This is a genomic window from Streptomyces sp. STR69 (assembly GCF_024519455.1).
Taxonomy (GTDB): Bacteria; Actinomycetota; Actinomycetes; order Streptomycetales; family Streptomycetaceae; genus Streptomyces.
Genome location: NZ_JALJRY010000039.1, coordinates 55,881 through 98,234, shown reverse-complemented (window position 1 = coordinate 98,234; position 42,354 = coordinate 55,881). Strand labels below are relative to the sequence as shown.

Here is a 42,354-nt window from a genome sequence, read left to right as displayed (position 1 = left end):
GACTCGAACCAGTAACCTGCCGGTTAACAGCCGGCTGCTCTGCCAATTGAGCTACGGAAGATCGAAGCTCCCCCGACTGGACTCGAACCAGTAACCTGCCGGTTAACAGCCGGCTGCTCTGCCAATTGAGCTACAGGGGAATGCCTCGTTGCATCGATCGTACCTACCCGGGTATTCGCCAGGGGGCGTGCGCTCGCTGCGACACATACATTAGCGCAAGCAGGGGGGTGCTCCGCCAATCGGTTCCCCCGGCACCGATGCCGCGCCGGAGACCCGCGAGGGACCTACGCAAGGGAAGGGTGGCCGTCATGCGCTACAAGCTCACGTTCGTCGTCGGACTGGCTCTGGGTTACGTGCTGGGCACGCGGGCCGGACGCGAGCGCTACGAGCAGCTGAAGAAGTCGGCACGCCAGGTCGCGCAGAACCCGGCCGTCCGCAACACCGCCGAGTCGGCGGCGCAGCAGGGCCGCCAGTTCGCGGGCAAGGCGTACCACGCGGTCGGCGAGAAGGTGGGCGATCGGGTCCCCGACTCGGTCGCCCAGCGCGTACGGTCCCTGCGTGAGCGCAACGCGAACGGCACGGGCGAGGACGACTGGGGCACCAGCAACACCTAGGGAGCCCCGTCCCGGCGCCGTCACCTCCCGCCGTACGGCAGAATTTCCGCCATGGGGATAGTCGCCGGGTTGGACAGTTCGCCCGATTTCACTCGCATCGTTGTCTGTGACACGGACACGGGGTCCGTGCTCAGGCAGGGATACGCGCCGCATCCGGTCGAAACCGAGACCGAGGGCGGCGGGCGGCCCTCCGATGTCGATCCACAGGCCTGGCTGTTGTCGCTGGGCGAGGCGGCCGGCGGGGGGCTGCTCGAAGGTGTGCAGGCCATCGGCGTGTCCGCGCAGCAGAACGCGCTGGTGCCGCTGGACGCGCAGGGCAACACCGTGCGGCCCGCGATGGTCGGCGGTGACAAGCGGGCGCAGGTCGCCGCCGCCGATCTGATCGACGCGCTCGGCGGGCGCGAGGCGTGGGCGCAGGCGGTGGGCTGTGTCCCGCAGGCCGCCCAGCCGGTGACCAAGCTGCGCTGGCTGAACCGGACCGAGCCCGACAACGCCCGCCGTACGGCCGCCCTGTTGCAGGCCCACGACTGGCTGGTGTGGCAGCTGCTCGGGCGGCCGGTCAGACGGACCACCGATCGGGGCGGGGCCTCCGGGACCGGGTACTGGTCCGCGGCCGGCGGCGGCTACCGGCCCGACCTCGTCGAGCTGGCCCTCGGTCACCAGGCCATGCTGCCCGAGGTGATCGGCCCGTCCGACGCGGCCGGTACGACTCCGGAGGGGCTGCTGATCTCCGCGGGAACCGGCGAGACCATGGCCGCGGCCTTCGGGCTCGGGATCGGGTTCGGGGACGCTGTGGTCTCGCTCGGTGCTTCCGGGTCCGTGATGGCCGTACATCATGAGGCGCTCGTCGATCAGAGCGGGATGATCACCTCGCTGGCCGACGCGACCGGGATGCATCTGCCGGTCGTCACCACACTCAATGCCGTACGGACCCTGCGCGGGGCCGCCGAGCTGCTCGGGCTGCCCGATCTGGAGAGTCTGTCCGAGCTGGCGATGAAGTCGACCCCGGGTGCGCACGGGTTGGTGTTCCTGCCGTATCTGGAGGGTGAGCGGACGCCGAATCTGCCGCACACCGCCGGGACGCTGGCCGGGCTCCGGCGGGAGTCGATGAAGGCGGAGCATCTGGCGCGGGCCGCGTTCGAGGGCATGCTGTGCGGGCTCGCCGACGCGCTGGACGTGCTGCGCGGGCGGGGCGTGTCGGTGCGGCGGCTCTTCCTGCTCGGGCCGGCCGCCGAACTGCCCGCCGTGCAGGCCGCGGCGCCCGCGCTCTTCGGGACGCAGGTCGTCGTACCGCAGCCCGCCGACTACGCGGCGATCGGTGCCGCCCGGCAGGCCGCGTGGGCGCTCGGGGTCTCGCAGGGGACGCTGGACCCGCGGACCCCGCCGCCGTGGCAGGGTCCGGTCGCGCAGGTGCTGGAGCCGGGTGACGAACTGGCCGTAGGTCAGGCCGTGCGCCAGCAGTACGTGTCCGTACGGGAACAGACCCATCCGGGGGCGTTCCGGTCGTAGGAGCTCACGTGTTCCGCTCTTAAGGGTTCATAAGGGCGCATGTGGCACTGCTCTTGGCTTAATCAGTTGAGGTAACGCGGGTGGAGTGTCGGACGATGGGGGCGAGGGGTACACCGCCCACCCCCCACCCGCCGACTCCGAGAGACCCAGCGTGCTCATACGACTTCTGCGGACCTATCTCAGGCCCTACAGGAAACCCATCGCCCTGTTGGTGCTGCTGCAGTTCCTGCAGACCTGCGCCACCCTCTACCTGCCCACCCTGAACGCGCACATCATCGACAACGGTGTCGTGAAGGGTGACACCGGATACATCCTGTCGTTCGGCGCTCTGATGATCGGGATCTCTCTGGTCCAGGTCGTCTGCAACACCGGTGCCGTCTACTTCGGCGCGCGCACCGCCGCTGCGGTCGGCCGGGACATCCGGGGCGCGATCTTCGACCGGGTGCAGTCGTTCTCGGCCCGCGAGGTCGGTCAGTTCGGCGCGCCCTCGCTGATCACCCGTACGACCAATGACGTCCAGCAGGTCCAGATGCTGGCCCTGATGACGTTCACCCTGCTCGTGTCGGCGCCGATCATGTGCGTCGGCGGGATCATCCTGGCGCTCGGTCTGGACGTGCCGCTGTCCGGGGTGCTGATCGCGGTGGTGCCGACGCTGACCATCTGCGTGACGATCATCGTGCGCCGGCTGCGCCCGCTGTTCCGGGCCATGCAGGTCCGCCTGGACGCGGTGAACCGGGTGCTGCGCGAGCAGATCACGGGTAACCGGGTCATCCGCGCGTTCGTCCGGGACGAGTACGAGAAGGACCGGTTCCGGAAGGCCAACTCCGATCTGACCGAGATGCAGCTGAAGACGGGCAACCTGCTCGCGCTGATGTTCCCGGTGGTCATGACGACGGTGAACCTGTCGTCGATCGCGGTGGTCTGGTTCGGCGCCCATCGCATCGACAGCGGCGGGATGCAGATCGGCGATCTGACCGCGTTCCTCGCCTACCTCATGCAGATCGTGATGTCCGTGATGATGGCCACCTTCATGTTCATGATGGTGCCGCGCGCGGAGGTCTGTGCCGAGCGCATCGAGGAGGTCCTCGACACGGAGAGCAGTGTCGTGCCGCCGGTGGCTCCCGTCTTCGAGCTGCGTCGGCACGGGCATCTGGAGGTCCGCGGGGTCGGCTTCTGTTACCCCGGTGCCGAGGAACCCGTGCTGAAATCCATCGACCTGGTGGCCCGCCCGGGCGAGACGACGGCCGTGATCGGCTCGACCGGCAGCGGAAAGTCCACCCTTCTGAGTCTGGTCCCACGCCTGGTTGACACGACCGACGGTGAGGTCCTCGTCGACGGTGTCGACGTGTCGACCATCGACCCGGTACTGCTGGCCAAGACGGTCGGCCTGGTCCCGCAGAAGCCGTACCTCTTCGCGGGCACGGTCGCCACCAACCTTCGCTACGGCAACCCGGACGCGACGGACGAGGAGCTGTGGCACGCGCTGGAGGTGGCGCAGGCCAAGGGGTTCGTCGAGGGGTTGGAGAACGGCCTCGACTCCCCCATCGCACAGGGCGGCACGAACGTCTCCGGCGGTCAGCGGCAGCGGCTGGCGATCGCCCGGACACTCGTGCAGCGGCCGGAGATCTACCTCTTCGACGACTCCTTCTCCGCCCTCGACTACGCGACCGACGCGGCGCTGCGGGCGGCCCTCGCGCACGAGACCGCCGAGGCGACCGTGGTGATCGTGGCGCAGCGGGTGGCGACCATCAGGGACGCCGACCGGATCGTCGTACTCGACGAGGGGCGGGTCGTGGGGACGGGCCGGCATCACGAACTGATGGCGGACAACGAGACGTACCGAGAGATCGTGCTCTCCCAGCTCACGGAAGCGGAGGCTGCCTGATGGCCGGGCCCATGGGGCGGATGATGGCCGGGACGGGCCCCGACGCCCGTTCGATGGACTTCAAGGTGTCCGGCAAGCGGCTGATCGGCCAGTTCAGGCCGGAGCGGCTGACCCTCGGCATCCTGCTGGTGTGTGTGGTGATCAGCGTCGGGCTGAACGTGGTGGGGCCGAAGATTCTCGGCAACGCCACCGACCTGGTCTTCGCGGGCATCATCGGGCGGCAGATGCCGGCCGGGACGACCAAGGCGCAGGCCCTCCAGGCGATGCGCGACCGCGGCCAGGGCTCGGTCGCGGACATGCTCAAGAGCACGGACTTCACCCCGGGCAAGGGCATCGACTTCACCTCGGTGGGTCATGTGCTGCTGCTCGCGCTGGGCACGTTCATGGTGGCCGGGCTGCTGATGGCGGTGGCGACCCGGATGGTCAACCGGGCGGTCAACCGGACCATGTTCCGGCTGCGCGAGAGCGTGCAGACGAAGATGTCGCGGCTCCCGCTGTCGTACTTCGACAAGCGGCAGCGCGGTGAGGTGCTCTCGCGCGCGACCAACGACATCGACAACATCGGGCAGACCCTCCAGCAGTCGATGGGCCAGCTGATCAACTCGCTGCTCACGATCATCGGCGTGCTCGCGATGATGTTCTGGGTGTCCTGGCTGCTGGCGCTCGTCGCGCTGGTGACCGTGCCGCTGTCGTTCCTCGTCGCCACCCGCATCGGCAAGCGCTCGCAGCCGCACTTCGTGCAGCAGTGGCGCTCGACGGGCAAGCTCAACGCGCACGTCGAGGAGATGTACACCGGCCACAACCTGGTCAAGGTGTTCGGGCGGCAGGACGAGTCGGCGAAGCTGTTCGCCGAGCAGAACGACGCGCTCTACGAGGCGGGCTTCAAGGCGCAGTTCAACAGCGGGGTCATGCAGCCGCTGATGATGTTCGTGTCGAACCTCAACTACGTGCTGGTCGCGGTCGTCGGCGGCCTGCGGGTCGCGTCCGGCTCGCTCTCCATCGGTGACGTGCAGGCCTTCGTCCAGTATTCGCGCCAGTTCTCGATGCCGCTGACGCAGGTCGCGTCGATGGCGAACCTCGTCCAGTCCGGCGTCGCCTCGGCCGAGCGGATCTTCGAACTCCTCGACGCCGAGGAGCAGTCGGCCGACCCGATGCCGGGCGAGCGCCCCGAGGAACTGCGCGGCCTGGTCGCCCTGGAGCACGTCTCCTTCCGCTACGACCCCGACAAGCCGCTCATCGAGGACCTCTCGCTGACGGTGGAACCGGGCCACACGGTCGCGATCGTGGGCCCCACAGGCGCCGGCAAGACCACACTCGTGAACCTCCTCATGCGGTTCTACGAGGTCTCCGGCGGCCGGATCACCCTCGACGGCGTCGACATCGCGCGCATGTCCCGCGACGAACTCCGCGCCACCATCGGCATGGTGCTCCAGGACACCTGGCTGTTCGGCGGCTCGATCGCCGACAACATCGCGTACGGCGCATCGCGGGAGGTCACCCGGGGCGAGATCGAGGAGGCTGCGCGGGCGGCGCACGCCGACCGGTTCGTCCGTACGCTGCCCGACGGCTACGACACGGTCATCGACGACGAGGGCTCGGGCGTCAGCGCCGGTGAGAAGCAACTCATCACCATCGCGCGGGCGTTCCTGTCCGACCCGACGATCCTGGTCCTCGACGAGGCGACGTCGTCGGTCGACACGCGCACGGAGGTCCTGATCCAGAAGGCCATGGCCAAACTCGCCCATGGGCGTACGTCGTTCGTCATCGCCCACCGTCTCTCCACGATCCGGGACGCGGACACGATCCTGGTCATGGAGAACGGCTCGATCGTCGAACAGGGCGCGCACGCCGAGCTGTTGGCGGCGGACGGGGCGTATGCACGGCTGTACAAGGCGCAGTTCGCGCAGGCGGTGGCGGAGGTGGACTGACGGTCGTCGTTCGGCCGACGGTCCGTCGTGGCTGGTCGCGCAGTTCCCCGCGCCCCTGAAAACGCCGGGCCCGCCCCGTTCTTTTAGGGGCGCGAGGAACTGCGCGACCAGCCCCCACCGGCCCGCAGCCGGGATCAATCCAGATAACCCCTCAGCTGATCCGCAAATGCATGGTCCCGCAGCTTGTTGAGAGTCTTGGACTCGATCTGCCGTATCCGTTCCCGGGTCACGCCAAAGATCCGCCCGATCTCCTCCAACGTGCGCGGACGCCCGTCAGCCAGCCCATACCTGAGCTGTACGACCTTGCGCTCACGCTCCCCCAACGTCGACAGCACCGCTTCCAGATGCTGCCGCAACAACAGAAACGCGGCGGATTCGACAGGGCTCGTGGCGTCGCCGTCCTCGATCAGGTCGCCGAGGGCAACGTCGTCCTCCTCCCCCACCGGCGCATGCAACGACACCGGCTCCTGGGCCAGGCGGAGCACCTCGCTGACGCGCTCGGGCGCGAGGTCCAGGTGGTCGGCGACTTCCTCCGGGGTCGGCTCGTAGCCGCGCTCCTGGAGCATCCGGCGCTGGACGCGGACGACCCGGTTGATGAGTTCGACGACGTGCACCGGGACGCGAATCGTGCGGGCCTGGTCGGCGAGGGCACGGGACATGGCCTGGCGGATCCACCAGGTGGCGTAGGTGGAGAACTTGTAGCCGCGGGCGTAGTCGAATTTCTCAACTGCCCTGATCAGGCCCAGGTTTCCCTCCTGGACGAGGTCGAGCATGGTGAGTCCGCGACCGACGTACCGCTTCGCCACGGAGACCACGAGCCGCAGGTTCGCCTCGATCAGGCGGCGCTTGGCCATCCGGCCCATGACGACCAACCTGTCCAGGTCCAGGGCGAGTTGGCTGTCCAGGTCGGAGGCGCCGGCGAGCTTCTCCTCGGCGAACAGGCCGGCCTCGACGCGGCGGGCGAGGTCGACCTCCTCGGCCGCGGTGAGCAGCGGGATGCGGCCGATCTCGCGCAGGTACTGGCGGAACAGGTCCGAGGAGGGGGCGCCGGTGTCGGCGACCCGGCTCCGGGGCCGGGGCCGTTCGTCGGGCTCCGGGGCCTCGGCGGTCTCCACCGCCTCGGCCGTCGGTTCTTCGAGCTCGGGCGGGCTCTCCGGCTCCGCGGTTTCGGGGTGGTGCGCGGCACGGCTCTGCGGGGGGACGGTCGCGAGGACATCGGTCTCCGCGTCCGGTTCCGCGCCGTCCGTCGTGCTGGTCTCGGTCTGGTCGAGGGTCTGGGTCTGCACGGGGGCGACCTCCAGGATGATCGCTGCCAGGGGGTACGGCAGCGGTACTTCAGGGGCGGAGTGGGCGGCCTCGCCGCAATCCGTCCCGTACTCGATGAGCGGAACCGCGGGGGTGAAGGACCCGCTGGGGACGGATCGGCCGCGCTCCGAGGACTCAGGCACCGGAACCCAGTGTGGAGTACGACACATCGCCGCCACGAGGGGCGTGCGGTGACTTTTTGAGTCCGTTCCGTAACTACGCGCTCAGAGCGCTGTGGCGCCGTGCACCTGGAGTGCCTGGTCGTACTGCTGAAGAACCCACAACTCGTTCTGTACGGCGGCCAGTTCCGCCGAGTCTCCGTGGCTGCCGAGGCGGGTGAGCGCACCCTGGATGTCGTGGATACGGCGCACTACGGCTCTTCGGCGGACGGTGACGAGCTGCTCGCCCGCGTAGTTCTCGTCGACCGTGCGGCGCAGGATCGCCTCCACGGCGAGCTCGGTGACCATCGCGCGGACGGCGTCGTCCGGTGCCGCCTCGCGGACCCGGACGAGATAGTCCTGGGCGTCCTGGAGGCCGTACTCGGCGCCGCCCGCCTCGATGATCGCCTCGCGTACGGCCGCGTAGGGCGCGGCGGTGAACTCGTCGACGCCGTACGCGTCGAAGGCCGGGGAGACCAACTCGGGGCGCTGGAGGGCGAGTTTGAGGAGTTCGCGTTCGGTGGCGAAGACCGGGTTGCGCAGGGTGAGGGCGGGGCCGCCGGTGGGGGTGCGGGGGGCGGTGTCGTACGGCTGCTGGCCGCCGCCCCCCGTCGGTGCCGGGCCCTTGCCGCCTCGGTCGCGGGCCCAACGGGCAAGCTGGGCAACCCTCTTGACCACGAACTGGGTGTCGAGGATGCCGAGCATGCCGGCGAGCTGGACGGCGACCTCGTGCTGGGCTCCGCTGTTCTTGATGCGGGCGACGATCGGGGCGGCCTCGTCCAGGGCGGAGGCGCGGCCGGCGGGGGTGTCGAGGTCGTAGCGGACGACGATCTGGCGCAGCGCGAACTCGAAGAGCGGGGTGCGGGGTTGGACCAGGTCGGCGACCGCCTCGTCACCCTTGGCGAGGCGGAGTTCGCAGGGGTCCATGTTGTCGGGCGCGATGGCGATGTAGGTCTCGGCGGCGAACTTCTGGTCGTCCTCGAAGGCGCGCAGGGCCGCCTTCTGGCCGGCCGCGTCGCCGTCGAAGGTGAAGATCACGCGCGCCGAGCCGTTGTCCATCAGGAGCCTGCGGAGGATCTTGATGTGGTCGGTGCCGAAGGCCGTGCCGCAGGTCGCGATGGCCGTCGTCACTCCGGCGAGGTGGCAGGCCATGACGTCCGTGTAGCCCTCGACGACCACCGCGCGGGAGGACTTGGCGATGTCCTTCTTCGCGAGGTCGATGCCGTAGAGGACCTGGGACTTCTTGTAGATCGCGGTGTCGGGCGTGTTGAGGTACTTCGGGCCGTTGTCCGACTCGTAGAGCTTGCGGGCGCCGAAGCCGACGACCTCGCCGCCGATGTCGCGGATCGGCCACATCAGCCGGCCCCGGAAGCGGTCGATGGGGCCGCGGCGGCCCTCCTGGGCGAGGCCGGAGAGGAGGATCTCCTTGTCGCTGAAGCCCTTGCCGCGGAGGTATTTGGTGAGGTGGTCCCAGCCCTGGGGGCTGTAGCCGACGGAGAAGTGCTCGGCGGCGGATTGGTCGAAGCCGCGCTCGGCGAGGAACTTGCGGCCGATGTCCGCCTCGGGGCTGACGGCGAGCTGCTCCACGTAGAAGTCGGCGGCCACCTTGTGGGCCTCGACCAGGCGGATGCGCTCGCCGCGCTGGTGGGCGGGGTTGTACCCGCCCTCCTCGTACCGCAGCGTGATGCCGGCCTGGGCGGCCAGCCGCTCGACCGACTCCGAGAAGGTGAGGTGGTCGACCTTCATCACGAACGTGATGGTGTCGCCGCCCTCCTGGCAGCCGAAGCAGTGGAAGAGCCCCTTGCTCGGGCTGACCTGGAAGGACGGCGACTTCTCGTCGTGGAACGGGCAGAGACCCTTGAGGTTGCCGCCGCCCGCGTTCCGCAGCTGGAGGTACTCGGACACCACGGCGTCGATCGGGACCGCGTCCCGAACCGCCTTCACGTCCTCGTCGTTGATCCGTCCAGCCACGCGTGAATTCTACGGGGCCGGACTGACACCAGTGACGAGTCGGACCTCTAGACGCCCAGGCTGTCCAGTGGAACGTGTGGGTCCGCCAGGGCCTCGGTGTCCACGCGAGTACGGGAGCGGATGAGCTGCTGGATGGGCTCTGTGACGTCCCACACATTCACATTCATCCCGGCCAGCACGCGTCCCTCCTTCAGCCAGAAGGCGACGAACTCGCGCTTGCCCGCGTCTCCCCGGATCACCACTTCGTCGTAGGAGCCCGGGGGCGCCCAGCCGGAGTACTCCATACCCAAGTCGTACTGGTCGGAGAAGAAATAGGGCACGCGGTCGTAGGTGACGTCCTTGCCGAGCATCGCGCGAGCCGCCGCCGGGCCGCCGTTGAGGGCGTTGGCCCAGTGCTCCACCCGCAGCCGGGTGTCGAACAGGGCGTGGTGGAAGGCGGCCACGTCACCGGCCGCGTAGATGTCGGGGTCGGAGGTGCGCAGCCGTTCGTCGACCGCGATGCCGCCGCCGTGCGCGCGGTCGGCCAGTTCCAGGCCCGCCGCCTCGGCGAGCGCGGTGCGGGGGGCCGCGCCGATGGCCGCGAGTACGTCGTGCGCGGGGTGCTCCTCGCCGTCGTCCGTGCGGGCCGCGAGGACCATGCCGTCCTGGCCGACGATCTCGGTGAGCTTGGCGCCGAAGTGGAAACGGACGCCGTGCTCGGCGTGCAGATCGGCGAAGAGCTGGCCCAGTTCGGGGCCGAGGACTCCGTGCAGCGGGGTCTGCGAGGGTTCCACGACGGTCACCTCGGCGCCGTACTCGCGGGCCGCCGCCGCGACCTCCAGGCCGATCCAGCCGCCGCCGGCGATCACCAGATGGCCGTTGTCCCGGCCCAGGGTGGCGAGGACGCCCTTGAGGCGCTCGGCGTGCGAGAGGCGGCGCAGATGGTGGACGCCCGCGAGGTCCGTGCCCGGGATGTCGAGGCGGCGGGGCTCGGAGCCGGTGGCGATGAGCAACTTGTCGTAGTGGACAAGGGTTCCGTCGTCTCCGAAGCGGACCGTCTTCGCCGTACGGTCGATGGCGTCGACGGTCTGGCCGAGATGCAGCTCGATGTCGTTGCGCGCGTACCAGGCGGGTTCGTGGACGAAGACGCTGTCGCGCTCCTCCTTACCGAGGAGGTAGCCCTTGGACAGTGGCGGACGCTCGTACGGGTGGTCGCGTTCGTCGCAGATCAGTATCACGCGGCCGGTGAAGCCCTCCGCTCGGAGCGCCTCGGCCGCCTTGGCGCCGGCCAGGCCTCCTCCGACGATGACGAATGTCTGATCCGCGTCGACCACTTGATGCCTCCTCGTAAGGGTGCCGCCATATGCGAGCGTCCCGCACGCAGGGTGATGCGGGAAGGGGGTGTGGCCCGATCAGGCCACGGAGGGTCACATTCGGGCTTGTTTCGCGTCACTGTGCCCCAGGGATGTGAGATGCGCGTGAAGAGACCGCGCCGACGCGTCCGTCAATGACGCGATCTGATCGACGATCACCCGCTTGCGGGCCCGGTCGTCGGGCGCCTCGTCGAACTGGGCGCGGAACTGCGGCTCCAGACCGTCGGGAGCGCGCGTCGTGAGCACCTCGGCGAGTTCGGCGACCACGATGCGCTCGTCGGCGCGGATGCGCTCCTGCTCGGCGCGCTGCATGACGTACCGGTCGGCGACCGCCTTGAGGACCGCGCATTCCAGCCGTGCTTCGTGCGGTACGACGAGTTCGGCGTCGTAGCGGGTGAGGCGGCCGGTGCCGTATCTCGCGCGTGTGGCGGCCTCGGCGGCCAGGCAGAAGCGGCCGATGAGCTGGCTGGTGGCGTCCTTGAGGCGGGCCTGCGCGACCGCCGAGCCGTCGTAGCCGTGCGGCCACCACGGCTCGTTCTGCAGTCGGTCCAGCGCCTCGGCGAGTTCGTCAGGGGCCGTGTCCGCGGGGGCGTAGCGGCCGATGGCCACCTTGAAGATCTCCTGGCGTTCCGGTTCGGCGTGCAGGCAGTTGGGGTCGATGTGTCCCGCGTGCAGGCCGTCCTCGACGTCGTGCACGGAGTACGCCACGTCGTCCGACCAGTCCATGACCTGGGCCTCGAAGCACGTGCGCGTGCCGGGGGCGCCCTTGCGGGCCCAGTCGAAGACGGGTCTGTCGTCCTCGTAGACGCCGAACTTGGGGGACTTGGGGGTGGTGGGGTGCCCTCCGCGCGGCCAGGGGTACTTGGTGGCGGCGTCGAGGGTGGCTCGGGTGAGGTTGAGGCCGACGGAGCCTTCGGCGGTGAAGCGCTTGGGCTCGATGCGGGTGAGGAGTCTCAGGGACTGGGCGTTGCCCTCGAAACCGCCGCAGTCGTCCGCGAATTCGTTCAGTGCCTGTTCGCCGTTGTGGCCGAAGGGAGGGTGGCCCAGGTCGTGCGAGAGGCAGGCGGCTTCCACGAGGTCCGGGTCGCACCCCAGGGCTGCGCCCAGCTCTCGGCCCACCTGGGCGCACTCCAGGGAGTGGGTCAGGCGGGTGCGGGGGCTGGCGTCCCAGGCCTGGCTGCGGGTTCCCGGGGTGACCACCTGGGTTTTGCCGGCGAGCCTTCTGAGAGCAGCGGAGTGAAGTACGCGCGCGCGGTCACGCTGAAAGGCGGTGCGGCCGGGGCGTTTGTCGGGTTCGGGGGCCCAGCGTTCGGTTGCGTGCGCGTCGTAGGACATGTCTCGACAGTAAGCGCAGGCAGTGACAATTCAGGAGTTGCGGGGCGCCTATGCGTCTGCCGGGTGCGGTTTCGTTTGTGGGTGCGGGTCGCATGTGGCTGGTCGCGCCCACGCGGCGGAGCCGCAAATCGATACAACCCCGCGCCCCTTGCCCGGCTGCCCCTGCCTGCGTATCAAGCCGAAGCCAGTTCCGGTTCCGTGCTCGCCGTCGTCATCAGCGCCTGGTCGTAGCGGTGGAGGACCAGCCTCGCCATCGCGGGGTGGGCTCCCAGCGGGGCCGACGCGATCCACGGGGCCTGCTCCGCGCACTGTGTCGCGAAGCGGCCGGGGGCTGTGAAGCACGAAGCCACTGCCACCCTGTGGCGGCCTCGGGCGGCCAACGCCCGGACTGCTGCCTGGACCGTGGGGGCCGCCGCCGAGGCGTACGCGGGGATCACGGGGACTCCCAGGCGGTCGGCGAGGAGTTGGGCCGTGTGGTTGGTGTCCAGCTTGGATTCGGGGTCCCTGGAGCCTGCCGCTGCCAGGACCACGGCGCTGGAGCGGCGGGTCCGGTCGTCCGTCCTCGTGCGCCAACCCGCTTCCACCAGGCGGTCGTAGAGCGTCTCCACGAGGAGGGGGTGCGGGCCCAAAGGGGGTGCCACGCGCGTGCGTGCCTGTGTCTCGGCGGCCAGTTCGGGGATGTCCCGCTTGACGTGGTAGCCGCGGGCCAGGAGGAGCGGGACGAGGACGGCATCCGTGGGGCCGAGTGCGGTGAGGGTGTCCGGGAGGCGGGGCTCGTTGAGTTCGATGTGGCCCAGGTGGACGGGGAGGCCGGGGCGCAGTTCGCCGACGCGTTCCACGAGGGCTCGTACGGTGCTCAGGGCGCGCGGGTCGCGGCTGCCGTGCGCCACCAGGACGAGCGCGGGCGGGTCGGGGCGCCGGCTGCCGTTCAGGGAGACGAGGCTGAGCTGGCTGGCGAGCTGACTGCTGATCCGGTTCATGAGATGCGCCGTACTGTCGAGGGTCGTGGACTCGTCGTGGGGATGATGCGACGCCGTCATGGACAGATGGTGGCGGTAGGACGTTGCCGTGCCGTTGCACCGGAATGACGGGGGTTTTCCGGGGGTTCACGGTGGGGTGCGGGGGGTGTGTGAGGCGAGGTGACCTGCGGATTCAGGGTTCACAGTGAAGCCGGTCACACTGCCGGCGGCGAACCGGAGCGCGTTACAGCGCGTCTGTGACTGTCGAAACCGAACGCGGAGGGGCCCCCGTTGATACGTCTGATGCGTCGCCCGAGACTTCGCCGGCCGCGACTGCCACGCACGCGTGCCGGGTGGCGGCAGCTCGTGCAGGGGGTGGCCCTCGGGTGTGTCCTCGCGCTGCTTCCGGCGACCTGGCTGTGGGTGGCGACGGCGGACCGGTTGCGGACCCTTCAGGACGCGCCGCGCACCGATGTGGCCGTGGTCTTCGGGGCCGGGCTGTGGGACGGCGAGCCGTCGCCGTATCTCGCGCACCGGCTGGACGCGGCGGCCACGCTGTACCGGGAGGGCCGGGTGAAGGTCGTCCTGGTGACCGGTGACAACAGCCGCAAGGACTACGACGAGCCGGACGCGATGCGCGTCTACCTGGCCGAGCACGGGGTGCCACGCGCGCGCGTGGTGACCGATTACGCCGGCTTCGACACCTGGGACTCCTGCGTCCGCGCAAAGAAGATCTTCGGCGTCGACAAGGCCGTGCTCATCAGTCAGAACTTCCACATCCGGCGGGCGGTCGCGCTGTGCGAGGCGGCGGGGGTCGACTCGTACGGTGTCGGGGTCGACGAGGCGCACAACGCGACCTGGTACTACGGCGGTACCCGCGAGGTGTTCGCGGCGGGCAAGGCGGCGCTGGACGTGGTGGTCCATCCCGATCCGCAGTTCCTCGGCCCGAAGGAGAAGGGGGTTGCGCGGGCGCTGGCCTCCGGCAGCAACTGAGCGCTGTTCAGCGGCAGTTGTACCAGTCGCCGCCCTCGATCGGCGTGCCGTGGGTGCGCAGGGCGGCGGTGACGGCGGGGGCCGCGAGGTACACCCAGGCGGGTACGGCGATGCCGTCGGCGTCTCGGGTCACCGGGCGTTCGACGCGCTCGTAGAGGTTGCGCGGGTCTCCGGGGGCGTAGTCCTCAAGTCGGTCGAGGGCGAGGAGGAGTCGGGGGTAGGACGCGGGGCGCGCGGTGACGAGTTCGCCGACGACCACCGAGCCTGGGTCCTCGACGGCGTACGGGTAGCCGGGGCCTTCGTAGAGGACGGCGCCGTGCAGGTGTCCGGGCTCCTCCGACTCCGTGTGGCCGCGCAGGAAGAGGTCGTGGTTGGGCTCGCCGGGGCGGAGGGTGCCGTAGACGAAGAAGGGGAGGGGCGTCGTCATCACTCTCCGGCTCTTTGCACGCGCTATGGACATGACATGTCATGACCTCTTAAATCTCATTCAACATCAACGCGGCCCCCACGCCCCCCACTTGCGTTCTTGAGGAGACCGATGAGTCGGACACGGCACATTCATGGTTCCCGTCTCGCCACGGCCGGTATCGCGGCCGGCGCCGCGACCCTGCTGGCCGCCACCCTCTCCCCCACCGCCCACGCCGTCGACCGGCCGACCCGGAGCACCGCGATCGCGAACGCCGCGTCCGCGCTGCTCGCCCATGCCACGAGTCTGGGGCTGACGGCCTCGGAGGGCACGTCGGTCCGGGACGTGATCGTCGACCCGGACGGCACACAGCACGTCCGCTACGACCGGACGTACCGTCAACTCCCGGTGCTCGGCGGTGACTTCGTGGTGCATCTGGCTCCGAACGGGAGTTATCGGAGCGCCGACCGTGCGACCCGTGCCTCCATATCCCTGTCGTCCGTGACGCCCAAGGTGGCCGCTCCGAAGGCGGCGGACCTGGCGGTGAACGCGCTGCGGGCCGCGCATCTCGGCGAGGCGCTCAAAGGCGTAACCGCCAAGCCACAGTTGATGGTCGACGCCCTGCACGGCACCCCGAAGCTCGCCTGGCGGACGAACGTCGTCGCCAAGGACTCGCTCGGCAACCCGGTCGCCCGCACGGTGTTGACCGACGCCCGCACCGGCGCCCGGATCGACGCCTGGGACAGTGTGGAGACGGCGACCGGCGACGGGCAGTCGCTGTACAGCGGGACGGTGCCGCTGGAGACGACGCTGTCGGGATCGACGTACCAGCTCAAGGACGCGACGCGCGGCGGGACCTACACCGGCGACGCGGCGAACAAGACGGACCTGTGCATCCTCGGCATCTGCATCAGCCGGGCCCCGTCCACGGTCTTCACGGACACCGACAACCACTGGGGCACCGGGGCGAGTTCGGACCGTTCGTCGGCCGCGGTGGACGCGCAGTACGGCACGAACGAGACCTGGGACTACTACAAGAACATCCACGGCCGCAACGGCATCGCGGGCGACGGGAAGGGCTCGTACAACCGGGTCCACTACGGCAACAGCTACAACAACGCCTTCTGGGACGACAGTTGCTTCTGCATGACGTACGGCGACGGTGACGGGACGCAGCTCGGTCCGCTGGTGGCGCTGGACGTCGCCGGGCACGAGATGACACACGGTGTGACGTCCAAGACGGCCGCGCTGACGTACTCGGGCGAGTCCGGCGGGCTGAACGAGGCCACCTCCGACATCATGGGCACGCTGGTGGAGTGGTACGCCAACAACGCCTCCGACAAGGGGGATTACCTCATCGGCGAGAAGATCGTCCGCTCCGGATTCGGCCGGTCGGCACTGCGGTACATGGACAAGCCGTCCAAGGACGGCAACTCCGCGGACTGCTGGAGTTCGACCGTCGGGAATCTGGACGTCCACTACTCGTCGGGCGTCGCGAACCACTTCGCGTACCTCCTCGCGGAGGGCAGCGGCGCGAAGACCGTCAACGGGGTCGACTACAACTCGCCCACCTGCAACGGCTCATCGGTCGGCGGGATCGGCCGGGACAAGCTCGGGGCCATCTGGTACCGGGCGCTGACGGTCTACATGACGTCCTCGACGAACTACGCCGGGGCCCGCACGGCGACGCTCAGTGCGGCCAAGGACCTCTACGGCGTGGGGAGTTCGGAGTACAGCGCGGTGGCCGCGGCCTGGAGCGCGGTCAACGTGGGCTGAGACCCGGGTCACATGCGTCCATGTCACAGGGGAACGGGCCGTCTCGTCTCGTGAGTGCAGTCACCGACGACGACGGCCCACGGAGGGCACCATGGACGCACGACTGAACTTCTTCGCCAGCCCGACCGCCGGCAAGGCCGCCAAGCAGTTCATGGCGGTCGGCAGGTCGCTCAAGCACTCCGAACTGCCTGTCCTGACACAGGAGTTGGTGGCGTTGCGGGTCAGCCAGATCAACGGCTGCGCCGTCTGCATCGACATGCACACCAAGGAGGCCGCAGCCGCCGACGAGACCTCGGTCCGGCTGAACCTGGTCGCGGCCTGGCGCGAGGCCACGGTCTTCACGGAGGCCGAACGGGCCGCGCTGGCACTGGCGGAGGAGGGGACCCGGGTCGCGGACGCGGCCGGCGGGGTGAGCGACGAGGTGTGGGCGCACGCGGCCAAGCACTACGACGACGAGCAGCTCACCTCACTGGTCATCCTGATCTCCTTCATGAACTCGGTGAACCGGCTGAACATCATCACCCGACAGCCCTGCGCGGGCGACTACAAGCCCGGCATCTTCGGCTGAACCCCACCCGCACCCCACCCGCACCGGCCAGGACAAGGAGATCCCCGCGTGAGCGAAACCGACCGGAAGGCCCAGGAGTTCGAGGAGCTGCGACCGCTGCTGTTCTCGATCGCCTATCGGATCCTGGGCAGTGTGGGCGAGGCCGAGGACGCGGTCCAGGAGACCTGGCTGCGCTACGACGGCTCGACGACCCGGCCCACCTCGACCAAGTCGTTCCTGTCGGCCACGGTCACGCGGATCTCCATCGACGTACTGCGTTCGGCGCGGGTACGGCGGGAGGAGTACGTCGGGCCCTGGTTCCCGGAGCCGCTGCTGAGCGACCCGTACCAGGATCCGGCACGGTCGGTGGAGCTCGCCGACTCGGTGTCGATGGCGGCGCTCCTGCTGCTGGAGCAACTCAGCCCGCTGGAGCGGGCGGTGTTCGTGCTGCGGGAGGTGTTCGCCTTCGGCTTCGACGAGATCGCCACGACCGTGGGGCGTTCGGAGTCGGCGTGCCGGCAACTGCTGGTGCGGGCCCGGCGGCACATGGCGGACAAGCGGCCGCGGTTCGCCGCGGACCGGCAGGAGCGGCAGGAGCTGGCGACCCGGTTCTTCGACGCGCTGAAGGACGGTGACGTGGGCGGGCTGCGTGAACTGCTCGCCGCCGACGTGCAGTTCGTCGGGGACGGCGGCGGAAAGGCCCCGCAGCTGGCCAAGGCCGTCATGGGCGCGGAGAACGTGGCCCGGGTGCTCGGTACGGTCTTCCCCTGGCTGATCCGGATCGATGTGTCGTTCGAGCCGCACGAGGTCAACGGCCAGCCCGGCGCGCTCTTCCGGGACCGCGACGGCAAGGTGCTCCACGCCCTGGCCCTCGACGTGCTCGACGGCCAGATCCAGACCATCCGCGCGGTGATCAACCCCGACAAGCTCACCCACCTCGGCCCGGTGGCCGACGCCTGGGCCGTCGACCGCGAGCTGAGGCACGCCAGGCGGCGGACCGACTGACAGACAGGACGGACAGGACGGACAGACAGGCGTGACGACAAGGCCGTTGCCCGCATCGGGCAACGGCCCTGTTCTGTAGGTGAGTTGCGGTTCAGGCGGCCAACTCCCTTTCGCCCAGGTCCTGTTCCGCGGTGGCCGCATCCCGCTTCCCGTCCCGCATCACCACGGCCGCCAGCACCGCCGCCGCGACCACGCCAACCGCGCTGACGGTGAAGGTCGTCGACATGGAGTGGGTGAACGCGTCCTGGGCCGTGCGGACCAGTCCCGCGTCCCCGTGCGCCGCCGCCAGCGCCCCGCCGATCGAGTGCCTGGCCTCCTCGGACGTACCGGAGGGCATCCGGTCGGCGAAGCCGCTCGACAGGAGGGACCCTAGGATCGCGATGCCCAGGGCCGTACCGGCTTGCTGGATGGTGTCGTTGAGGGCCGAGCCGACGCCCGCCTTGTCCTCGGGGATCGTGCCCATCAGCGCGCCCACCGCCGCCGGCATCGCGAGGCCCGCGCCCAGTCCGAGCAGTCCGAGCGCCACCGCCGGGACGGTGAAGCCGGTGTCGGCGGTGACCGTGGCGAGCAGGACGAAGGACGAGGCCATCACCAGCATGCCCGCCAGGATCAGGTACCGGTGGCCGTACCTGGCGGTGAACTTGGCGCCGGCCGCGTTGCCGACGAGCGCTGTGACGGCCAGCGGGACGAAGGCCAGGCCCGCCTTGACCGGCGAGTAGCCGAGCACGAACTGCAGATACTGCGTGAGGACCAGCAGCAGACCGCCGTTGCCTATCTGGACCAGGGTCAGGGAGAGCGAACCACCGCTGAAATTGCGGTGCTTGAAGAGGACCAGGGGGACCATCGGGGTCGGAGTGACGTTCTCCCAGACGATGAATCCGGCGAGGGCGACGACCGCCACGACCAGGGTGACGAGCCCTCGGCCCGCGAACGCGCCGTGCTGCGGGATCTCGATGATCCACCAGATCAGCGCCGTCATACCGACCGCCGACAGCACCGCGCCCAGCGGATCCGGCTTCTGCCACGGGCCCTTCGACTCCGGCATCAGCGTCACCCCGGCCACGAGGGCGAGCGCCACGACCGGCACGTTGAGGAAGAAGATGGAGTGCCACGAGAAGTGGTCGATCAGTACGCCGCCGAGCACCGGGCTGCCGACCAGCGCCAGCATCGACACCGAACCCCAGGCCGCCATCGCCTTCCCGCGCTCCTCCGCATCGAAGACCGTGATGAGGATCGAGAGCGTCGACGGCATGATCAGCGCCCCGCCCACCCCCATCGCCACCCGTACGGCGATCACCTCGCCGGGGTTCGTGCAGAACGTGGCCGCCAGTGAGGCCGCCCCGAAGAGGAGCAGGCCGATGAGCATCACCTTCCGGCGGCCGAAGCGGTCGCCGAGGCTTCCGGAGGTCAGCAGCAGGCCGGCGAAGACCAGGATGTAGGAGTCGAGGATCCACTGCGTGTCCTGGGCGCTCGCCCCGATGCTCTCGGTCATCGACGGCACCGCAACAGTCAGCGCCATGCTGTCGACCACCAGGACCAGCGAACTGAGGCACAGCACGACGAGGATCCACCAGCGCCGGGGGTTTCGGGTTTCCATGGGGCTTCCCTTCATGCGTACACCGTTCCTTCAATGCGCACACTGTACGCACAGAGGAACGGTGTGCGCAATCCCTGAACTCTGTACGCTGGATGCGAACGACGTACGCACGGCCCGCACGAAGGAGCCCTCCAGATGGCCGCCAGGACGAAGCCGACGACGAAGAGCACGCCGGAGCCGAACCCCATCCCCTCCGTGTGGGCCCGTGCGCGGCGCGCGCCCGATCAGCCCGCGCTCAGCCGGGACGCGATCGTCCGCGAGGCGATCACGATGCTGGACGCCGACGGCATCGAGGCGCTGAGCATGCGCAAGCTCGGCGCCCGCCTGGGCGCCGGCGCGACCTCGCTCTACCGGCATGTCGCGACCAAGGACGAGCTGATGGAGCTCGCGGTGGACGAGGTCGCCGCCGAGATCCATGTCCCGGCCGCGGACACCGCCGACTGGCGCGCCGCGGTCACCGAGGCCGCCGGCTCCTTCCGTGCGACCGCGCTACGGCACCCCTGGCTGTCCTCGGTCCTCGGGCAGGCCGGGCTCGCCTATCTCGGCCCCAACCTGATGTCCTTCTCGGAGCGGCTGGCCGCGTTGTTCACGGCCGTCGGGTTCCCCGAGCCGAGCGGCGCGATCGACGCCGTCCTGTCGTACACGATCGGCATGAGCACCACGGAGGCCGCCTGGCTCACCACGGTCGCCCGGTCCGGGGAGAGCGAGGCCGAGTTCATCGCCCGGCTGATGCCGGCCGCGCAGCAGGCCGCGGCCGGGCACACCCATCTCGCCGGTTCCTACGCCGAGTCGGCCGCCACGGCCACCGACCCGGTGGTCCTGCGCGACGGCAAGTTCACCTACGGCCTTGAGGTCGTCCTCGACGGACTGTCGCTGCGGCTGGCGCGTTAGACCCCGCCCGCCGGGTCGGCCGGCCGGCCCGGGACCGTCACCGTGCGCGCGGGCGTCTCCTCACCGCTCCCCAACGCCCACCACTCCCCCGCGAGTTGGGCGAAGTCCGGGGGGCGGGTCGGGAGGCTTCTCGAAGAAGGCGCTACGCGGAGTACGGCCGCGCCTCCCGCGCCTCCTTCAATGCCCGTCCCCACCACACCAGTTGGCCGAGCATCGCCTTCGCCGCCGCGTCCGGGGCGGCGGGGTCCCTGAGGAGGCCTCGGTCGTCGAAGGACGCGCCCGCGTTGTGGAAGGAGACGGTGTCGCGGACCGTGACGGCGTGGAGTTCGGCGAAGACCTGGCGGAGGTGTTCCACCGCGCGCAGACCACCCGCGAGGCCGCCGTAGGAGACGAGGGCGACGGGCTTGGCGCGCCACTCCGTGTAGTGCCAGTCGATCAGGTTCTTGAGGCCGGCCGGGAAGGAGTGGTTGTACTCGGGGGTGAGGACGACGAAGGCGTCGGCCGAGGACAGTTTCGGGGTGACGGCGGCGAGGGCGGTGGTCGCCTCCGGGGTCGGGGCGAGGGTCGTGGGCAGGTGGCCCGTGTCGGCGACGTCGACGACCTGGAGGGTGAGGTCGGCATGGTCGTTCACGTGGGCGAGCAGCCAGTCGGCGACGACTGGGCCGAAGCGGCCGTGGCGGTTGCTGCCGATGACGACGGTGACGGAGAGCGGAGCGGTGTCGGTGTCCATGCGGGCAGCCTGGTACCTCAACCATTCTTGAGGTCAAGTCTGATCGGGCGTCACCCGTTCACACGCTCGGCGTGCGCTCTTCGGGTACTCCTTCGGGACGGGGTCGCCGTACCCCTATGACCTGCTGAAACAGCGGTGGGACGGGCTGTCGCGACCGCTCTCTGACACCCATTCACCACACTTCTGACGTGCGCTCAGGAAGCGGGCTCGGCCCGGTGCCACTTACCTCGGAAGGGCAGCCAACCACAGCTCGGAGGAGCACCGATGCGTCGTACGGCCCGTCTGTTGACCGGTACCGCGCTCGCCGTCGCCGCCGCGGGTCTCGCGACCGCACCGGCGTACGGCGGCGAGACCGGCAGCCTGGAGGTGTTCCCGTCGAGCGCCGTGCCGGGTGGCGACGTCACGGTGAACACGGCCGCGTGCGGCGACGGCGGTACGGCGGCCGGTGACGCCAGCGCGGTGGGCGCCGGCACGTTCACGCTGGCGCCGAGCACGCACGAGGGCGATGCGATCGGGCAGTTCAAGGTGCCGCCGAGCGCGCAACCCGGGACGTACGAGATCGTCGCGAAGTGCACGGACGGCCGGCAGGTCTCCGGCGATCTGATGGTGACGCTGGCCTCGATGCGGCAGCAGGTGCAGCCGCGCGGCAGTGTGAAGACGGGGGTCGGTGGCGCCTTGGGCCCCGACCCCGTGCAGACCGCGGCCGGTGTGGCGGCTCTCGCCGTCGCCGCCGCGGGCGGTACCTGGCTCCTGCATCGCCGGGCGAGAGGCGACGGGATCTGACGGACACCCTCCGCTGTCCGTCCGCCGGTACCGCAAGCCCCTCCCCCTCCGGGTCCGACGCCCCTCGTGACCCGGAGGGGGCGCGGGGCAGGCCCTGGTCACTGGAGAGGGGTGCGTGATGCGTCGTCGTAGATTCGGCAGGACCGCAATAGGGGCCAATACCGCGATAGGGGTCGTCACCGTGGGCGCCCTGTGCACGGGCGCCTGGCTGCTCACCAGTGGCGGCGAGACGAACGCGCCGCCGCAGCCGTCCGCCGCCGAGGCCCGCCCCGACCCTGCCGCCGGGCGCGTCGCGGCCCGTGCGCTGCCGCCGTCGCCGCCGGACCGCATCCGTATCCCGGCCATCCATGTGGACGCCCCGCTGATGGGTCTCAAGCTGACGCGCAACGGGAGCCTGGACGTGCCCCCGGCCGCGAAGAAGAACCTCGCCGGCTGGTACGAGTCCGGCACCACCCCCGGCGAGACCGGCACGTCGGTCGTCGCGGGCCATGTCGACAACGCCGACGGGCCCGCCGTCTTCTACGACCTCGGCGCCCTGAAGAAGGGCAGCAGCATCGAACTGGACCGGCTGGACGGCACCGTGGCGCTGTTCACGGTGGACGCGGTCGAGGTGTATCAGGCCAGCCGCTTCCCCGATCAGAAGGTGTACGGGGCGGCGCGGCGGCCGGAGTTGCGGGTGATCACGTGCGGGGGCGGTTACTCGCGGTCGACGGGTTATCAGGGGAATGTCGTCGTGTTCGCACATCTGACGGGCAGTCGCTAGCTCCCAAGTCCGGTTAGGGGACGCCGAGTTCGAAGAGGGCGTAGCCCGCGTACGAGCCCGAGGCCAGGGCCGCGATCCCGAGCAGGGTGAACTGGTGGGCGAGGCTGAGGCGGCGCAGTGCGGCGGCGAGCGGGAGGAAGAGGGGGAAGAGCGGGAGCAGATAGCGGGAGACGTTGCTGAATATCTGCTGGCTGCCCAGGACGAGCGCGACGGTGAGGACCGTGTAGACGACGAGTACGGCAGGCGGGCGCAGCCGGATCAGCAGCGGGAGCAGGGCGAAGCCGAGCAGGACCACACAGGTGCCGATCAGGTCCGCGAAGGGCCAGGCGAAGAGGTAGGTGGTCTTGCCGACCGGGATGGACGTGAGGACGTCGAGGGTCTGGCGGCCGTAGTCCCACTCGTGGGCCCAGGCACCGGACTGGAGCTTGAAGTAGCCGCCGTAGTCGCCCATTCGGTGGCCCACCCAGCCGAGATAGGCGATCAGGCCGAGTGGTGCCATGGCCATCGCGGCCAGTGGGCGGAGGGTGCCGTCGCGGCGGTCGCGGAGTGCGAGCAGGGCCGCTACGGCGACCGCGGCGACCAGTGCCGCCGCCGTGGGGCGGTTGAGTCCGGCGGCGCAGGTGAGGAGGCCGGCGGTGAGCCAGCGGCGGGTGAGGACGGCGTGGCAGGCCCAGGCGGCCAGGGCGACGAACAGGGAGTCGGAGTAGACCGCCCACTCCACACCGGAACCCGGCCACACGGCCCAGAGTCCGGCAGCGGCCAGCCCGGCGCGGCGGTCCAGGAGGTGCGCGGCGACGGCGTAGATCCCCAGGGCGGCGGCGAAGGAGGCGAGCACGGAGACCAGCAGGCCGGCGCCGTAGGAACCGAGACCGGTGAGTTCGGAGGTCAGCCGGATCAGCGCCGGGTACAGCGGGAAGAAGGCCGCCGAGTTGCCTTCGAGGGTGATCATGCCGGTGGCGCCGGGGATCCGGACCAGCTCGGGGTGGTAGCCGTGGACGGCGATCTGCTGGTACCACCAGCCGTCCCAGGTGGCCAGTACGTCCCACGCGTGGGCGCCGCCGCCGAAGCGCGGGTTCTTGGTGCGGTAGTTCCCGGCGGAGTCCAGCAGCCACATGAAGGAGGCGAAGCCGATGAGTTTCAGGGCGCCGTAGAAGGCCAGTGCGGGGGTGTACTCCCTGACGGCCCCGCGCAGCCGTCGCCACTCGCCGTGGGTGGGAGCGGGCCGCTCCGAGAGTCTCGCGTTCCAGTCGCTCGCCGGGGTGATGGTCTCGTTCATGCGCGGAACACCCACGCCCGCAGGAGGAGGAACCGCAGCACGGTCGCGGTCAGGTTGGCGGCCAGGAGTACGGCGAGATCGGTGGCGTGGCCGGCCGAGGGTGCCGCGTGGTGCAGGGCCGCGAGGGATCCGCTGGTGAGCGCCAGGCCGATCAGGAAGACCACGAGTCCCTTGCCGTGGTGGCGCAGCGCGCCGCCGCGTCCGCGGTGTCCGAAGGTGAGGCGTCTGTTCGCGGCCGTGTTGGCGAGGGCGCAGAGCAGGAGCGCGAGAGCGTTGGCGGCCTGGGCGCCGAGTGCCGGGCTCAGCGCCGCGTACAGCAGGAGGTGTCCTACGGTGCTCATCGCGCCGATGGCGGCGAAGCGCGCGAGTTGGGCGGCGGGTCCGGCCGGGGGCCGTGCGATGTGGGCGAGTCGGGCGGCCGGTCCGGCGTGTGCGCGCGTGAGCTGGTCAGCTTGTCCGGGCTGAGCGGGAGTGAGTCGGGGAGCCTGTCCGGGCTGATCCTGCGTGAGCTGCACGCCCGGTCCGGGCTGCGCGCGCGTGAGCCGGGCGGCCGGTTCGGTCGGCGCGTCGGCGTCGGCGTCGTCCGCGTCGAATCGCAGCGCGGCCGGTGACAGGGTGCCGCGGGCCAGTGCTCCGCCGATGCGGGCGATTCCGCGCAGATCGGCCAGCGCGGTGGCGAGGACGTCGACCCGGCTGTCCGGATCGTCGACCCAGTCGACCGGCACCTCGTGGATGCGCAGTCCGGCCCGCTCGGCGATCACCAGCAGTTCGGTGTCGAAGAACCATCCGGTGTCCTCGACGAGGGGCAGCAGCACTTCGGCGACATCACGTCGTACCGCCTTGAATCCGCACTGTGCGTCGGAGAAGCCGACGGCGAGGGTGGAGCGGAGCAGGGCGTTGTAGCAGCGGGAGGTGACCTCGCGTTTGGGGCCGCGCACGACCCGGGAGGCGGGGGCGAGGCGGGTGCCGATGGCTATGTCGGAGTGGCCGGAGATCAGCGGGGCGACCAGGGGCAGCAGCGCGGCCAGTTCGGTGGAGAGGTCGACGTCCACGTAGGCGAGCACCGGCGCGGGCGACTGCGACCAGGCGGCGCGCAGTGCCCGGCCCCGGCCCTTCTCGGGCAGCCGTAGCCACTCCGTTCCGGGCAGTTCGGCGGCCAGGCGGGCGGCGATCCGCGGGGTGCGGTCCGTGCTGGCGTTGTCGGCGACGGTGATCCGGAACGGGTACGGGAACGCCTCGGACAGGTGGGCGTGGAGGCGCCGTACGTTCGGCTCCAGATCCGACTCCTCGTTGAACACCGGGACGACGACGTCCAGGACGGGGCCGGGGTGATGGGTCGGCACCGGTGTGCGTCGCGGTAGCCGGTTGATCACGTCCGCCGGCCTGAGCGACTCGTCATTCATCATGGTTTGCCCTTTCTGTGCACTGGTTCGGGGCATGCCGAAGGCACCAGTGGCGGGGGTGAGTTCAGGAACCGGAGCCGGGCGAGACGGTGAGTTCCGTGGTGATGGACGACGGTTCGTCCTGGCTCCGGCCGTGCGCGGTGGCCGTGTCCGAGGGAGTCGAGGAGGTGGCGGGCTGTGTCGTAACTCCCGCGTTCTCCCCGGTAGTTGCCGTGGCCGTGGCCGAACTCCCGGTCGTGGCGGGCGCCGTGGGAGTGTTCGAAGGCGTGCCGCCGGGGTTGGCCAGGGATGTCGTGGCGGACGAGGTGGGCGGAGCGGTCGGGGTCTCCCCCGGTGTGGGGGCCGAGCCGGTGGACGTCGGGCTCGTCGCGGGCCCCGGGTGGGGCTCGGCGGGCTGGACCCGGGTCGGACCGGCGGGCATCAGGAGCAGCCCGATGCCGACGCCGACGACGGCCAGGGCGCAGCCGACGGTCCTGCGCACCACCCTGGTCCGGCGACGGGCACGTACTCCTTCATGGAGACGTTCGCGGTGTCGCGGCGCGAAGGAGGCGGGCTCGTGTGCGTCGTGCATCATCCGCGCCAACTGCCGTTCGAATGGCTCCATTTGATCCATGGGGTCCTCCTTCACCGTGTCGGCTCGATGGCGTCGGTCAGGATCTGTCGCAGCCGCGCCACGCCACGGGAGGCGTGGGAGCGCGCGGTGCCCACCGGGCATCCGAGCGCCTCCGCCACCTGGCCCTCGGGCAGGTCCTGGTAGTAGCGCAGCACCACGGCGGCGCGCTGGCTCGGCGACAACTGGGCCAGCGCGGCCTCCAGCCGGGACCGCTCCGCCACGTCGGCGGACACGTCCCCGGCCATCACCCCCTCGGGCAGCCGCTCGACGGGGCGTTCACCCCACCAGCGCCGCCGGCCCGAGCGCGCCGCCGCACGGACCATCACCTTGCGGACGTATGCCTCCGGCGCGTCCTGGGAGACCTTCGGCCAGACGAACCAGAGCTTGACCAAGGACTCCTGCGCCAGATCCTCGGCCCGATGCCGGTCACCGCCGACGAGCAGACGCGCGAGATGGAGGAGTACCGACCAGCGGGCCGCCACGAACTCCTCGAACTCACCCGCCTGACCCTGCTCGATGCGCACTGTCTCTGCTCCCACTGGTTGCCTACACCGTGTAAAAGGCGGTGGGCGCCCCTCCGCGATGCACCCGCACCGCGTGATCTGGATCACTGGGTGTGCCCGGAGCCGGGGCCGCGGCGCCGCCACGCACCCCGCGTGCTCGACCACGACATCGCGCCGAGTGGGCTTGTTCTTGGCCGGGCCGAGCCTCAGCGGCCGTTCTCCAGATACCGGAGCACCGCCAGCACCCGTCGGTTCCCCGTGTCCGACGGTGGGAGGTCGAGCTTGGTGAAGATGTTGGCGACGTGTTTCTCGACCGCGCGCTCGGAGACGGTGAACGCGGTGGCGATCGCGTGGTTGGTGCGGCCCTCCGCCATCAGGGCGAGGACCTCGCGTTCGCGCGGGGTGAGGGTGTCGAGGGCGGTGGACCGGCGTGCGGCGCCGAAGAGTTGGGCGACGACCTCGGGGTCGAGCGCGGTGCCGCCGGCCGCGACGCGTTCCAGCGCGCCGACGAACTCGCCGATGTCCACGACCCGTTCCTTGAGGAGGTACCCGAACCCGGCCGGGTTGCCGAGGAGTTGGGACGCGTGGGTCGTCTCGACGTACTGCGAGAACAGCAGCACGCCCGTCGCGGGGTGCCGCTCCCGCAGCCGTACGGCCGCCCGTACGCCCTCGTCGGTCTGGGTGGGCGGGAGGCGGATGTCCACGACCGCGACGTCCGGGGCGTGGGTCGCCACCGCGGTCAGCAGGGACTCCGCGTCGCCGACCGCCGCGGCCACCTCCACGTCCCGCAGCTGGAGCAGCTGGACCAGGCCGTCGCGCAGGAGGGCCGAGTCCTCGGCGATGACGACGCGCATACGGCACAGCTCCGTTCACGTGTGGGGCAGTTCGACCGTGACCACCGTAGGGCCTCCGCGCGGGCTGTCGCAGGTCAGTGCGCCGTCGACGGTACGGACCCGGGCCAGCAGGCCGGTGAGTCCTGACCCGGCGCCGACCACCGCGCCGCCCCGTCCGTCGTCGGTGACGCGCAGCCGCAGGACTCCGTCGCGGGCGGTGACGTCGACGGCGGCGGCCGTGGCCCGGGCGTGTTTCGTCGCGTTGGCGAGGAGTTCGGCGGCGCAGAAGTAGGCGATGGTCTCGACGGCCGGGGTGGGGCGGGTGCCGATGTCGGTGGTGAGGGTGACGGGGAGCGCGCTGTCGGCGGCGAGGGTGGTGAGCGCGGCGTGCAGGCCTTCGTCGAGTACGGGCGGATGGATGCCCTTGACCAGGTGGCGCAGGTCGGTGATGGCCTGGGTCGCGCTGCCCCGGGCGGTGTCGACGACGGCGAGGACGCGGTCGGGCGCGGCCTCGGCGGTGACCAGTTCGCGGATCATGGTGAGCTGCATGGCGAGGGAGACCAGCCGGGCCTGGGTGCCGTCGTGCAGATCGCGTTCGATACGGCGGAGGGTGGCGGCGGCGTCGTCGACGGCCCGGGCGCGGGTCTCCTCCAGGGTGCGGATACGGCGGGTCGCGGCGTCGGGGCCGAGCAGCACGGTCAGCAGGGCGCGCTGCGGGCCGAGGGCGTAGTGGAGGAGTACGGGGGCGAGGGCCAGCAACAGCAGTCCGGCCACGAACGGGATCAACCACCGTGGCCAGGAGTCGAGTTGGAAGCCGAACAACTCCAGTGACACATGGTGCACGGAGCCGTCGGTGCCGCTGTGCACCGTGTTGTAGTTCCAGCGCTTGAGCAGCGGGTGCAGGGTGAGCAGGACGCCGTAGACATATCCGACGACGACAGCGGCGTACGCGAAGACGGCCGTGAACGGTGTCAGCAGCGCGCAGCCGACGGCCCGCCAGCCCGCCCGGTCCAGCAGGACGCCCCGCCAGCCCGCCCGGTCCAGCAGGACGCCCCGCCGCCGGCCGAGGAGCCCGGTCCCGCCGGGTGCGCCCGGCGGTTCGATCTCCAGTCCGAGCAGCCGCCGCGCGAGCCCCCGCTGCAGTGCGCCGAGGGCCAGCGCGCCCCGCACGCTGGCGGCCAGCAGCCACAGCCCCAGTGTGGTCACCGACAGCGCCCCGCCCAACGCCAGCCCGACGAGGGTGAGGAGGAAGCCGGCCAGGGCGAGCGGGAGGGCGATCACGCCGTAGAGGACGGCGGCCAGGGCGCGACGGCCGAAGGTGGCGACGGCGAGCGTGCGGAGGCGGGAGCGGAGGCTCGGCATGGGATCAACCTAGGAGAGGAGCGACCTGGCGACACGTACCTGTACGGCGGTGAGGCCCCGCACCAGCCACGGCGTCAGCAGCAGGAAGCCGATGCCGCCCAGGATCGCGTGGAAGGCCCAGGCCCCGGCGAAGGTCGGGCCGCCCCACGCGCCGGAGTAGTCGGAGCCGGCGCGCAGCGGCCAGCCGAGGTTCATGGGGACGATCACCCAGCCGTAGACCGTGATGAACGTGGTGAGGAGGTTGAGAGGGGTGGCGAGGAGGGCGTGGCGCAGGCCGCCGCCCCGTGCGGTGCCCGGGATCTCCGTACCCAGGAAGCGGCGGACCAGCCCCCGCTGCCAGCGGGCCGTGGGGGCGCCGAGCAGGGAGAGCGGGACGCACGCCAGGCCCACGGGGAGCGCGAGTACGGCGTAGGCGGTGCGGCGCCAGGTCGCGGCGGTGAAGGGCTCGCGGGCGATCCGCCACATCCACATCGCCCCGTTGTCGTGGACCCGTGCCTGCGCCTCTGTCTGTACCTGCCGGACACCGTTCATGGGACTTCCTCCTGGCCGTGGCCTGCGGTGAACTGCCGAAAACTGATATCTCCAGCGTTCCGCCGCCGCCCGCCGTACACGATGGTGCCTGCACGGAAGTGCGGGGTTCGGTTAACCGAACCGGCCCGGACCAGCCCGTCCTCACACTCCGCCCCCGGCGCGCACCCGGAACCCTCACACCCCCCGCGCGCTCCCGCTGAGGGCAGCGTTCCTCACGGGAAACAGATGTGATGCGGTCGGGTAACACCGAAGTCGCAGGCTCCTGGACATGACCTCGAATCCGCGTGTGGTGCCCACCATCGTGCTCGTCGGCCACGGCATGGTCGGTCAGCGCTTCCTCGAAGCGCTCGCCGAGCGCGGCCTGACCGCCACGCACCGTGTGGTCGTGCTGTGCGAGGAGCCGCGCCCGGCCTACGACCGTGTCCAGCTCACCTCGTACTTCTCGGGCCGCACACCCGAGGAACTGTCGCTCACGGACGCGGAGTTCATCAAGGACCACGGCATCGAGCTGTACGTCGGCGACCCGGCGGAGACGATCGACCGGGCGGCGAAGACGGTAACGGCCCGCTCCGGGCTGACCGTTGACTACGACAGCCTCGTCCTCGCCACCGGCTCGTACCCGTTCGTGCCGCCGGTGCCGGGCAAGGACTCCGACGGCTGTTTCGTCTACCGCACGATCGAGGACCTGCTCGCGATCGAGGCGTACGCGAAGTCGCGGGCCACGACGGGTGCGGTGGTCGGCGGCGGGCTGCTCGGTCTGGAGGCCGCCGGTGCGCTCAAGGGGCTCGGACTGGCCACGCACATCGTGGAGTTCGCGCCCCGGCTGATGCCGGTGCAGGTCGACGAGGGCGGCGGCGCGGCCCTGCTGCGCACCATCGAGGACATGGGTCTCACGGTCCACACGGGCACCGGCACGCAGGAGATCCTGGCCGGCGCGGACGGCGCCGTCACCGGCATGAAGCTGTCGGACGGTTCCGAACTCGCCACGGACATGGTGGTGTTCAGCGCCGGTGTCCGCCCCCGCGACCAACTCGCCCGGGAATCGGGGCTGTCGGTCGGCGAGCGCGGCGGTATCACGGTCGACGAGCAGTGCCGTACGGTCACCGACCCGCACGTGTTCGCGATCGGCGAGTGCGCGCTGGCGGCGGACGGTCGGGTGTACGGCCTGGTGGCGCCCGGATACGAGCAGGCGGAGACGGTCGCGGCGACCATCGCGCAGGACGAATCGGCGTTCACCGGCGCCGACCTGTCCACCAAGCTGAAGCTGCTCGGCGTGGACGTGGCGTCCTTCGGCGACGCGCACGGCGCCACCGCGGGCTGCCTCGACGTCGTCTACTCCGACGCACGGGCGGGGACGTACAAGAAGCTGGTGATCGGCCGGGGCGGCGAGCTGCTGGGCGGCATCCTGGTCGGCGACGCGGAGGCCTACGGCACGCTGCGCGCGTTCACCGGGTCCGTACCGCCCGTCTCCCCCGAGCAGTTGGTGCTGCCGGCCGGTTCCGGAGGCGCCGTCCAGCTCGGCCCCTCGGCGCTGCCCGACGAGGCGGTCGTCTGCTCCTGTCACAACGTCACCAAGGGCGCGATCCGCGGCGCGGTCACCGAGCACTCCTGCACGAGCGTGCCGGAGGTGAAGAAGTGCACCAAGGCCGGTACCGGCTGCGGGAGTTGCGTCAAGGTGCTCGGCCAGCTGGTCACCGCCGAGCTGGAGGCGAGCGGCGTCGAGGTCGACAAGGGGCTGTGCGGCTGCTTCGCGCAGACCCGCGAGGAGCTGTACGAGATCACCCTCGCGCTGCGCATCAACTCCTACCAGGACCTGCTGGACCGCTACGGCCGTGAGGGTGCCCGGGGCGGCGACGGCTGCGAGATCTGCAAGCCGACGGTCGCCTCGATCATCGCGTCCCTCGCCCCGACGATCGGCGCGAGCGGCTACGTCCTGGACGGCGAGCAGGCGGCGTTGCAGGACAGCAACGACCACTTCCTCGCCAACCTCCAGAAGAACGGCTCCTATTCGATCGTGCCGCGTATCCCCGGCGGTGAGATCACCCCCGAGAAGCTCATCGTGATCGGCGAGGTGGCCCGGGACTTCGGCCTCTACACGAAGATCACCGGCGGCCAGCGCATCGACCTCTTCGGCGCGCGGGTGGAGCAACTCCCGCTGATCTGGGCGCGGTTGGTGGACGCCGGCTTCGAGTCGGGCCACGCGTACGGAAAGGCACTCCGAACCGTCAAGTCCTGTGTGGGACAGACCTGGTGCCGCTACGGCGTCCAGGACTCGGTCCGGATGGCGATCGACCTGGAGCTGCGCTACCGGGGACTGCGCTCCCCGCACAAGCTCAAGTCGGCGGTCTCCGGCTGCGCCCGCGAGTGCGCCGAGGCCCAGTCGAAGGACTTCGGGATCATCGCCACCGCCAACGGCTGGAACCTGTACGTCGGCGGCAACGGCGGCGCCACCCCACGCCACGCGGACCTGCTGGCCCAGGACCTGTCCGACGCCGAACTGGTGCGCCTGATCGACCGGTTCCTGATGTTCTACATCCGTACGGCCGACCGGCTCGAGCGCACGAGCGTGTGGCTGGAGCGGATCCCGGGCGGCCTGGACCATGTCCGGGACGTGGTGGTGGAGGACTCGCTCGGCATCTGCGAGGAGCTGGAGTCGCTGATGGCCGCGCATGTCGCCGGGTACCGCGACGAGTGGGCCGAGACCATCAACGACCCCGAGAAGCTGAACCGGTTCGTGTCCTTCGTGAACGCGCCGGACACCCCGGACCCGGTCGTCGGCTTCGTCCCCGAGCGCGACCAGATCAAGCCCGACCTGCCGCTGCTGACCATCGGCATGCGGCCCCAGCAGACCGCAGACGTCCTGGAAGGAAGCGCCCAGCGATGACCCTGGCTCCCGAGACGACCGACCTGAAGGTCCAACTCCAGCTCGCCGAGGGCTGGTTCACGGTCTGCGACCTCAACCGGCTCACCCCCGGCCGCGGAGTGGCTGCCCTGCTGCCCGACGGCCGCCAGGTAGCCCTGTTCCGCGACCGCACCGGCACCCTCTACGGCATCGACAACCGCGACCCCTTCAGCGGCGCGGCCGTCCTCTCCCGCGGCCTGACCGGCACCCACCAGGGCCGCCCGTTCGTCGCCTCGCCGCTGCTCAAGCAGCGCTTCGACCTGGTCTCCGGGGAGTGCCTGGACGACGCGTCGGTACGGGTGGAGACGTACGAGGTGCGCAGCGCGTAACAGCGGTCACTTGACTGACCGTTCCAGAAAAACCTAGGCTGCCGAGCATGGCCAGGACCAAGGAGTTCGACCCCGAGGCCGCGCTGCGGGCAGCCCTGGAGCTGTTCTGGCGGCACGGCTACGAGGCGACGTCGATGTCCGATCTCGTCGAGCACCTCGGCATCGGGCGGGCCAGCATCTACGCGACCTTCGGCAGCAAGCACGAGCTGTACATGCGGGCACTGGAGAGCTACGACCGGGCCGGACTCACGCCGATGGTGCGGGAGTTGTCCCAGCCGGGCCCCGCCCTGCCGCCCGTACGCGCGGTCGTACGACGCTACGCGGCGGAGGCGGCGAACGAGCAACTGCGGGCGCTGGGCTGCCTGGTGACCAACACGGCGGCCGAACTCGCCCCGCACGACACGGCCGCGACCCGCCTCGTCGAGCGCAACTGGGACCAGTTGGAGGCCGTACTGCACTCGGCGTTGGCGCGGGCCCAGGCACAGGGCGAGTTGCCCGCCGACCGCGATCCGCTCACCCTCGCGCGCCTGCTGCTGGTGCTGATGCAGGGGCTGCGGGTGGTCGGCCGGGCGTCCGGGGACCCGGCGCGGGTGCGGGACGCGGCGGAGCAGGCGTTGGCGCTGCTGGAGTGACCGCGCACTCCCGGCACCCTCCGGGGTGCCTTTTTTCATGGACTCATACTGAACCGATCGGTCAAGAAAGAGGCCCGTTCATGAGCAGTCACTCCCACAGTCGATTCAGCAGCCGCTTCTCCGGCAGGACCGCCCTCGTCACCGGGGCCGGGTCCGGGATAGGACGCGCCATCGCCCTCGCGTTCGCCGCCGAGGGGGCGAATGTCGTCGTCGCCGGGCGCCGCCGCGAACCGCTCGACGAGACCGTCACCCTGATCGAGACCGGGGGCGGGAAGGCCCTCGCCATGAGCGCCGATGTGTCGCAGGCCGCCGACGCCGACGCGCTGGTGCGGGCGGCCGTCGACCGGTACGGCTCGCTCGACGTGGCCGTCAACAACGCGGGCGTCTTCCGGGGCGGGCGACCCCTCGCCGACCTCACCGAGGAGGACTGGCGCACCCAGCTCGACATCAACGTGACCGGTGTGTTCCTGGCCCTGCGTGCCGAGATCGCGCAGATGCGGGCTCAGCCGTCCGGCGGTGCGATCGTCAATGTGGCGTCCACCTTCGGCGTGCACACGAGCAGCCCCGGAGCCGCCGCCTACGCCGCGTCCAAGGCCGCGGTCGCCGCGCTCAGCAGGGGTGCCGCCGTGGACCACATCCGCGAGGGCGTCCGTATCAACGTGGTCAGCCCCGGCGCCACCGACACCCCCATGTCCCTGCGCCCCGGCGAGACGGAGGCGGACCGCGCCGAACGCGTACGGGCCGCGCTCCCCCTCGGCCGCATCTCCACCACGGCCGAAATCGCCGCCGCGGTCCTCTACTTGGCCTCGGACGACGCCGCGTCGGTGGTGGGCACGGACCTGGTGGTGGACAGCGGAGCGACGGCCTGAACACCCGCCCCTACGGCTTGAGTTGGTCGTACGTGACCCCCGTCAGCTCCTCCGAGGCCGCCCAAAGGCGTTGCCCCATCGCATCGTTGAGGGTCCATGGGGCACGCCACGAGCGGGCCGGCGCCCCACGCCACATCGCGAGTCGCGGACCGTAGAAGGAATCGGGGGGTACGCCGGGCGCGGTCGCCGCGTAGAGGGAGGGCAGCGCGCCGGCCTCCGCGGACTGGGCGAAGACCCGGTTGCCGAGTTCCATGGCCCGTTCCGCACCCCTGCGCCCCTCCGCCTGCGGCCCGGCGGTCTGAAGGTTGGTGGCGGCGTACCCAGGGTGGGAGGCCGCCGCAACCGCCCCCGAACCGGCCGCCGCGAGCCGCCGCCCCAGTTCGTGCGTGAAGAGCAGATTGGCGGTCTTGGAGCGGGAGTAGGCGGTCCAACGACCGTACCGGCGCTCGCTGTTGAGGTCGTCGATGTCGATGTTGGCAAGCGTGTGCATGAAGCTGGACACCGTGACGATCCGGGCGTCCGGCGCGTCGAGCAGCGCGGGCAGCAGCAGCCCGGTGAGCGCGAAGTGCCCGAGGTGGTTGACCCCGAACTGCGTCTCGAACCCGTCCACCGTCGTGCCGTACGGCATCGCCATGACCCCGGCGTTGTTGACGAGCAGATCGAGCCGCTCGTACGGAAACGTGGCCGCGAACTCCCGTACGGAGCCCAGGTCCCCGAGGTCCAGCCGTCCGAACTGCGCCTCGGCGCCCGGCACTTCGGCGACGATCCGGTCGGCGGCCTCGCTCCCCCGCACCTCGCTCCGACAGGCGAGCACCACCCGGGCACCCTTGCGGGCCAGCTCCCGCGCGGTGACGTAGCCGATCCCGCTGTTGGCCCCGGTGACGACGGCGACCCGGCCGCGCTGATCGGGGATCGCCTTCTCGTTCCAGCCGGACATGATCGGGCTCCCTCCGTCGACGCGTGAATCCCGGCGCACGAAGAGCGTACGAGAGCCGGACCGGCCCCGCTCCCCCACACCGAGTGACACGACGATCACAGACCATCACAGGTTGGTCACTCCCCCTTCACCCGCCCCGTCCCGGCGTTACGTTCCAGGCCACATCAGACACAGGGGGACGAGATGACTCATCCGTACGCGATGCCACCCGTACCACCGACGCCCCAGCCGGACCGGCCCGCACCCCGCTGGGCCCGCAAGCGGTATGTGCTCCCGGCCCTCGCGCTGGCCTTCCTCATAGGCCTCGGTGCCGGCGGCTCCGGCCACGACACGAAGAAGAACACGACGGCAGACGCGAAGCCGGCAGCGGCGAAGCCACAGCCGACGATGACAGTCACCGCGACCGCGACGGAGACTGCGGCTCCGTCGCCCGCGCCCACGGTGACCGCGACGAAGACCGTCAAGGTCACCAAGACGGTGACGGCCGCCGCGGCAGCGGGCAGCGGCTCCGACGACACCGGCTCCGATTCCGGCGGAGGCGGCAGCACCTACTACGCGAACTGCACCGCGGCCCGCGCCGCAGGCGTCACCCCCCTCTACCGCGGCGACCCCGGCTACGACTCCCACCTAGACCGGGACGGGGACGGGGTCGCCTGCGAGTGACGGCGGAGGGCAGTGGAACGGGTCCAGGCAGGCGGCCACCCGCTCTACGCCGCGCGATGATCGTTGACGTGCGCAAGGCGGACCCGCCAGGATCCGCCTCATGGTGCAACTGAGCGCGTAGGCCACCCATGGCGGTCGGATATTCCTGTTGTTCTGGGGTCTGGGCGCGCTGACCATGGGGGCGGTGTTCGCCTCGAAAAAGGGGTCCGACTGGATTCGCGCGTTCATCGTGTCCGGGCTGGAGGAGCGGCCCGTGTATCAGGCCCGCGCCAAGCGCTTCGGTGGCGTACGGCTGATATCCGCGGTGATGGCCGGGCCGGGCCTGATCGTGTTCGTGACGGCGGTTGTCCGGCTGGCACAGGGCTAGTTGCACGTGGTGTCCCCGGCTCGGCGCCGTCCGCAGACACGGTCTTCCGAAGAAGCTGCAGGTGTCCGTAAGGCGTCTCGTTCAGGGTGCCGGCCGCCTGATCAGCGACACGGCACCACGAGTTCAACCTCAAGCAGAAGAGTTCGAGAGGCCGATGGAGAAGCAGCCGACCGAAGTCCGTGCGGCCCGAGGGGCCCCTCAGGCGGCCATCAGCGCCGCCAGGGCCCGGTCCATCGCGGCGTTGAACTCTTCCGGCGTCAGCGGCAGACGGGACTTGATGTCCCGACTCCACTGGTCGGCGAGGACCTCGGCGGAGCCCGCCTCGACACCGTCGAGCGCCGCGTCGGCCAGGTCCGACGGCGCGATCTTGGCCACGGGCCAGCCCGCCGCCATGTCGGTGTCGGCCAGGCCGAGGTGTACCGCTGTGACGAGCGTGCCCTGCTCGGCGAGCTCCAGGCGGACGCCGTTGGTCATGGCCCAGGCGGCGGCCTTGGTCAGGTGGTAGGCATTGGCGCCCTGGCCCCCGAACCACGACATGGCGGAGAGGACGTTGACGATCGCGCCCCCGCCGTTCCTGGCGAGCGCCGGCGCGAACTCCCGGATCATTCCCAGGTGGCCGAACATGTTGGTCTCCAGCTCGTGCCGCACCGCGTCCAGCGAACCGGTCACCAGGTTGGTCCCCGTCTGGATCCCCGCGTTGTTGATGAGCAGCGAGACGTCCGGGGCGGCCTCGGCGGCGGCCCTCACGGATACGGGATCGGCGATGTCGAGGGGCAGCACCTCGACCCCGGGCAGGTCCACGGTCTCCGGTCGGCGGGCCGTCGCGTAGACCTTGCGGGCGCCCCGGTCGAGCAGGCGCTGGGCGAAGGCGCGGCCCAGGCCACGGTTGGCTCCGGTGACAAGGGCGACGGAGTTGTTGATGTCCATGGCCGGTACGCTAAAACCTGACGCTAGCGTCAGAGGCAAGTGCTGGTCGTCGGAGCCAGGGGTGAGAGGAATCACCATGACTGTCACAGTGGCCGCGGCCGAGCGGTCGATCCGCATCGGCGAGGTGGCACGAGGTGCCGGCGTCTCGGTGCGCGCCGTGCGCTACTACGAGCAGCAAGGGCTGCTCATCGCGGAACGCAGCCCGTCCGGCCAGCGCCTGTACCGGCAGGACGCCATCCCCCTGGTCCGCTTCTTCCAGCAGATGTTCGCCGCCGGCCTCACCAGCCGGAGGATCATCGAACTCCTGCCGTGCTTCGACTCCGGGCACACCGACGCCGAGCAACGGGCCATGCTGCGAGTCGAGCGCGAGCGCATCCAGGCCAAGATCGACGACCTGCAGACCGCCCTGGACCACCTCGACAAGGTCATCGCGATCACGGACACGCACCCGTAGGCCCGGTCGGCCAGACGTCTCTTCAGCGATCTGCCCCCGCTGTCCTGGTTCGGGGCGGCCGTCAGGGTCGGGCAGCCGGAGGGCACAACGGCCTCGCGCGGGCTCAACGGCAACCAACCCCGGGAGGGGCGGCACCCCCGCACAGGGTGCCGCCCCTCTTTCGTGATCCGGAACCGCCGCCCATCGGTGAGGGTCGGGGACGGGTGACGGCTCCGGCGTTCAGTGGTCGTACGCCCTACCGGTGGTCGCTGCCCTGCGCCGCGCAGGCCGCCCGTCCCGCCTCCAGCCGCGCCACCGGGATCCGGAACGGTGAGCAGGAGACGTAGTCCAGTCCGACCTCGTGGAAGAAGTGGACCGACTCCGGGTCGCCGCCGTGTTCGCCGCAGACGCCGAGTTTCAGGTCGGGGCGGGTTTCGCGGCCCGCCTTTGCCGCGAGCTTCACCAGGGAGCCCACGCCGTCCCTGTCGATCGTCTCGAAGGGGCTGACTCCGAAGATGCCCTTCTCCAAGTACGCCGTGAAGAACGAGGCTTCTACGTCGTCGCGGCTGAAGCCCCACACGGTCTGCGTGAGGTCGTTCGTGCCGAACGAGAAGAACTCCGCCGCCTCCGCGATCTGGCCCGCCGTCAGTGCCGCACGCGGGAGTTCGATCATCGTGCCGATCGAGAGCTTCAGGGACGTGCCCGTTGCCGCCTCCACCTCCGCGATGACCTGGTCGGCCTCCTCGCGGACGATCTCCAGTTCCTGGACCGTGCCGACGAGCGGGATCATGATCTCGGCGCGCGGGTCGCCCTTCGCCGCCTTGCGTTCGGCGGCGGCCTCGGCGATCGCCCTCACCTGCATCGTGAACAGGCCCGGGATCACCAGGCCCAGGCGCACGCCCCGCAGGCCCAGCATCGGGTTCTGCTCGTGCAGGCGGTGGACCGCCTGGAGGAGTCGCAGGTCGTTCTCGTGGGACTCCTGGCGGGACTCCGCGAGCGCGACGCGGACCGACAACTCCGTGATGTCCGGGAGGAATTCGTGCAGCGGCGGGTCCAACAGGCGGACCGTCACCGGGAGTCCGTCCATCGCCTTGAACAGCTCGACGAAGTCCGCCTTCTGGAGCGGGAGAAGTGCCTTGAGGGACTCCTCGCGTTCGGTGTCCGTGTCGGCCAGGATCAGGCGTTCAACCAACTCGCGGCGGTCACCGAGGAACATGTGCTCCGTACGGCAGAGGCCGATGCCCTGGGCGCCGAAGCGGCGGGCGCGCAGCGCGTCCTCGGCGTTGTCGGCGTTGGCCCGCACCCTCAACCGGCGTACGCGGTCCGCGTATCCGATGATCCGGTGGACCGCCTCGACCAGCTCGTCGGCGTCGTCCGCACCCGCGTGCATCCGGCCCTCGAAGTACTCCACGACCGGGGACGGGACGACCGGGACCTCGCCGAGGTACACCTTGCCGCTGGACCCGTCGATGGAGATGACGTCGCCCTCCTCGACCACGTGGCCACCCGGCACCGTCATCCGGCGCCGCTTCGTGTCGACCTCAAGCTCTTCCGCGCCGCACACACACGTCTTGCCCATGCCCCGCGCCACGACGGCCGCATGGGACGTCTTGCCACCCCTGCTGGTGAGGATGCCCTCCGCCGCGATCATGCCGTCGAGGTCGTCCGGGTTGGTCTCGCGGCGGACCAGGATGACCTTCTCGCCCGAACGCGACCACTTCACCGCCGTGTACGAGTCGAAGACCGCCTTGCCGACCGCGGCGCCCGGCGAGGCCGCGATGCCCCGGCCGACCTGCTGGACCTTCGCCTCGTCGTCGAAGCGCGGGAACATCAGCTGCGCCAACTGGGCGCCGGTGACCCGCTGGAGGGCCTCCGCCTCGTCGATGAGCCCCTGGTCCACCAGCTGCGTGGCGATCCGGAAGGCGGCACCGGCCGTCCGCTTCCCCACCCGCGTCTGGAGCATCCACAACTGCCCGCGCTCGATGGTGAATTCGATGTCGCAGAGATCCTTGTAGTGGTTCTCCAGGGTCTTCATGATCTGCATGAGCTGGTCGTACGACGCCTTGTCGATCTGCTCAAGTTCCGCGAGGGGGACCGTGTTCCGGATGCCGGCCACGACGTCCTCGCCCTGCGCGTTCTGCAAGTAGTCGCCGTAGACGCCCTGGTGGCCGCTGGCCGGGTCGCGGGTGAAGGCGACGCCGGTGCCGGAGTCGGGGCCGAGGTTGCCGAAGACCATCGAGCAGACGTTGACCGCCGTGCCTAGGTCGTGCGGGATGCGTTCCTGGCGGCGGTAGAGCTTGGCGCGGTCGGTGTTCCAGGAGTCGAAGACCGCGTGGATGGCGAGGTCCATCTGTTCGCGCGGGTCCTGCGGGAAGTCGCGTCCTGCCTCGGTCTTGACGATCCGCTTGAAGCGGGTGACCAGCTTCTTCAGGTCGGCCGCGTCCAGCTCGGTGTCGACCGTGACCTTCTTGGTCTCCTTGGCCTTGTCGAGGGCCTCCTCGAAGAGGTCGCCGTCGACGCCGAGGACGGTCTTGCCGAACATCTGGATCAGGCGGCGGTACGAGTCCCACGCGAAGCGCTCGTCGCCGGCCTGCTTCGCCAGGCCCTGCACGGACTTGTCGGAGAGGCCGATGTTCAGGACGGTGTCCATCATGCCGGGCATGGAGAACTTCGCCCCGGAACGGACCGATACGAGGAGGGGGTTGTCGGCCTGCCCCAGCTTCTTGTCCATCGTCGACTCAAGCGCGTCGAGGTGTGCACTCACCTCGTCACGCAGTGCCGCCGGCTCCTCGCCACTGTCGAGGTAGGTCTTGCACGCCTCGGTGGTGATGGTGAAGCCGGGGGGCACGGGAAGGCCCAGGTTCGTCATCTCGGCGAGGTTGGCACCCTTGCCGCCGAGAAGGTCCTTGAGGTCCTTGTTTCCCTCGGTGAAGTCGTAGACGAACTTCGCTACGTGGGGTTCTTTGTTTTCCGACACGGGTCTCGACTCCTCGGGACGCGGGTGGCTGCCCTGACGGCCAGGAACATACCCAGATCGAAGGCGCCTGGGTACGTCCACTTGCATGTCATGCGTCCGTAACCAGTCGTCCGCCAGCGGATCGAAAGTCAAAGCTCGGCAAGCGAACACCGCCGGGTGTTTTCACTTCTTGAACGCAACCAGGTCCATCGGCGCGTTTTTGCGCTCACTTGAGCGGGTTGCGGCTCGCCTGATTTCGATCGATGAACGATCAAGGGGTGGCACGGAGTGCCACCCCTTGGAGAAGTGCAGCCGCGCAAGATCCGCTCACCTGAGCGCCACCCCTATCAAAGGTGGCGAGAATCACGCTTCCACACCCGACCGGATTTCACCATGCGGACGGCCGGCGGACGGGTCTCCGGACCGAAACGCGGACGTCACATGCCCGCGGACGTCACATGCCCAGCGCGAGCAGTCGCTCCTCGACCCGCTCCGGCGCGTACAGGTACTCCACGACCAGCGCGCCCGCGCCCACCAGACCGGCCCGCTCCCCGAGCCGTGAGGTCAGTACGTGCAGATGAGCCGTGGAGCGCGGCAGCGCCCGCTGGTACAGCAGCTCCCGTACGCCCGTGAGGAAGGAGGTTCCGGCCAGGTCCCCCGCGATCATCAGCACCCCGGGGTTGAGCAGCGTCACCACGGTCGCGAGGACGTCCCCGACCTGCCGTCCCGCCTCCCGGGCGAACGCCGCCGCTCCCGGGTGCCCCGACGCCAGCAGGTCCCGCACATCGGAGCCGGACGCCGCCGGCACCCCGGTATCGGCCAGCCGCCGCGCCACGGCGCCACCGCTCGCCACGGCGGCGAGACAGCCGTAGGACCCGCAACGGCACAGCGCCTGCGCGCCCGCCGGGATCCGGATGTGGCCGATGTCGCCGGCGCCGCCGTCGATCCCCCGGAAGATGGAACCGCCGACGACGACCCCGGCGCCGATGCCCGTCGAGACCTTGACCAGGATGAAGGCCTGGCAGTCGGGGTGTCCGGTGCGCTGTTCGCCGTAGGCCATGAGGTTGGCGTCGTTGTCGACGAGGACCGGTACCCGGGGGGCGCCGGTGTGTTCCGTGAAAGCGCGGGCCAGACGGCCTCTTATGTCGTAGCCGTCCCAGCCGGGCATCATCGGCGGCTGGACGACCCGGCCGGTGTCGGTGTCGACCGGACCGGGGACCGCGAGACCGATGCCGCACACCTCCGACGCCCGGTGGCCGGCCTTCTCCAGCAACTCGGCGAACCAGCGGCCGAGTTCACCGAGTACGGCGTCCGGGCCGTCCTCGATGACGAGCGTGCCGCCGTGCTCGGCGAGGATCTCACCGGTGAGCGAGAGGACGCACGCGCGCGCGTGGCGGGTGTCCAGGTCCGCCGCGAGGACCACGGCGTGGGCGTCGTCGAACTCGAGGGTGATCGAGGGTCTGCCGCCCAACGGGGAGTCCACGGGCCCGCCCGCACCCTCGCGCAGCCAGCCCGCGCGGAAGAGCCGGTCCAGGCGCTGGCCGACGGTCGCGCGGGAGAGTCCGGTCACCTGTTGGAGGGCGCCGCGGGTCGTGGCGCGCCCGGTGCGCACCAGTTCGAGCAGATCTCCGGCGCTCCCTTGACCTCTTCCCGTCATGCGCACCCCCTTGTGTTTCTCAACCCTGCATTACATATTGAGTTTTGCGTGTTAAATAGACGTAACCCTACGGTAGCCATGACCGAACCGGTCGGCACGATGTGTTTCGTGGAGTCCCGAGTGGATCGCACTGCCCAGCTCACAGCCCTCCCCGTGGAGCACCACCTCGTATACGATCCGCCGTCCTTGTCAGGTTCCCTGCACCTCAGGGCGGCTGCCGTACTGGAAGCGAACTGGACGGGCGCCTCCACAGTCCCCTCGCGCGGTCTGTATCCGCACCAGTGGTCCTGGGACTCCGCGTTCATCGCGATCGGTCTGCGGCACCTCTCGCCGCTGCGGGCCCAGACGGAGCTGGAGACGCTGCTCGCCGCCCAGTGGGGCGACGGCCGTATCCCGCACATCGTCTTCAACCCCTCCGTACCGCTCGACGCGTACTTCCCGAGCCCCGACTTCTGGCGCTCCTCGACCGCGGGGCACACCGCGGGCGCCCCGCGCACCGTACAGACCTCGGGCATCGTGCAGCCACCGGTGCACGCGCTCGCCGCCTGGCTGGTGCACTGCGCCGACCCGGGCCTCTCCCGCGCACGCGGCTTCCTCGCCGGTGTCTACCCCCGGCTGGCCGCCTGGCACCGCTATCTGCTGCACCGGCGCGAT

General features: G+C 70.3%; 38 protein-coding genes and 1 tRNA gene (1 of these 39 cut by a window edge). 19 read left to right on the top strand and 20 right to left on the bottom strand.

Annotated elements, in window-relative coordinates; translation table 11 throughout:
- Window positions 1-67 precede the first annotated feature (67 nt).
- Window positions 68-140 (bottom strand) — tRNA-Asn (locus OC490_RS44105).
- Between the two features lie 168 nt (window positions 141-308).
- Between OC490_RS44105 and OC490_RS44100 the strand changes: the two genes are divergently transcribed.
- The 4 genes from OC490_RS44100 (at window position 309) to OC490_RS44085 (ending at window position 5,936) form a co-directional block, all read left to right on the top strand.
- Window positions 309-614, top strand: coding sequence for a YtxH domain-containing protein (locus tag OC490_RS44100; RefSeq protein WP_200710043.1), 306 nt, complete (start codon window positions 309-311; stop codon window positions 612-614).
- 51 nt (window positions 615-665) lie between these two features.
- Window positions 666-2,123: a xylulokinase gene (locus OC490_RS44095; RefSeq protein WP_262063697.1), complete on the top strand. Its 1,458-nt coding sequence runs from the start codon at window positions 666-668 to the stop codon at window positions 2,121-2,123.
- Between the two features lie 151 nt (window positions 2,124-2,274).
- The gene (locus OC490_RS44090) at window positions 2,275-4,008 is read left to right on the top strand and encodes an ABC transporter ATP-binding protein (protein ID WP_262063696.1); all 1,734 of its coding nucleotides are present in this window, start codon (window positions 2,275-2,277) and stop codon (window positions 4,006-4,008) included.
- Entirely contained in the window at window positions 4,008-5,936 is a 1,929-nt protein-coding gene (locus tag OC490_RS44085) for an ABC transporter ATP-binding protein (protein ID WP_262063695.1), read from the top strand. Before OC490_RS44090 ends, OC490_RS44085 begins: the two co-directional genes overlap by 1 nt.
- A 134-nt stretch (window positions 5,937-6,070) precedes the next feature.
- Here the strand turns inward: OC490_RS44085 and OC490_RS44080 are convergent, their stop codons facing one another.
- The 5 genes from OC490_RS44080 to OC490_RS44060 all read right to left on the bottom strand — a co-directional run bounded on the left by OC490_RS44080 (window position 6,071) and on the right by OC490_RS44060 (window position 13,097).
- The gene (locus OC490_RS44080; protein ID WP_262063694.1) at window positions 6,071-7,384 is read right to left on the bottom strand and encodes an RNA polymerase sigma factor; all 1,314 of its coding nucleotides are present in this window, start codon (window positions 7,382-7,384) and stop codon (window positions 6,071-6,073) included.
- Between the two features lie 81 nt (window positions 7,385-7,465).
- Window positions 7,466-9,370, bottom strand: a complete 1,905-nt coding sequence (dnaG, locus tag OC490_RS44075) for a DNA primase (RefSeq protein WP_262063693.1) — start codon at window positions 9,368-9,370, stop codon at window positions 7,466-7,468.
- A gap of 47 nt (window positions 9,371-9,417) precedes the next feature.
- Window positions 9,418-10,683: an NAD(P)/FAD-dependent oxidoreductase gene (locus OC490_RS44070; protein ID WP_262063692.1), complete on the bottom strand. Its 1,266-nt coding sequence runs from the start codon at window positions 10,681-10,683 to the stop codon at window positions 9,418-9,420.
- A 93-nt stretch (window positions 10,684-10,776) separates the two neighbouring features.
- Window positions 10,777-12,057, bottom strand: coding sequence for a deoxyguanosinetriphosphate triphosphohydrolase (locus tag OC490_RS44065; protein WP_262063691.1), 1,281 nt, complete (start codon window positions 12,055-12,057; stop codon window positions 10,777-10,779).
- Between the two features lie 173 nt (window positions 12,058-12,230).
- Window positions 12,231-13,097 carry a sirohydrochlorin chelatase gene (locus OC490_RS44060; RefSeq protein ID WP_262063690.1) on the bottom strand — a complete coding sequence of 289 codons (867 nt, stop codon included), beginning with the start codon at window positions 13,095-13,097 and terminating at the stop codon, window positions 12,231-12,233.
- A 222-nt stretch (window positions 13,098-13,319) separates the two neighbouring features.
- On the opposite strand from OC490_RS44060, the gene OC490_RS44055 reads away from it, so the two are divergent.
- Window positions 13,320-14,009: a vancomycin high temperature exclusion protein gene (locus tag OC490_RS44055; protein ID WP_262063689.1), complete on the top strand. Its 690-nt coding sequence runs from the start codon at window positions 13,320-13,322 to the stop codon at window positions 14,007-14,009.
- 7 nt (window positions 14,010-14,016) lie between these two features.
- On the opposite strand, the gene OC490_RS44050 is transcribed toward OC490_RS44055, so the two are convergent.
- Window positions 14,017-14,436, bottom strand: a complete 420-nt coding sequence (locus OC490_RS44050; protein ID WP_262063688.1) for a gamma-glutamylcyclotransferase family protein — start codon at window positions 14,434-14,436, stop codon at window positions 14,017-14,019.
- A 111-nt stretch (window positions 14,437-14,547) separates the two neighbouring features.
- Between OC490_RS44050 and OC490_RS44045 the strand changes: the two genes are divergently transcribed.
- The 3 genes from OC490_RS44045 to OC490_RS44035 all read left to right on the top strand — a co-directional run bounded on the left by OC490_RS44045 (window position 14,548) and on the right by OC490_RS44035 (window position 17,743).
- Complete coding sequence (locus OC490_RS44045; protein WP_262063687.1) at window positions 14,548-16,191, top strand: M4 family metallopeptidase; 1,644 nt, start codon at window positions 14,548-14,550, stop codon at window positions 16,189-16,191.
- Window positions 16,192-16,282: 91 nt separating this feature from the next.
- Window positions 16,283-16,759, top strand: a complete 477-nt coding sequence (locus OC490_RS44040) for a carboxymuconolactone decarboxylase family protein (protein WP_262063686.1) — start codon at window positions 16,283-16,285, stop codon at window positions 16,757-16,759.
- A gap of 48 nt (window positions 16,760-16,807) precedes the next feature.
- Window positions 16,808-17,743, top strand: coding sequence for an RNA polymerase sigma-70 factor (locus OC490_RS44035; RefSeq protein WP_262063685.1), 936 nt, complete (start codon window positions 16,808-16,810; stop codon window positions 17,741-17,743).
- Between the two features lie 91 nt (window positions 17,744-17,834).
- Here OC490_RS44035 and OC490_RS44030 read toward each other — a convergent pair whose 3' ends face one another.
- Window positions 17,835-19,340: an MFS transporter gene (locus OC490_RS44030; RefSeq protein WP_262063684.1), complete on the bottom strand. Its 1,506-nt coding sequence runs from the start codon at window positions 19,338-19,340 to the stop codon at window positions 17,835-17,837.
- Window positions 19,341-19,475: 135 nt separating this feature from the next.
- Between OC490_RS44030 and OC490_RS44025 the strand changes: the two genes are divergently transcribed.
- Window positions 19,476-20,231 (top strand): TetR/AcrR family transcriptional regulator, encoded by a 756-nt coding sequence (locus tag OC490_RS44025; protein ID WP_262063683.1) that lies wholly within the window; start codon window positions 19,476-19,478, stop codon window positions 20,229-20,231.
- Between the two features lie 142 nt (window positions 20,232-20,373).
- On the opposite strand, the gene OC490_RS44020 is transcribed toward OC490_RS44025, so the two are convergent.
- Window positions 20,374-20,961 (bottom strand): NADPH-dependent FMN reductase, encoded by a 588-nt coding sequence (locus OC490_RS44020; RefSeq protein WP_262063682.1) that lies wholly within the window; start codon window positions 20,959-20,961, stop codon window positions 20,374-20,376.
- 264 nt (window positions 20,962-21,225) lie between these two features.
- Here OC490_RS44020 and OC490_RS44015 point away from each other — a divergent pair, with 264 nt between their 5' ends.
- On the top strand, window positions 21,226-21,744 hold the full coding sequence (locus OC490_RS44015) for a hypothetical protein (protein ID WP_262063681.1): 519 nt from the start codon (window positions 21,226-21,228) through the stop codon (window positions 21,742-21,744).
- A gap of 118 nt (window positions 21,745-21,862) precedes the next feature.
- Window positions 21,863-22,507, top strand: a complete 645-nt coding sequence (locus OC490_RS44010) for a class F sortase (RefSeq protein WP_262063680.1) — start codon at window positions 21,863-21,865, stop codon at window positions 22,505-22,507.
- A 13-nt stretch (window positions 22,508-22,520) separates the two neighbouring features.
- Here the strand turns inward: OC490_RS44010 and OC490_RS44005 are convergent, their stop codons facing one another.
- The 7 genes from OC490_RS44005 to OC490_RS43975 form a co-directional block, all read right to left on the bottom strand.
- Window positions 22,521-23,783, bottom strand: a complete 1,263-nt coding sequence (locus tag OC490_RS44005; protein WP_262063679.1) for a glycosyltransferase family 39 protein — start codon at window positions 23,781-23,783, stop codon at window positions 22,521-22,523.
- On the bottom strand, window positions 23,780-25,189 hold the full coding sequence (locus OC490_RS44000) for a glycosyltransferase (RefSeq protein ID WP_410099254.1): 1,410 nt from the start codon (window positions 25,187-25,189) through the stop codon (window positions 23,780-23,782). The genes OC490_RS44005 and OC490_RS44000 overlap by 4 nt, the downstream gene beginning before the upstream one ends.
- 61 nt (window positions 25,190-25,250) lie before the next feature.
- Complete coding sequence (locus OC490_RS43995; protein ID WP_262063678.1) at window positions 25,251-25,799, bottom strand: hypothetical protein; 549 nt, start codon at window positions 25,797-25,799, stop codon at window positions 25,251-25,253.
- 11 nt (window positions 25,800-25,810) lie between these two features.
- Entirely contained in the window at window positions 25,811-26,317 is a 507-nt protein-coding gene (locus OC490_RS43990; RefSeq protein ID WP_262063701.1) for a SigE family RNA polymerase sigma factor, read from the bottom strand.
- A 191-nt stretch (window positions 26,318-26,508) separates the two neighbouring features.
- Entirely contained in the window at window positions 26,509-27,156 is a 648-nt protein-coding gene (locus OC490_RS43985) for a LuxR C-terminal-related transcriptional regulator (protein ID WP_262063677.1), read from the bottom strand.
- Between the two features lie 15 nt (window positions 27,157-27,171).
- Complete coding sequence (locus tag OC490_RS43980) at window positions 27,172-28,497, bottom strand: sensor histidine kinase (protein ID WP_262063676.1); 1,326 nt, start codon at window positions 28,495-28,497, stop codon at window positions 27,172-27,174.
- Window positions 28,498-28,506: 9 nt separating this feature from the next.
- Window positions 28,507-29,028: a hypothetical protein gene (locus tag OC490_RS43975; protein WP_262063675.1), complete on the bottom strand. Its 522-nt coding sequence runs from the start codon at window positions 29,026-29,028 to the stop codon at window positions 28,507-28,509.
- Between the two features lie 268 nt (window positions 29,029-29,296).
- On the opposite strand from OC490_RS43975, the gene nirB reads away from it, so the two are divergent.
- The 4 genes from nirB to OC490_RS43955 all read left to right on the top strand — a co-directional run bounded on the left by nirB (window position 29,297) and on the right by OC490_RS43955 (window position 33,760).
- Window positions 29,297-31,912, top strand: coding sequence for a nitrite reductase large subunit NirB (gene nirB, locus OC490_RS43970; RefSeq protein ID WP_262063674.1), 2,616 nt, complete (start codon window positions 29,297-29,299; stop codon window positions 31,910-31,912).
- On the top strand, window positions 31,909-32,259 hold the full coding sequence (nirD, locus tag OC490_RS43965) for a nitrite reductase small subunit NirD (protein WP_262063673.1): 351 nt from the start codon (window positions 31,909-31,911) through the stop codon (window positions 32,257-32,259). The genes nirB and nirD overlap by 4 nt, the downstream gene beginning before the upstream one ends.
- Window positions 32,260-32,306: 47 nt before the next feature.
- Window positions 32,307-32,891, top strand: coding sequence for a TetR/AcrR family transcriptional regulator (locus OC490_RS43960; protein ID WP_262063672.1), 585 nt, complete (start codon window positions 32,307-32,309; stop codon window positions 32,889-32,891).
- Between the two features lie 80 nt (window positions 32,892-32,971).
- Window positions 32,972-33,760 (top strand): SDR family NAD(P)-dependent oxidoreductase, encoded by a 789-nt coding sequence (locus OC490_RS43955; RefSeq protein WP_262063671.1) that lies wholly within the window; start codon window positions 32,972-32,974, stop codon window positions 33,758-33,760.
- 10 nt (window positions 33,761-33,770) lie between these two features.
- Here OC490_RS43955 and OC490_RS43950 read toward each other — a convergent pair whose 3' ends face one another.
- Window positions 33,771-34,697, bottom strand: a complete 927-nt coding sequence (locus OC490_RS43950) for an oxidoreductase (protein WP_262063670.1) — start codon at window positions 34,695-34,697, stop codon at window positions 33,771-33,773.
- A gap of 183 nt (window positions 34,698-34,880) precedes the next feature.
- Between OC490_RS43950 and OC490_RS43945 the strand changes: the two genes are divergently transcribed.
- Both OC490_RS43945 and OC490_RS43940 read left to right on the top strand, forming a co-directional pair.
- On the top strand, window positions 34,881-35,360 hold the full coding sequence (locus OC490_RS43945) for an excalibur calcium-binding domain-containing protein (RefSeq protein WP_262063669.1): 480 nt from the start codon (window positions 34,881-34,883) through the stop codon (window positions 35,358-35,360).
- A 184-nt stretch (window positions 35,361-35,544) separates the two neighbouring features.
- Window positions 35,545-35,727: a hypothetical protein gene (locus OC490_RS43940; protein ID WP_262063668.1), complete on the top strand. Its 183-nt coding sequence runs from the start codon at window positions 35,545-35,547 to the stop codon at window positions 35,725-35,727.
- A gap of 198 nt (window positions 35,728-35,925) precedes the next feature.
- Here the strand turns inward: OC490_RS43940 and OC490_RS43935 are convergent, their stop codons facing one another.
- Complete coding sequence (locus OC490_RS43935; RefSeq protein WP_262063667.1) at window positions 35,926-36,654, bottom strand: SDR family oxidoreductase; 729 nt, start codon at window positions 36,652-36,654, stop codon at window positions 35,926-35,928.
- Window positions 36,655-36,730: 76 nt separating this feature from the next.
- Here OC490_RS43935 and OC490_RS43930 point away from each other — a divergent pair, with 76 nt between their 5' ends.
- Entirely contained in the window at window positions 36,731-37,108 is a 378-nt protein-coding gene (locus OC490_RS43930; RefSeq protein ID WP_262063666.1) for a MerR family DNA-binding transcriptional regulator, read from the top strand.
- A gap of 235 nt (window positions 37,109-37,343) precedes the next feature.
- Here OC490_RS43930 and ppdK read toward each other — a convergent pair whose 3' ends face one another.
- Both ppdK and OC490_RS43920 read right to left on the bottom strand, forming a co-directional pair.
- The gene (gene ppdK, locus OC490_RS43925; RefSeq protein ID WP_262063665.1) at window positions 37,344-40,064 is read right to left on the bottom strand and encodes a pyruvate, phosphate dikinase; all 2,721 of its coding nucleotides are present in this window, start codon (window positions 40,062-40,064) and stop codon (window positions 37,344-37,346) included.
- A 433-nt stretch (window positions 40,065-40,497) separates the two neighbouring features.
- A complete protein-coding gene (locus OC490_RS43920) occupies window positions 40,498-41,700 on the bottom strand; it encodes an ROK family protein (protein ID WP_262063664.1) in 1,203 nt (400 codons plus the stop codon).
- A gap of 120 nt (window positions 41,701-41,820) precedes the next feature.
- On the opposite strand from OC490_RS43920, the gene OC490_RS43915 reads away from it, so the two are divergent.
- On the top strand, window positions 41,821-42,354 hold the 5' portion of the coding sequence (locus OC490_RS43915) for an MGH1-like glycoside hydrolase domain-containing protein (protein WP_262063663.1). The gene runs 972 nt beyond the window's last position; 534 of the gene's 1,506 nt are visible here — the first part of the coding sequence; its start codon is at window positions 41,821-41,823; its stop codon lies beyond the right edge, outside the window.

Excerpts from the sequence above, each read along its gene's own strand:
- OC490_RS44085 (WP_262063695.1), top strand. The coding sequence starts at position 4,008 with ATGGCCGGGCCCATGGGGCGGATGATGGCCGGGACGGGCCCCGACGCC.
- OC490_RS44000 (WP_410099254.1), bottom strand. The coding sequence starts at position 25,189 with ATGATGAATGACGAGTCGCTCAGGCCGGCGGACGTGATCAACCGGCTA.
- OC490_RS44100 (WP_200710043.1), top strand. The coding sequence starts at position 309 with ATGCGCTACAAGCTCACGTTCGTCGTCGGACTGGCTCTGGGTTACGTG.
- OC490_RS44020 (WP_262063682.1), bottom strand. The coding sequence starts at position 20,961 with ATGGACACCGACACCGCTCCGCTCTCCGTCACCGTCGTCATCGGCAGC.
- OC490_RS44065 (WP_262063691.1), bottom strand. The coding sequence starts at position 12,057 with ATGTCCTACGACGCGCACGCAACCGAACGCTGGGCCCCCGAACCCGAC.
- OC490_RS44030 (WP_262063684.1), bottom strand. The coding sequence starts at position 19,340 with ATGGAAACCCGAAACCCCCGGCGCTGGTGGATCCTCGTCGTGCTGTGC.
- nirB (WP_262063674.1), top strand. The coding sequence starts at position 29,297 with ATGACCTCGAATCCGCGTGTGGTGCCCACCATCGTGCTCGTCGGCCAC.
- OC490_RS44040 (WP_262063686.1), top strand. The coding sequence starts at position 16,283 with ATGGACGCACGACTGAACTTCTTCGCCAGCCCGACCGCCGGCAAGGCC.
- OC490_RS44005 (WP_262063679.1), bottom strand. The coding sequence starts at position 23,783 with ATGAACGAGACCATCACCCCGGCGAGCGACTGGAACGCGAGACTCTCG.
- OC490_RS44050 (WP_262063688.1), bottom strand. The coding sequence starts at position 14,436 with ATGACGACGCCCCTCCCCTTCTTCGTCTACGGCACCCTCCGCCCCGGC.
- nirD (WP_262063673.1), top strand. The coding sequence starts at position 31,909 with ATGACCCTGGCTCCCGAGACGACCGACCTGAAGGTCCAACTCCAGCTC.
- OC490_RS43995 (WP_262063678.1), bottom strand. The coding sequence starts at position 25,799 with ATGGATCAAATGGAGCCATTCGAACGGCAGTTGGCGCGGATGATGCAC.
- OC490_RS43955 (WP_262063671.1), top strand. The coding sequence starts at position 32,972 with ATGAGCAGTCACTCCCACAGTCGATTCAGCAGCCGCTTCTCCGGCAGG.
- OC490_RS43960 (WP_262063672.1), top strand. The coding sequence starts at position 32,307 with ATGGCCAGGACCAAGGAGTTCGACCCCGAGGCCGCGCTGCGGGCAGCC.
- OC490_RS43920 (WP_262063664.1), bottom strand. The coding sequence starts at position 41,700 with ATGACGGGAAGAGGTCAAGGGAGCGCCGGAGATCTGCTCGAACTGGTG.
- OC490_RS43930 (WP_262063666.1), top strand. The coding sequence starts at position 36,731 with ATGACTGTCACAGTGGCCGCGGCCGAGCGGTCGATCCGCATCGGCGAG.
- OC490_RS43935 (WP_262063667.1), bottom strand. The coding sequence starts at position 36,654 with ATGGACATCAACAACTCCGTCGCCCTTGTCACCGGAGCCAACCGTGGC.
- OC490_RS43950 (WP_262063670.1), bottom strand. The coding sequence starts at position 34,697 with ATGTCCGGCTGGAACGAGAAGGCGATCCCCGATCAGCGCGGCCGGGTC.
- OC490_RS44045 (WP_262063687.1), top strand. The coding sequence starts at position 14,548 with ATGAGTCGGACACGGCACATTCATGGTTCCCGTCTCGCCACGGCCGGT.
- OC490_RS44095 (WP_262063697.1), top strand. The coding sequence starts at position 666 with ATGGGGATAGTCGCCGGGTTGGACAGTTCGCCCGATTTCACTCGCATC.
- OC490_RS44015 (WP_262063681.1), top strand. The coding sequence starts at position 21,226 with ATGCGTCGTACGGCCCGTCTGTTGACCGGTACCGCGCTCGCCGTCGCC.
- OC490_RS44010 (WP_262063680.1), top strand. The coding sequence starts at position 21,863 with ATGCGTCGTCGTAGATTCGGCAGGACCGCAATAGGGGCCAATACCGCG.
- OC490_RS44025 (WP_262063683.1), top strand. The coding sequence starts at position 19,476 with ATGGCCGCCAGGACGAAGCCGACGACGAAGAGCACGCCGGAGCCGAAC.
- OC490_RS43980 (WP_262063676.1), bottom strand. The coding sequence starts at position 28,497 with ATGCCGAGCCTCCGCTCCCGCCTCCGCACGCTCGCCGTCGCCACCTTC.
- OC490_RS44060 (WP_262063690.1), bottom strand. The coding sequence starts at position 13,097 with ATGACGGCGTCGCATCATCCCCACGACGAGTCCACGACCCTCGACAGT.
- OC490_RS43975 (WP_262063675.1), bottom strand. The coding sequence starts at position 29,028 with ATGAACGGTGTCCGGCAGGTACAGACAGAGGCGCAGGCACGGGTCCAC.
- OC490_RS43985 (WP_262063677.1), bottom strand. The coding sequence starts at position 27,156 with ATGCGCGTCGTCATCGCCGAGGACTCGGCCCTCCTGCGCGACGGCCTG.
- OC490_RS43945 (WP_262063669.1), top strand. The coding sequence starts at position 34,881 with ATGACTCATCCGTACGCGATGCCACCCGTACCACCGACGCCCCAGCCG.
- OC490_RS44055 (WP_262063689.1), top strand. The coding sequence starts at position 13,320 with ATGCGTCGCCCGAGACTTCGCCGGCCGCGACTGCCACGCACGCGTGCC.